This is a genomic window from Streptomyces sp. NBC_00122 (assembly GCF_045160845.1).
Classification (GTDB): Bacteria; Actinomycetota; Actinomycetes; order Streptomycetales; family Streptomycetaceae; genus Streptomyces.
Genome location: NZ_CP108191.1, coordinates 3,904,799 through 3,959,086 on the forward strand (window position 1 = coordinate 3,904,799; position 54,288 = coordinate 3,959,086).

Consider the following 54,288-nt stretch of genomic DNA (forward strand, 5'->3'; position numbering starts at 1 on the left):
CGGGCCCGCCGCCGAGCCGCTGCGCCGGCTCAGCGCCCGCCACGGCACGTACTTCGTGACCGGGAACCACGAGTACTTCTCGGGCGCCGCGCAGTGGGTGGACCACGTGCGTGAACTCGGCTTGATTCCGCTGGAGAACGCCCGCCGCCCGCTCCCGTACTTCGACCTCGCCGGTGTGAACGACATCGCGGGGGAGAGCGAGGGCCACGGCCCCGACTTCCGGGCGGCCCTCGGCGACCGCGACCGCAGCCGCAGCGCCGTGCTCCTCGCCCACCAGCCCGTCGTCATCCACGACGCGGTCCGGCACGGCGTCGACCTCCAGCTCTCCGGCCACACCCACGGCGGCCAGCTCTGGCCGGGCAACTACCTTGCCGAGCTGGCCAACCCGACCGTCGCCGGTCTGGAACGCTACGGCGACACCCAGCTCTACGTGTCCCGCGGAGCGGGCGCCTGGGGGCCTCCGGTCCGGGTGGGCGCGCCGTCCGACATCACCGTCGTGGAACTCGCCTCATATCAGGCCTGACCGCCCCGAACTCCCAATGAACCGCAAAGAATCAGCCTTCCGGAGGCTGAAATTCCGTGATGGGATGTCCGGTATCCGGACAGCATGTCGCTGTCATCGGTACAGGGGTGGGGTTCAGGGGCAATGCGGTCTGTCCGTTCGAAGATCATCGTGGCCGGGCTGGTTCTCGGCGTGGCCGGCGTGGGGACCTGGCAACTGCTGCCCGACTCCGGGGGCGGCGGCAAGTCCATCCGGGTCGGGACGAGCGACGTCGTCTCCGCCCTCGACCCCGCGGGGGCGTACGACGCGGGCTCCTGGGCCCTGTTTAGCAACGTCTACCAGTCGCTGCTGACCATCAAGTCCGGCTCGGACACCCCCGTGCCGGACGCCGCGTCCTCCTGCGGCTTCCTCGGCCAGAAGCTCACCACCTACCAGTGCGAGCTCCGCCCCGACGCGAAGTTCGCGGGCGGCCGCGCGATCACCGCCGAGGACGTCAAGCACTCCTTCGACCGCATCAAGGCCATCAACTCCGACCAGGGCCCGGCCCCCCTCTTCAACACCCTGGAGTCGGTCAAGGCGGAGGGCCGCACCGTCACCTTCAACCTCTCCGCCGGCGACGCCACCTTCCCCTTCAAGATCGCGACAGGTGCCGCCTCGATCGTCGACAAGGACAAGTACCCGGCGAAGGCGCTGCGCGAGGACGGCAAGGTCGACGGCTCCGGCCCGTACACGCTCGGCGCCTACAAGGCCGGTACGAGCATCGACCTGAAGCCCAACGCCTCGTACAAGGGCCAGGCCAAGCCCGCCCACGCGCCCGTCACCATCCGGTACTTCAAGGACTCCGCGGAGCTCAACAAGGCCTGGAACGACCGCCGGATCGACGTCGCCCACCGGGAGATGCCCCCGGCCGTGCTCGCCGGCCTCAACCCGGGCATGAAGGACACCCGCTACCAGGCCTCCGGCGGCAGCGAGATCCGCTCCATGGTCTTCAACGTGCGCCCCGGCTCCACCGCCGCCCCGCTCGCCGTCCGCCAGGCCGTGGCCGCCGTACTCGACCGCGCCAAGGTGGCGACCGAGATCTACTCGGGCACCGTCACCCCGCTGTACTCGCTGGTTCCGGCGGGCATCGCCGCCCACAGCACGCCGTTCTTCGACTCCTACCCGACGCCCAACGGCGCCGCGGCGAAGAAGCTGTTCAAGGACGCGGGGATCACCGCCCCCGTCTCCCTCACCGTCGGGGTCAACGCGCGCGGCGCGAACCTCGCGGAGGCCGACGAGATCAAGCGGCAGCTGGAGTCGACCGGCCTCTTCCAGCTGAAGATCAAGCCGGTGGAGGAGTGGACCGACTTCCAGAAGGGCTACGCGGCGGGCGAGTTCGACGCCTACACCATCGGCTGGATCGCCGACTTCCCGGACGCGGACAACTTCCTCGCCCCGCTCGTCGGCGCGGACTCGTCGATGAACAACGGCTTCTCCGACAAGACCGTCGACGGCCTGATCACCCGCACCCAGTCCCACTCGGACCGGGGTGAGGCGGCCGCCGACTTCCGCGAGCTCCAGAAGCTGGTCGCCCAGCAGGTCCCGATGGTGCCCATCTGGCAGAAGAAGGACTACGTGATGTCCCGCGAGGCCGTCACCGGCGCCCAGTACCTGTCCGATGGGACCGGCGTGTGGCGCCTGTGGGAGCTCAACTGGCTTTAGCCCCGGCCACGGCCTCGGATCCGGCTACGACTTCTTCGGGTCCGAGGCCTTCTTGCGGGCGCCCGCCGTGGCCGTCTGCGCCATGCCGGGCAGGAAGTCCGCGAACAGCTCGTGCACCTCGCGCACCAGCGGCCGCAGCACCTTGAACCGGGCCAGCACGATGCCCCGCGTCGTCAGCTGCGCGCCCCGCTCCGCGAGCCGCCGCGTCTTCTCGCTGTTCGGCGAACGGTCGAAGACCCAGTACAGGACCAGGCCCATCTGCGAGAGCCACATCAGCTCAGGCAGTACGTCGACCAGTTCGGCCGGCACCTTGGTCTTCGCCCCCGCCAGCACCTCGCGGTGGATGTCGATGGCCGCCTGCCGGGCGTCCTCCGACTCCGGCGAGAAGGGGCTGAGCGGACTTTCCGGGTCCGCCGCGTTCTTGAAGAACTGGGAGGCGAACTCGTGATACGGGGCCGCGATGTCCATCCAGCTCGTCAGCACGCCGGCGAGCCGCTTCTGCAGATCGGTCTCGCTGTCCAGGATGGGCCGGACCGCTGCCTGGTGAGCGGCGCCGATCCGGTCGTAGAACCCCTGGACCAGATGTTCCTTCGATTCGAAGTAGTAATAGGCGTTGCCGACCGAGACACCGGCCTCCTTCGCGATACCCCGCATCGTCGTCTTGTCGAAGCCGCGCTCCTGGAAGAGGCGGAGCGCGGTTTCGAGGATGAGCGTGCGGGTCTGCTCGCTCTTGGGAGCCTTCTGATCAGTCACGGTGCACGAGCCTATCGGGGGACGGAGCACTGGTCGTCACAGGCCGGTTCCTCCGGCCCCTGCGGGTGACCCTCGGTCCGTACCGCCTGCCGCCACGTGGAGGCCGTGTACATGGCGGCCCGGGCGAAGGGCCGTCCGGCGGGCGTGGAGAGCCAGTTGGCCTTCGGCCGGTGCTCGGCCAGCGCCCACAGGCACACGATGAAGGCGTCCGTCCCGGTCCACACCTGCCCGGAATCCCCGACGACGGTGATCTGCTTCAGCGTCGACGCGTGTTCGAGCTGAGGGAACCGCCGCCGCGCCTCGTACGACGCGGCGGGGACCAGGGCGATCCGGACCAGCCATCGCTGCGCGAGCAGCCAGTGCCGGATGTGTACGCAGAGCGGGCAGTTCGCGTCGTACAGGACGGTCAGGTGGCGGACTGCCCCCGAGCCCGAGGCGGCCATGGTTCAGACCCCTGCCGGAGCGGTCCACCCCTGCGGGGCGACGGGCGGGGTCTGCTGGCGCTCCATGATCCCCCGGCGGCGCATCTTGTTGAGGACCCAGACGTTGCCGAGGTGCATGACGCCGAGGACCAGCAGGACGACGCCGAGCTTGACCGAGAGCGCCTCGAAGAGGTCGCGGGCCTCGACTATGTCCTCCTTCGACCGCAGGTAGAGGGTCACGAAGCCGATGTTCACGAGGTAGAACCCGACCACGAGGAGCTGGTTGACGGCGTCGGCCAGCTTCTCGTTCCCCTGGAGGACGTCGCCGATGAAGACGCGGCCGTTGCGGCTGAGCGTACGGGCGACCCAGACGGTGAGCCCGATGCTGATGAGCAGGTAGATGACGTACGCGACCACGGTGAGGTCCATAGCCCTCAGCCCCCTTGAACGTGTTCAATACTGCTGACAGGGATGACTGTAGGGCCTTTTTTGAACAGGTTCAAGCGAATGCCTTCTCCAGCGTTCCCGGATCCACGAAGGGTGCCGTCCGCGTCGGCACCGACCGCCACGCGAGCGGCCAGGTGGTCCCGTGCAGCGCGGGTACGCCGACGTAGGCGGTGGCGTAGCGGGTGCGCGAGGTGTACCGCTGCGTGTGCGAGGGCCAGGTGTGCTCCCGCGCGGTGCCGGGCGGGAGCAGGAAGTACATCCAGCGGAAGCCGTTGAGCTCGTAGACGATCGGCCCGGCGTCGTGGTCGGTGAGCCGGCACAGCTCCTTGGCGGTCTCCTCGCCGAGCTGGCCCTGGATGCGCAGCGCGTCGAAGTGCACGCCCGCGAGGCGGAGCTGGAAACCGGCCTCGGGGACCCAGTCGGGGATTTCCTCGTTCATGGGGCACAGGGTGGTGGCTCGGCCCTAGCCTGGAACAGTAGTCGCGCCGTTACAGACGGCGATCTGTGAAGGGCTGTGACGCCGGTGTCCGAGGCCGTGAACCCCAGTGAACCCCTCCCGTCACCGCTGCGCCGCGGCCTGGGCGCGCAGATGCGGACGCTCCGCGAGAAGCGCGGGGTCTCGCGGCAGGAACTGGGCGGCCGGACGAACTTCTCGTCGTCGGCGATCGGGGCGTTCGAGCGGGGTGACCGGGCGATGGATCCGGGGATGGTCGAGCGGGTCGATGAGCTGCTCGCCGGTGACGGGCTGCTGAAGGCGGTGCTTCCGTACCTGGAGGAGGAGGGGCGGTACGCGCCGCAGTTCCGCGACTTCGCGCCGATCGAGAAGAAGGCGGTGAGCCTGTGGGTGTACTCGACGCACGTGCTGCACGGCCTGCTCCAGACGCCGACGTACGCCCGCAGGGTCTTCGAGGACCACTGGCCGCCGGTCGACCCCGCGGAGATCGAACGCCGCCTGGAGGATCGCATCGGCCGCCAGGCGTTGCTCCATCGCAATCCGCCCCCGGCGCTGTGTTTCCTGCTGGAGGAGACCTTCCTGCATCGCCGGATTGGCGGGGAGACTGCTTGGCGAGAGCAGCTCCAACACCTACTGGAATGCGGGCGTTTACCGCATGCACGTATCCAGCTGATCCCTGTGGAGTGTGAGGAGATTCTCGGTTCGGAGGGCCCGATGACGATCGCTGAGACGCCGGAGCGCCGCATGTTCGGCTACGTCGAAGGCCAGGGCCAGAGCTGGGTGATCTCGAACCGGGAAGTGGTCAGCGAGATGATCCAGCGCCATGCGAATATTCGAGGGGTGGCGCTGAGCCCGAAGGAGTCGGCGCGCCGGATCGAGCGGCTGCTAGGGGAGCGATGAGCATGGAACTGGCCTGGTTCAAGAGCAGTTACAGCGGTGGCTCCGGTGGCGAGTGCGTCGAAGTAGCCCTGGCCTGGAACAAGAGCAGCCACAGCGGCGGCGACGGCGGCGAGTGCGTCGAGGTAGCCACCTGCCCCTCCGCCGTCCACGTCCGGGACTCCAAGGACACCGCCCGCCCCGCCCTCACCGTCACCCCGGCGGCCTGGGCCGCCTTCACGGCGCAGGCGTCGGCCTAGGTTCCACCCACAGGGCCTCGGCGAAGGCGCAGAGGTCGCCCGTCGCCGTGGCCAGGGCCGTACCCGCCCGGTACTTGCGGCCCTCGGACCCGAGCATCCAGGAGTACGAGACCAGGCCCGAGCCGACCGGCACCGGACGCAGCAGCCGCGCGGACAGCGAGGCCGTGACGGCGCCGGCCGGGCGGCCGCCGAGCAGGCGTCCGGCCGCGTTCCCCGGGCAGTCCAGCGCGCCCCACACCAGCTCCGGCGGCAACAGGCCGTCCGGACCGCCGAGTCCGGCGGCCGGGGTCCAGGCGGTGGCTACCATCGCGCCGCCCGGTACCGGGCCGCAGTGCAGGCGCAGTCCGGTGGCCGGCGTGCGGTCCAGGCCGCAGCCGAAGCAGTCGGTCGATCCGTCCGGCGGGGCCGCCCGGTAGGCGTCGGCGGCCGCCGAGGCCAGCGCCCAGGAGGGCGCGTCCGGTACGTCCGTGTCCAGCTCGGCAGGTGTGGCGGCGGCCAGCAGCAGCTCACCGGAGGTCAGTTCGGCGCCCCCGCCGGCCGTCTCGGCGAGCCGTACCGGCTCGCCGGTCGGGACTGGCCGCCTGAAGTCCACCCGTACGCCCTTCGCCGTCGCCCGCCCGGCGAGCACGCCCGCGACGTAGCCGCCGAAAGCCACTCCCGGATAGCCGCACAGGTGGTCCGGAACCGTGATCGTCTCGAAGTCGTCGGTCATGGCCCCACTCCATCACAGACGCCCGCCGAATTCGGTGGACAGCGGCCGCGGGCCTCGCCGATAGTGCCGCCCATGGCCTCCCTCATACGACACATCACATTCGACTGCTCCGACGCCTACTCGCTGGGTCAGTTCTGGGCCGCCGCCCTGGACGGCTCGCTCGCCGACGACGACTTCCCGGGTGACCCCGAGGCGCTCGTCACGGCCCCCGGCATGGCCCTGCTGCTCGTCACCGTGCCCGACCCCAAGACCATCAAGAACCGCGTCCACATGGACCTGCAGCCGCAGGACCGGACGCGCGACGAGGAGGTGGAGCGCATCCTCGCCCTCGGTGCCACCGTCTTCGGCGATCACCGCAACGCCGACGGCACCGGCTGGGTGACCCTGGCGGACCCCGAGGGCAACGAGTTCTGCGTCGAGCGCAGCGCCGCCGAGCGGGCGAAGTGACCGCGAACTGAGCTGAACTGAACGGCGTCCGGAGCGGACTCAGCCGGCGATGGGGTACATCGACCCGCGCCGGCCCTCCGGCGACGTCAGCCACTCCAGCTTCTCCGCCGTCTCGGTGCCCGGCAGCGGGGTGTGGAGCACGATCGCCAGGTCGGGGCGGGCAGGCACGCGCAGCTGGGTCGACTCCACGTACAGCGTGCCGACGGCCGGATGCTCCAACTGCTTCTGCAGCTGGCCGCCCGGCTCGACGTCGCGGCGCTCCCACAGCACGGCGAACTCGGGGCTGAGCTCCCGCGCCTCCTCGACCACCGCCCGGAACCCCTCGTCGTTCGGACGCTCCGAGCAGGCCGCCCGGAACTGGGCCACCACATTGCAGGCGACCTCTTCCCAGTGCGGGGAGCGGGCTCGGTAGATGGGGTCGGTGAAGAAGGCGATCAGGCAGTTCTGCACGATCTCCGGGCGCATCCCGAGGACGAGCGCGGCCGCGTCGTTGTACATCACCGTGTTCCAGTACGCGTCCATGATGTGCGCGGGGAACGGCATCCAGGCGTCGATCAGCCGCTTCAGGCCCTGGCACATGCCCCGGTCGGCCGGGGCGACCTCCAGGGCGGGCGGATTGAGCCCGGCGAGGACGTACAGGTGCCGGCGTTCGGCGCTGCTGAGCTTCAGTACGCGGCCCACCGAGTCCAGGACCTGCGAGGACACCGTGATGTCGCGGCCCTGCTCCAGCCACTGGTACCAGGAGACCCCGACCCCGGCGAGCACGGCGACCTCCTCACGGCGCAGGCCCGGCGTACGGCGGCGGGCCCCGCCGTCCGGCAGGCCCGCCTCGGTCGGGGTGATCCGGGCCCGTCTGCTCATGAGGAACTCGCGCAGCTCGGTCCGCCGGTGTTCGTCGATCCGCGTCGCCACGAAGTCCCCCTGTCAGGCTGCCTGGTGGTACAGCCAACAGGATAAGTTCCCACTCTGCACCGGCATTCCCGGGCCGCGAGGGTAGTGGCCATGGCGATAGACACACAGACGACAACCACCGGGCCGCGCACGGCGGTCCCCGAGAACGACCGGCTCTCCGGCCGGGCCAAGCTGGTCCTCTTCGTGCTCTGCGCCGCCCAGTTCATGGTGGCGCTCGACTTCTCCGTACTGAACGTGGCCCTGCCGGTGCTCGGCAAGGACCTCGGGCTGAGCAGGTCCGCCCTCCAGTGGGCGGTCACCGCGTTCGCCCTGCCGTCCGGCGGCTTCCTGCTCCTCTTCGGCCGGATCGCCGACCTGTTCGGCCGCAAGAAGCTGTTCCTGACCGGCCTCGTGCTGTTCGGCGCGGCCTCGCTGCTCGCGACCCTCGCCTGGGACCCGGCGTCCTTCCTGGCCGGGCGCGCCCTGCAGGGCCTGGGCGCGGCGGTCATCGTGCCGACCGGCATGTCCCTGCTGACCACGACCTTCCCCGAGGGGCCGCTGCGCGACAAGGCGCTCGGCATCTCCGGCACCCTGCTGTCCCTCGGTTTCACCATCGGCATGGTGCTCGGCGGAGTCATGACCGACACCCTGGGCTGGCGCTCCACCATGGGCCTGCTCGCGGTCGCCGCGGTGGTCGTACTGGTCCTCGCCCCCGGGCTGCTGCCGGAGTCCCGTACCCCCGAGCGTCCGCGGCTGGACGTGCCCGGAGCCGTCACCGTGACCGGCGGTCTGCTCGCGCTGATCTACTCCCTGTCGACGGCGGCCCAGCGCGGCTTCGGCGACGTGGACGTCTGGGGCACGCTGGTCGTCGGGGTCGGGCTGCTCGCCGCGTTCGTGGTGGTGGAGTCGAAGGCCGCGGCGCCGCTGGTGTCGCTGCCGATGCTGAAGCGGCGTACGGTCGCGTGGGGCAACATCGCCGGGCTGGTGACGTTCTCGATGATGTCGACGGTCATCTTCGTCCTGACCCTCTACCTCCAGGAGACGCTGGAACTGTCGTCCTTCCGGACCGGTCTGGTGTTCGGCGTCCAGGGCGTCGCGTCCGTCCTCGCCGGCTCCTACGCCCCCAGGGCCATCGGCCGCTTCGGCGCGCGCCGCGTCCTGGTCGGATCGCTGCTCGGGCAGGGGGCGTTCGGCGCCGCGCTGCTGGCCGTGGGCACGGACTCGGGCGCACTGCTGGCGACCGTCGCGGTCTCGCTGGCCAGCATGTGCCACCTCGGCGCGATCATCTCGTACGGGCTGGTCGTGACGAGCGGCGTGCCCGACGAGGAGCAGGGCCTGGCGACCGGCCTGGTCACCACCACCCAGCAGGTCGGCATCACGATCGGCATCCCGCTGCTCGGCGTCGTGGCCACCACCCAGGCCTCGCTCTTCGACGGGGTCCGCACGGTCCTGGCGACCGACGCGGCGATCGTCCTCGCGGCGGCCCTCCTGGTGGCTGCCGGCCTGGGCCTGGGCCTCGGCCGCCGCAAGAAGGCCTGACGGCTTGCGGCGTGGAGGGCAGAGCCGTCCCTGCCGGACTCGTCTCAGGCCGACCGGCCTCGCCGGTACCGCAACCGCAACCCCGCAGCGAGGCCGGCTGCCGCCAGGGCGGCGGCTGCCCCGTACGCCCAGGGCGCCCACGGCCGTGCGCCGCCCGCCAGGGGCGGGGACGCCGCGTCGCGGCAGTCTGCCGCGGGGGGTGTCACCCGGTAGCGGGCCCACTCCTTGGCGGGCTTGCCCTTCTCGTTCCAGCGCACGACGTAGAGGCCGGGCTGGGCGTCGCACCGGATCCGGACCGTGGCGCTCACCAGCTTGGCGCCGCGCATGACCACCGGCCCCGTGAACCCGGGGGACGTCAGCTCGACCATGCCGTCGTGTCCCATCTCCAGACCGTCCGTGGCATGCAGCTCCCCACCAGCCGGTACGGAACGCACGTCCCAGGGCGATGACGGCCACTCCGAGCCCGCGGGGTACCGCTCCTCCATGGACTCGGGCGGCCGCGCGGCCACCTGCCGCGCGCACTCCGCCCGCTCCGCCGCATCGGCCGGGGCCACCTGGATCCTGCCCCACAGCCGGTCGATCTTGGAGGCGTTCTCGTCACCGAGGGGCGAGCCGAACCGCACCTCGTAGGAACCGGGCTCGGTGGTGCAGGAGACTGTCGCCACCGCCTTGAGGAGGAGGTCGTCCATCCGGAAGGTGCCGTCGGCGGCGAAGGCCGGTGAGGTCACCCGGACACCGCTGAACGCGTCCCCGGACCTCATGGCCTCGGTCGTCACGATGACCCGCTCCCCGGGACGGACGGACAGTTCCGCACCGCTGGGCACCGGCCGGGGGAGATCTTCAGCAGGCGCCGCTAACGCACCACTCGCCCCTCCCGCTCCCAGCAGCACCACCGCTCCGATGAGACCGAACCTCTTCGCGTTCATGCCCATGTGAAACCCTCCCCATCCCGTTGATGATCTTCAAGCCGCCCGACGAGGACGCCCTGGCCGGAAGGCGAAGACCTACGCGGCCGGAAGGCGCCCGCGTCACCGGATCGGGTGGAGGAACTCCAGGAGCAGCTCGGTGATCTCCGCGGGGCGCTCCAGCGAGGGCAGGTGGCCCGCCCAGGGGAGCTCCAGGTGGCGGGCGCCGGGGACGAGGGACGGGAGCTCGGCCGCGACGGCGCGGAAGTCGGGGAGGTCGTGGGCGCCGCCGACCGCGAGGACCGGGGCGGTGACGGCGGCGAAGTCGATGTCCGGCTCGGGGAGTTCGTGGTCCTCGGTGAGGTGCGCGGAGCCCTGGAAGTTCCGCAGCTGCATGGCTCGTACGAGGGCGTGCGCGGCCTCATCGGCGTCCGGGCCGAGCCAGGTGCGGGCGTTCAGCGCGGCCGCCCCCTCCAGGTCGCCGGCGGCCAGCAGCCCGTCCTCGGCGGCGCCGAACTCCCGCACCTGCGGCGAGCCGGGCCGGTGCCCCGGGCGGCCCGCGCAGAGCAGGGCCAGGCGGGTCACGCGCTCCGGGTGCAGGGCGGCGATCCGCAGGGCGACCCGGCCGCCGTAGGAGGAGCCGACGAGCGCGGCGCGCTCGATGCCGAGCCGGTCCAGCAGCGCGACGACGTCGCCGTCGTCGGTGTACGGGGTCTGCGCGGCGGGGGAGTCCCCGCAGGTCCGGAAGTCGGGCCGGACCACGCGGAACCCGGCGTCGGCCAGGGCCGCGTACGGGGTGTCCCACATGCGCCGGTCGCAGACGGAGGAGTGGAGCAGGACGACGGCGGGGGCGTCGACGGGCCCGGCCACGTCAAAGGAGATGATCACGCGCCGATCCTGGCGGGTGGGCGCGGGGCCCGCCACCGCGTTTTTCGCCCGCGGTGATTCGCCCCGGTGATTCGCCGGTGTTTCGCCCCGCCCGGACGCCCCCTCAGAGGCTCAGCGACCGCGCGAAGTTGAGCTGCGACATCACCCACGGGAAGGTGCTCTGGTCCTGGGCCGGGATCATCGTGGAGTGGTGGCGGCCGCCGCTGGTCACCGAGACCTGGATGTAGCCCGTGGTCTTCTTCTCCTTCATCAGGAGGAACAGCAGGCCCAGCAGGCAGAACAGGAAGAAGATGACGGCGAGGATGATCGCGTGGGTCGGGATCTTCTCCTCGGTGCGCGAGAAGTCCGTCGCGTTCCAGACCGCGCCCCGCAGCGGCATGTTGCCCGACGGCGTGATGATCTGGTCCCCCACGACCGTGATGTCGCCGAGGGACACGCCGGCGCCGTTCATCGGGGCGGGCGCGGGGACGGGGGCCGGGATGCCCGCGCCCATGGTCGGCTGGTAGGCCGGGGGCCCGGCCGCCGGGTAGGGCTGCGGGTAGCCGTAACTCGGCTCGCCGGGGCCCCACTTATAGTCACCCTGGCCGGGCATGCCGGGCTGCCCGCCCTGGCCGGGGTTGCCCGCGTACGGATTCGGCTGCTGCTCGCTCATGCCGCTGATCCTTCCACAGCGGCCCTCCGGGCTGTACCCGCCAGAGCGCCGCAGTGATGAGGCGGCCGAGGTGAACGCGCATCTGCGCACGGTCGTTGGGGGCGGGGACGAGCGAGTAGACGACGGTGCGGCCGCCCCGCTCGGTCGCGAACACCCCGCTGGTGGACGGGCCCATGGAGCCGGTCTTGCCCCAGACGACGGCGCCGTCGGCCTCGGCGCGCATCATGCCGCTCATGCTGTACCGGTCCACGTTGCCCTCCGAGAGCGCCGGCATGGTGAACAACTGCCGCTGCTGGGCGGACTTCAGCAGCCGGCCGCGCAGCAGCGCCGCCATGAACCGTTCCAGGTCGGGGGCGTTGGAGACCATGCCGCCCTTGGACCGGTGGCGACCAGGGTGGTCCAACGGGCCCTGCGGGTGGCGGAGTTCACGGAATTCGCGGAGTCCTTCATGGCCGTAAGCCTGCCGTGAGGAAGATCCACCGGCTATGGGGGACGGCCCCCACCCGACCCTGACGCGCCCCCGAGTACGCACAAGGCCCGCACCCCGAGGAGGGGTGCGGGCCTTGCCGCGTCAAGGAGGGGGAATCAGAAGCGACGCGTGATCAGCGCGCGCTTCACTTCCTGGATCGCCTTCGTGACCTCGATGCCACGCGGGCACGCGTCGGTGCAGTTGAAGGTCGTGCGGCAGCGCCACACGCCGTCCTTGTCGTTGAGGATCTCCAGCCGCTGCTCGCCGGCCTCGTCACGCGAGTCGAAGATGAAGCGGTGCGCGTTGACGATCGCCGCCGGGCCGAAGTACTGGCCGTCGTTCCAGAACACCGGGCACGAGGACGTGCACGCGGCGCACAGGATGCACTTGGTGGTGTCGTCGAAGCGCTCGCGGTCCTCGGCGGACTGCAGGCGCTCACGCGTCGGCTCGTTGCCCTTGGTGACCAGGAACGGCATGACGTCGCGGTACGCCTGGAAGAAGGGCTCCATGTCGACGACAAGGTCCTTCATCACGGTGAGGCCCTTGATGGCCTCGACCGTGATCGGCTTCTCCGGGTTGATGTCCTTGATCAGCGTCTTGCAGGCGAGCCTGTTCTTGCCGTTGATCCGCATCGCGTCGGAGCCGCAGATGCCGTGCGCGCACGAGCGGCGGAAGGTCAGCGTGCCGTCGAGGTCCCACTTGATCTTGTGGAGACCGTCGAGCACGCGCTCCTTCGGGTCGATCTCGATCTGGAAGTCCTGCCACTGCGCCTCGTCCGAGATCTCGGGGTTGTAGCGGCGGATCCGGAACGTGACCGTGATGAAGGGCGAAGCCGCGGCCGCGGCCTCCATCTGGTCCGTCTTGCTCAGGGTCGGGGTGCCCATCAGTACTTACGCTCCATCGGCTGGTAGCGGGTGACGACGACGGGCTTGTAGTCCAGCCGGACGGAGTCCTTGCCGTCGTCGCCGACCTCGCGGTACGCCATGGTGTGGCGCATGAAGTTGACGTCGTCGCGGTTCGGGTAGTCCTCGCGGTAGTGACCGCCGCGGGACTCCTTGCGCGCCAGCGCGGACACGGCCATGACCTCGGCCAGGTCGAGCAGGTTGCCCAGCTCGATGGCCTCCAGCAGGTCCGTGTTGAAGCGCTTGCCCTTGTCCTGGACGGACACGTTCTTGTAGCGCTCGCGCAGTTCCGCGATCTTCTCGACCGCGGTCTTGATGGTCTGCTCCGTACGGAACACCATCACGCACGCGTCCATCGTCTCCTGGAGCTCCAGGCGCAGGTCGGCGACCCGCTCCTTGCCCGTGGAGTCGCGCAGCTGCTCGACGAGGTCGACGACCTGCTGCGCCGGGTTCTCCGGCAGCTCGACGTAGTCGTTCTCGTGCGCGTACTTGGCCGCGGCGATGCCCGAGCGCTTGCCGAAGACGTTGATGTCCAGCAGCGAGTTGGTGCCCAGGCGGTTCGCGCCGTGCACCGACACGCACGCGACCTCGCCGGCCGCGTACAGGCCCGGGACGACGGTGGTGTTGTCCGAGAGGACCTCACCCTCGACGTTGGTCGGGATGCCGCCCATGGCGTAGTGCGCGGTGGGCTGGATCGGGATCGGGTCCGTGTACGGCTCGATGCCCAGGTACGTACGCGCGAACTCGGTGATGTCCGGGAGCTTCGCGTCGAGCTGCTCCGGCGGCAGGTGCGTCAGGTCCAGGTACACGTGGTCACCGGCCGGACCGCAGCCGCGGCCCTCACGGATCTCGGTGTAGATGGAGCGCGAGACGACGTCACGGGACGCGAGGTCCTTCATGACCGGCGCGTACTTCTCCATGAAGCGCTCGCCGTCCTTGTTGCGGAGGATGCCGCCCTCACCGCGGGCGCCCTCCGTCAGCAGGATGCCCATGCGCCAGATGCCCGTCGGGTGGAACTGGAAGAACTCCATGTCCTCCAGCGGCAGGCCGCGGCGGTAGCAGGCCGCCTGGCCGTCACCCGTGAGGGTGTGCGCGTTGGAGGTCACCTTGAAGAACTTGCCGGTGCCGCCGGAGGCGTAGATGACGGACTTGGCCTGGAACACGTGGATCTCGCCGGTGGCGAGCTCGTACGCGACCACACCGGCCGACTTCTTGACGCCGTCCTCCTCGACCAGGAGCTGGTCCAGGACGTAGAACTCGTTGAAGAACTCCACGCCCTCCTTGACGCAGTTCTGGTACAGCGTCTGGAGGATCATGTGGCCCGTGCGGTCCGCGGCGTAGCAGGACCGGCGGACCGGGGCCTCGCCGTGGTTGCGCGAGTGGCCGCCGAAGCGGCGCTGGTCGATGGTGCCGTCCGGCGTGCGGTTGAACGGCAGGCCCATCTTCTCCAGGTCGAGGACGGCGTCGATGGCCTCCTTCGCCAGGATCTCGGCGGCGTCCTGGTCGACCAGGTAGTCACCGCCCTTGACCGTGTCGAAGGTGTGCCACTCCCAGTTGTCGTCCTCCACGTTGGCCAGCGCGGCGGCCATGCCGCCCTGCGCGGCGCCCGTGTGGGAGCGGGTGGGGTAGAGCTTCGTCAGCACCGCGGTGCGGCTGCGCTTCGTCGACTCGATGGCGGCGCGCATGCCCGCGCCACCTGCGCCGACGATGACGGTGTCGTACTTGTGGATCTTCATTGGTTTCGCCTCAGCCCCGTTGCCTAGCGGATGTTCGGGTCGAAGGTGAAGATCACCAGCGTGCCCAGAAGGATGGTGAACACCGTGGCGGTGTAGAGCAGGCCCTTCAGCCACAGCCGCGTGTTGGCGCGCTCCGCGTAGTCGTTGATGACGGTACGCAGACCGTTGGCGCCGTGCAGCATGGCCAGCCACAGCATCAGCAGGTCCCAGACCTGCCAGAACGGGGACGCCCAGCGGCCGGCCACGAAGGCGAAGCCGATCTTGGACACGCCGCCGTCGAGCACCAGCTGGATCAGCAGGTGGCCGATGACGAGGACGACGAGAACGATGCCCGAGAGGCGCATGAAGAGCCACGCGACCATCTCGAAGTTCCCGCGGGTCGAGCGCGGGGTCTTGCCGGTCCGCTTGCGCGGGGCCTCGATGTAAGGCGCCGGGTTCTCGGCGTCGTAGAGGGATGCGCCCTCGACGTCGCCGATGGCCTTGGCGGAAGAAGTGTCAGAAGACATGCGTGTCACTTCCCGAACAGTTCAAGGTAGGCGTGGCCGAGTACGGGGTACAGAGCACCCGCCATCAGCACGACCCAGATGATCACGACCCACCAGAGCATCTTCTTCTGGTGGCGCGGGCCCTTGGACCAGAAGTCCACGGCGATGACACGGAGACCGTTGAGCGCGTGGAACAGGATTGCGGCGACGAGGCCGTACTCCAGCAGCGCGACGATCGGAGTCTTGTAGGTAGCCACCACATCGTCGTACGCCTCGGGGGAGACGCGGACGAGTGCGGTGTCGAGGACGTGTACGAACAGGAAGAAGAAGATGAGGACGCCGGTGACTCGATGAGCCACCCAGGACCACATTCCTTCCCGGCCGCGGTACAACGTTCCAGCCGGCACGGAAAACCCTCCGGAAGCGGGGCGGGGGCCAGCCGGCTTCTTTGTCGGTCGGGCCCGGCCGGGTACGGTCCACCGGCCCCGGACATCGTAGCGACGCTTTGTCGGTTCCTTCGCGCGGGGGCCATCGGTGTGATCAAACAGGCTCGGACGGGCTATCCCACAGGGGCGAATAGCCCCGTTTCCGCCCCGGACAGACCATCCGCCGACGTCAGCCAATGTGTCAGGTCGCACAATCGGGCCTGCGCGACACGGCGCAGCTCGTCGGCGGAGATCGAGCGTTCCTCGTCCTCCTCGTGACCCATCCGGCGGCGGATCGCGGCCAGCAGATGGGCCACCCGCTCCTCCGGCGGATGCCCGTCGAGACAGATCACGAAGGCGTGGCCGAACTTCCGTTCGTACTCGGCGTGCGCCGCGTCGAGGGCCAGCAGCGCCGCGTACGAGGCCCCGTGGCCCAGCTCCTCCGAGCACTCGGCGGCCAGTGCCTCCGTGAGGTCGGCCTGCGAGAGGTCGTACGAGGCTTCGTCCGCGGCGGCGATCAGCGTGCCGAGATCGGGGTAGGGGCGGTGCGTGGAGACCCGGTGCGCCCAGCGGCGGCTTCCGCAGCACTGCATCAGGGCCGCCTGGGCGGCCTCGGGGGACAGGGCGTTGAACCGGGCCAGCCCGCAGCCGTGGGAAGGACCGGGGCTTCCTCCGGACTTCTCTCCCGGACTCTGTCCGGAAAGGGCCCCCGGAGGGATGCCCCCATGGGACTGTGCCGGAAGGTGGCTGGACAGCGGGGGGCTCCTCGGGGCGTGGCGCGGGTGTACGGCCACGCTATAGACGCAGGGCAAGGCGTGTCGTACCCATTCGGGGATTTCACCCGGAAGTGAGCCGAAAGGATGACGTGGGTACCGTGGACCTCGACGGGGCAGCGCCCGGGATCGGGATAAGGAGGGCGGCCGAGGCCGCCACCCCCCACAGGAGAGGCCCCAGCCGCCATCCGTCACGGGCTCGTGCGACAAGCCCGTATCCCTGTCAGCGTCCTGAGTGCGTTTTGTGTCACACCTCGCTCCGCGCAGGATTGGTTGCTCGTTGTACAACTCGTGGACGAAGGTGCGGGAAAGCCGTAACGTGCTGATTTGCGCCAGACGTACAGGACAGTGAACGGGTTGGGGACTTTGCTGGGGGACGACGCGGAGCTGACCGCCGCGGTGCTCGCGGCACAGGACGGCGACGAGGACGCGTTCCGTGCTGTGTACCGTGCCGTGCACCCACGGCTGCTCGGATACGTACGCACGCTCGTCGGGGACGGCGACGCGGAAGACGTGACCTCCGAGGCCTGGCTGCAGATCGCCCGCGACCTCGACTCCTTCGCCGGCGACGCCGACCGCTTCCGGGGCTGGGCCGCCCGCATCGCCCGCAACCGGGCCCTCGACCACATCCGCATGCGCGGCCGTCGCCCCGCCATCGGCGGCGACGACACCGAGCTCACCGGCTGGGCCGCCGACAGCGACACCGCGGTCGCGGCGATGGAGTCCCTGTCCACCGGCACGACGATGGCGCTCATCGCGCAGCTCCCGCAGGACCAGGCCGAGGCCGTCGTCCTGCGGGTCGTGGTCGGCCTGGACGCGAAGAGCGCGGCCGAGACGCTCGGCAAGCGGCCCGGCGCCGTGCGCACCGCCGCTCACCGCGGCCTGAAGAAGCTCGCGGAGCTGCTCGGAGCGCAGGACGCGGAGGGCGACTTCGCGCCGGACTCGGTACCGGACTCGGACCGGGGGCCGCGCGTCGGCCATAATGCCGGTGGCCAGGCGCGGGGCGGCGGGGGCGGGAGGGATCTCGACGCCGTACCCGCACAGCGCGGCCACGGCGGGGGCCTCGTAGAAAAAACCGGTGTGACGCATTCACGTTGGCGGACGCAGAAGGACATGTGATGGCCGACGAGCGCGACAGGTGGCTGGACAGCGCCGCCGCGGACAAACTGCTGCGCGGTGAACCGGCGGAACCTGCGGGACCGGACGCCGACCCGCGGGACCGGCGCGAAGCCGCCCGGCTGCGCGCTGCCCTCGACGCCTTGGCCGGACCGCCGCCCGCGACCGGGGAACTGCCCGGCGAGGCCGCGGCGGTGGCCGCCTTCCTCGCGGCGCGCGGCGGCTCCGCGGCCACGCCCGCAAGCACCGAACGCTCCGAACGCCGCGAGTCCGCGGCGTTCTCCGGCGAACCCCTGGTCGACATCGGCCGCGCCTCCGCCGCCTTCCGCGTTCCCGCGCCCCGGCGCGCTCGGACGGTGCGGTTCGGTCTGGCGGCGGCCCTCGCGAGCGTCGCGGTCGGCGGACTGGCCGCCGCGGCGGGCGCCGGGCTGCTGGACCAGTCGCGGCACGACACCGCCGGGCCGGGCCCCGCGATGTCGGTGAGCGCCGACGGCGTGCCCACCCCGGGCGACGGCAGCGGGGCCTCGACGCTCAGCCCGCAGCTGCGCCCCACCCCGCTGCGGGACGGCGCGAGTCCGTCGGCCTCCACGGGCCCGACGCAGCAGCCGGGTACGTCCGCGAGCGGTACGGCGTCCGCCGGCGGATTCTCGTCCGGTACGCCCGCCACCGGTGGCACGGGCAAGGACGGCAAGGACGGCAAGTCCCGGACGGACGGAACCCCGGACTTCTTCGGCGGCGACAGCAAGGACCGCGACCAGGACCGGGAGAACATGCGCCGGGCCGTGGACCTCTGCAAGGACTACCGGTCCGGCCGGCTCAACGACGACCGGCGCGAGCGGCTCTCACACCTGGCCCGCGGCCTCGCTCGTATCCCGTCCTACTGCGGGGCGCTGCTGGACGGCGTCGTCGACGACGGCAAGCGCATGGACTCCCCGGGCATGTCCGTGGGCGGTACGGGTGCCGGGTCGGTCAAGGCCCCGACCGTGGCACCGCCGCTCCCGGGGGCCTCGGCGGCCCTGCCCGACCGGCTCTCACAACCCGCATCGAGCAGCCTGTAACACTTTTCGAATCGGCGGCGCAGTACATAACGAGCCGACTGGTCATCGGCTGCGCATGAGCCGGGGTTCCCCCCGTACCCCTGGGCTCTGCGCAAACGGCGCGGGCGGGGCACGTTCCCCCGGCCCTGCCCGCGCCACTAACTTCCGACCACCGGCCTGCGGCCGCCGCCCGGCTCACCAGTAGACGACGACCTTGTCGCCGACCTGCACCTGGTCGAAGAGGGCCGACAGCTTCTTCTTGTCCCGGACGTTCACGCAGCCGTGCGAGGCGCCGGCGTAGCCGCGGGCCGCGAAGTCGGCCGAGTAGTGCACCGCCTGGCCGCCGCTGAAGAACATCGCGTACGGCATCGGCGTGTGGTAGATCGTCGACGTCCAGTCCTTGGCCTTCCAGCCCACGTTGAACACGCCCTCGCGGGTCGGGGTGTTCTCCGAGCCGAAGCGCACGTCCATCGTGGAGACGACCTTGCCGTCGATCATCCAGGCGAGGGTGCGGCTCTCCTTGCTGATGCACATGACCCGGCCCTCCATGCAGCGCGGGTCGGGCGCGTCCGCCTCGTTCTCCGTCGGCGGGCGCAGCTCGTCGGCGGTGGGCTTCTTCGAGGAGCTCTGGATCTTGTTCCAGGTGGCCTCGTCGACCGAACCGGTCGCGTTCAGGGAGTGCTTCGACTGGAAGGACTTGACCGCCGCGGTGGTCTTCGTGCCGTAGAAGCCGGTCGGCGCGACCGACATGAACTTGAGCTGCTTCAGGCGTGCCTGGAGCTCGCGCACCTGCTCGGTGTCGTCTCCGTTGGCCATGATCTGCTTCACCGTCGGCGAAGGCGAGGCGGACGCCGACGGGGACGCGGACGCCGACGCGGACGGAGAGGCCGACGGCGACGCGTCGCCGGGCTTGCCGTCGGTGGTCGGAGAGGCTTCGGGGGTGGCGGCCGCCGTGGGCGAAGAGGGGGCCGAGGAAGCGGAGCCGGCCGACTCCGACTTCTGCGGCCCGCAGGCGGTCGCGGCGAGCGCGACGGCGGTTGCCACCCCGATCGTGCGGATTATCAATCTCTGGCGCTGCATTGCAGTCCCCCCGGTTTCTACGTCGTGTATGTAGGTGATGCCTCGCGTGCGTGGAGAGTTGCGCTCGGACCCGGGATGTTGCGCCATTGTGACCAGGGGCCGTCCGCAGCCTTACGCGATGGGGCGGGACGGTTGTACCAGTCCCGGGGCCGGTCGCTCTATGGAGGTTTACGTCACATGGCACGCACCGAGAGCGGCATCCCGATCGAACCCGTCTACGGCCCCGGCGACCTGACGGGGCGGGACCCGGAGACCGAATTGGGCGTTCCGGGTGATTTCCCCTACACCAGGGGGATTTATCCGACGATGTACACCGGCCGGCCGTGGACGATGCGGCAGTACGCCGGATTCGGCACGGCGGCCGAGTCCAACGCGCGCTACCGGCAGCTCATCGCGGGCGGCGGGACCGGCCTGTCCGTCGCCTTCGACCTGCCGACCCAGATGGGTCACGACTCCGACGCCCCTCTCGCGCACGGCGAGGTCGGCAAGGTCGGGGTCGCGATCGACTCGCTCGACGACATGCGGACCCTGTTCGACGGGATCCCCCTCGACCGGGTCTCCACCTCCATGACCATCAACGCGCCCGCCGCGCTGCTCCTGCTGCTCTACCAGCTGGTCGCCGAGGAGCAGGGGATCGAGGGCGCGCAGCTGACCGGGACGGTGCAGAACGACGTCCTGAAGGAGTACATCGCCCGCGGGACGTACATCTTCCCGCCCGAGCCCTCGCTCCGGCTCACGGCCGACACCTTCCGCTACTGCCGGGCCGAGATCCCGAAGTGGAACACCATCTCCATCTCCGGCTACCACATGGCCGAAGCGGGGGCCTCGCCCGCGCAGGAGGTGGCCTTCACCCTCGCCGACGGCATCGCGTACGTCCGTACGGCCCTGGCGGCCGGGATGGCGGTCGACGAGTTCGCGCCCAGGCTCTCCTTCTTCTTCGTCGCCCGCACCACCCTGCTGGAGGAGGTCGCGAAGTTCCGCGCCGCCCGGCGGATCTGGGCCCGCGTCATGCGCGAGGAGTTCGGGGCCCGGGACCCGAAGTCGCTGATGCTGCGTTTCCACACCCAGACGGCGGGGGTCCAGCTGACGGCACAGCAGCCCGAGCTGAACCTCGTACGGGTGGCCGTGCAGGCACTGGCGGCCGTACTGGGCGGCACGCAGTCGCTGCACACCAACTCCTTCGACGAGGCCATCGCGCTGCCCACGGAGAAGTCCGCCCGCCTCGCGCTGCGCACCCAGCAGGTCCTCGCGTACGAGACGGACGTGCCGCAGACGGCGGACCCCTTCGCCGGCTCGTACGCGGTGGAGCGGATGACGGACGACCTGGAAGCGGCCGCGCTCGACCTGATGCGGCGGGTCGAGGCGCAGGGCGGCGCGGTGGCCGCGATCGAGGCCGGCTTCCAGAAGGGCGAGATCGAGCGGAACGCCTACCGCATCGCGCAGGAGACCGAGAGCGGGGAGCGGGTGGTGGTCGGCGTGAACCGTTTCGCGCTGGAGCGGGAGGAGCCGTACGAGCCGCTGCGCGTGGACCCCGAGATCGAGGCGCGACAGTGCGCGGCGCTGGCCCGGCTGCGGGCGGAGCGGGACGGGGCGGCGGTGACGGCGGCGCTCGCGGCGGTTCGGGAGGCGGCCGGGGGGACGGAGAACGTGCTGTACCCGATGAAGGAGGCGCTGCGGGCCCGGGCCACGGTGGGGGAGGTGTGCGGGGCGCTGCGGGAGGTGTGGGGCGCGTACGAACCGGCGGATTCCAACTGGTGAAATCGATGACGCGACAGGTGTAACCCTATGGGACACTCCTGCCCATGCTGGGTGTGACAGATCTTCCGACTTATCTCGCCGGCCTGGTACTGATCATTCTGCTGCCGGGGCCGAACTCGCTCTACGTGCTGTCCGTCGCCGCTCGCCGCGGGGTGCGTACCGGGTACAAGGCCGCCGCGGGGGTGTTCACCGGCGACGCCGTGCTGATGCTGCTGACCGCCGTGGGCGCCGGGGCACTGCTCAAGGCGAGCCCGCTGGTCTTCACGGTGGTCAAGTTCCTCGGCGCCGGGTACCTGGCGTGGCTGGCCGTGGGCATGATGCGGGGCGCCTGGGCGCTGTGGCGCACGCGCCAGGCGCGGGCCGAGGAGGAGGCCGGCGCCCCCGCCGACCCGGGCGAGACCGAGCGGCCCTACCGGCGGGCGCTGCTGATCAGCCTCTTCAACCCGAAGGCCATCCTCTTCCTGATGTCCTTCTTCGTGCAGTTCGTGGATCCGTCCTACGCCCACCCGGCCCTGTCGTTCCTGGTCCTGGGCGGACTGCTGCAGACGGGCAGCTTCCTGTACCTGACGCTGCTGATATTCGGCGGCACCCGCCTCTCGGCGGCCTTCCGCCGCCGCAAGAGGCTGTCGGTCGGGGCCACCTCGGCCGCGGGCGTGCTCTTCCTGGGCTTCGCCGCCAAACTCGCCGTCAGCTGAGGCCGTCACCGCAGGCCCGTCACCGCAGGCCCGTCAGCCGAGGACGCGGCGCAGCCTCCGCGCCACCCGCCGCACCGCCCGGCTCCGCGGCAGGAACGACAGCTGGGCGGGGATGCCGCCCGGCAGGCCGAGCGCGGACAGCCGGCGGCGGGTGAAGTAGCGCCAGGTGCTGGTGGTCAGATGCCGGGCCAGGTAGGCCTCGGCCACCGGGCGGCGCGCCGCGAGGATCTGCGGCTGCATGGTGAACCCGACCGCGGTCAGCAGCCCGGCCGACTCCGCCCGGACCCGCTCGGGCGTCGGGGGAGTCCAGGAGCGCACCGCCTCCGCGTCCGCGAGGTCGGGGAGCAGCGCGTCCACCAGGACCAGCGGGACGCGGTTGCTGTTCGGGTACGGGGCCAGACGGGCCAGTACGGCCTCCGTACCCGTCCGCGCCACCGGCAGCCCGTACAGCGTGGCCGCGGTCAGCAGACCGGTGGAGAAGCAGCCGGCCACCAGCGCCGGGCGCAGCCGCTGGTAGAGGGCCTCGGCCAGGACCGGGGTGTCGATCACGGTGAGGCGGGCGCCGAGCCGCTCGGCCTCCGCCTCCGCGCGGCGCGAGTAGGCGGCCGGGGCGCTGGGGTGCGGCTTGAAGACCAGCTCGGTGTGGCCCAGGGCGTGCGCGCCGCGGACCATCGAGACGTGCAGCTCCTCCTCCTGGTCCGGGGTCATGAGGTCGAGCGCCGAGAGGTACTGGCCCAGCAGCAGCGCGGGGGACTCCCCGATCCCGTCCAGGTCCGCGTCGTGCGAGGGCAGTTCCGCCAGGACCTTCAGGAACGGCTCCGAGGGCACCAGCTCGACCCGTACCCCGAACTCCGTCAGCAGCAGCGGCTCCAGCCCCGGCACCAGGTCCAGGTGGAGTACGCGCCGCACCCGCATCCCGAGCTGCGGGTCGAGGCGGAAACGCGTGGGCCCGTAACTCATCAGGCCGTCCGCGTAGACGTCGACCGCCGCGCCCGGGAAGAGCCGGCACAGGGTCTGCGCGGGCGGTACCTGGAGGGACTCCACGATCAGCTCGACGCGGTCCTCGCCCAGACCCCACAGGGCGCGCAGCTGCCGCTCCCACAGCGGGACGTCCTCCGCGCGCGGGGCCCAGGTGCTCGGGTGCTGCGGCTCGATGACGCGGTTCCAGTCGAGCACCTCGTCGAAGCGGGTGCGCAGGGCGGCGAAACCCGGCATGTCCGCGATGCCGGGGCTGACCTCGGCGGTGACGGAGTGGTTGCTGGTGAGCAGGATGCGGCGGTCGGCGGACGGGAAGGAGCCCGCGTCGATGCCGGCCGCGAGGGTGGCGGCCCCGTAGAGGGTGGAGGCCAGGAAGATCTGTGTGGGCATCAGGCGGCCGCTCCCGACGTGCTGCGGCGGCGGCCGCGCACGCGGCGCAGCAGGGTGGAGCGTTCCGTGTCCATCGAGTCCAGGACGTGGTCGAGTACGTCCTGGGGCATGCGCCCGAGCGCCGCCGTGCTCATCGATCGGAGTTTTCTGGCCACGGCCGGTTCGTACCTCTCGACGGCACCGAAATGGTGCGCGATGATCGCGCAATATGTTCGGACGGCTTTCGGAAGAAGGAGATCGGATTCCCGGTCCGCAAGGACGTCCGAGATCACTTGATCGAATGCGCGGATGAAATCGAGCTGCCGTTCGTCACCGATTTGCGTCAACGAGGTGGCGACCCCGCGGCGGTAGAAGATTCCGGGCAGTCCGACCGCGGCGAAGGACCGGGCCTCCCGGTGCAGCCGCCAGATCCACGGCCGGTCCTCCGCCGTCCGCAGCCCGTCGGTGAAGTGCAGCACCCCGCGGTCCAGCAGCCGCCGGTGGTACATGCCGGCCCAGGCGTACGGGTAGTCCACCGAAGTGGCCCGGTCGGCCGGCAGGATCGCGGTGCGCGGATCGGCGACGACCGACTGCGGCCCGTACGGAACCCGCTGCACGCTGCGGGACCTGCCCGTGCACTTCACATGGTCGGTACGGACGAAATCGCAGTTCAGGGCCTCGATGGCGGCCAGGGTCCGGGCCAGGTGGCCGGGGGCCAGCCAGTCGTCCCCGTCCAGGAAGGCCACGTATTCGCCGCGGGCCGCGTCCAGGCCGGTGTTCCGGGCGGTGGCCAGGCCGCCGTTCTGCCCGTGTCTGAGGTGCACCGCCCCGGGCAGCTCGCGCGCGGCCCGCTCCAGCAGGCCGGGGGTCCCGTCCGTCGAGCAGTCGTCGACGAGCAGGAACTCGAAATCGTCCCGGGCATTGAGTTCGAGACTCTTCAGGGCATCCGGTGCATATGTCTGCACGTTGTAGAACGGCACGACAACAGAGAGCTTGGGCACCTGCGAGACATTAGGGCGCCGTTCGGCATTAACCATGGCCCGGATGCGGATTCCACATGAACGAAGCGGGGCGGACGCGTTAACCCGGGCTCTTTCGCATTCAGTCGACGCGTTGTTAACCCGCTGTTGTGCGTTCGTTGGGCCGATCACCGAAATTGCGGAATAGCTTCTGCCGCGTGCCAGAACGCAAACGCGTCGCCGTACTCGCCGATTCCGACACGCGATGGAAATGGGGCGCGCTCACCGCCCGCCGTCTCGTGCCCGACCACCAACTCGCCGGATACCTGCTGCGCGGCCGAGCCACACCCACCGCGCGCCAGCTCGGCGAAGTGGGGGTCCAGGGTGACCGGCCGGCCGAGGTGACCTGCGCCGAATTCCTCGCCGAGATCGGGCGGGAGCAGTACGACGTGGTCGTCCTCGCCCTCGTCGGCGGGGCCGTCCAGGCAGTCCTGCACGGGGCCCGCGCCCTGTGGCCCGAACCGGCGGCCCGCCCCGTCCTCGTCACCGGCTACGTCGGCGTCGTGTACGAGAAGCTCGCCGACGGGCTGCTGCTGCGGCACGGCGCCGACCTCGTCCTCGCCAACTCCCGGCACGACGCCGAGCGGTTCCGCGCCGTGTACGAAGGCGTCGGCGCGGACACCGGCGCCGTCACCGAGACCGCGCTGCCCTTCCTCGGCGGGGCCCCGTACGAGCCCGCCGGGAGCCGGACCCACACGGTGGTCTTCGCCGTCCAGCCCTCCGTACCCGAGAGCCGCGCCGACCGCGCGTACCTGCTGGAACGGGCCGCCGGGCACGCGCGGCTGCACCCGGAGCGCGAGGTGCTGATCAAACTGCGCAGCAGGCCGGGGGAGCACACCACGCACCTGGAGGAGCAGCCGTACCAGCGGCTCGCCGCCAAGCTCCCCGGCGGACTCCCGCCCAACTGCCGACTGGTGTACGGGAACATGGGCGAGGTCCTGGACGGTACCGACCTGCTCGTCACCGTCTCCTCCACCGCCGCCCTGGAGTCCCTGAACCGGTCCATCCCGACGGCCGTCCTCACCGACCTCGGCATCCGCGAATCCCTCGGCAACCACCACTTCCTGGGCTCCGGCTGCCTGGCCTCCTGGGACCAGCTCGACGCCGGTCTGCTGCCGCAAGGGGACCCCGAGTGGCTCGCGGCCCAGGGCGTCGCCGGAAGCGGGGACCCCTACGCCGCCGCCCGCGCGAAAGCCGACGGCCTGCTGGCCGAAGCCGAGCTCCCGCCCGTCGCCCCGTACTACACGCTCACCACCGCCCCCCGGTACCTGCCCGGGATCCTCGCGCGCCAGCACCTCGCGCCCGACGGCACCGCGCTGCCCGGCGCGGTGCGGCAGACGGCCGGGCAGTCCCGGCTGCGCCGCCGGCTCCGCGCCCACCTGCGCGAGGCCGCCCGCGGGGCCTACCGGCACGGCGTGCAGCGCGTGGCCCCCGTGATCCGCCGGATGGGAGAGCTGTGAGCCCCCGCGTCCTGGCCGTCATCCCCGCGCGCGGCGGCTCCAAGGGAGTGCCCGGCAAGAACCTCGCCGAGGTCGCCGGCATCCCGCTGGTCGCCCGCGCCGTCCAGGCCTGCCTCGCCGCGCCGACCGTCACCGACGTGGTGGTCTCCACCGACTCCACGCAGATCGCCGCCGTCGCCCGGGCCGCGGGCGCCGACGTGATCGCCCGCCCCACCGCGATCTCCGGCGACACCGCGAGCAGCGAGGCAGCCCTGCTGCACTCCCTCACCACCTTCGAGGAGCTGCACTCCCTCACCGTGGACGTGGTCCTCCTCGTCCAGTGCACCAGCCCCTTCCTGGCCGCCTCCGACGTCGAGTCCGTCGCCGCGGCCGTCGCCTCCGGCGCCGCCGACTCCGCCCTGACCGTGGCCCCCTTCCACGGCTTCCTCTGGCGGGAGGACCCCGACGGAGCCGGGACCGGCGTCAACCACGAGACGACGTACCGCCCCCGGCGCCAGGACCGCCCCCAGGACCTGCTGGAGACCGGCGCCGCCTACGCCATGGACGCCCCCGGCTTCCGTACCGCCCGCCACCGCTTCTTCGGGCGCATCCTGCCCGTCGCCACCGACCCCGCACGGGTCCTGGAGATCGACGACCCGCACGACCTGGAGCGCGCCCGCCTCCTCGCCCCACTGCTCGACGTACGACCCGACCCGCAGCCCACGCCCCGTGACCCGGAAACACCCCGTGACCCGGCAGCACCCCGCACTCCCGCACCCCCGCACCGAAGGACGTCACCTGCCATGACCGCCTCCCCCAACACCCGCCTGCGCACCTTCGGATCGCGCACCGCGGGCCCCGGCCGGCCCGTCTACGTGGTCGGCGAGATCGGCATCAACCACAACGGCGACCTCGGCAACGCCTTCGCCCTGATCGACGCCGCCGCCGAAGCCGGCTGCGACGCGGTCAAGTTCCAGAAGCGCACCCCGGAGATCTGCACCCCGCGCGACCAGTGGGACATCGAGCGCGACACCCCCTGGGGCCGGATGACCTACATCGACTACCGCCACAAGGTCGAGTTCGGCGAGAGCGAGTACCGCGCCATCGACGAGCACTGCGCCAAGCGCGGCATCGACTGGTTCGCCTCCCCGTGGGACACCGAGGCCGTCGCCTTCCTGGAGAAGTTCGACCTCCCCGCCCACAAGGTCGCCTCCGCCTCGCTCACCGACGACGAGCTGCTGCGTGCCCTGCGCACCACCGGCCGCACCGTCGTCCTGTCCACGGGCATGTCCACCCCGAAGCAGATCCGCCACGCGGTGGAGGTGCTCGGCAGCGACAACATCCTTCTCTGCCACGCCACTTCGACGTACCCGGCCAAGGCCGAGGAGCTCAACCTGCGGGTGATCAACACCCTCCAGGAGGAGTACCCCAACGTTCCGATCGGCTACTCCGGCCACGAGACGGGCCTGCAGACCACCCTCGCCGCCGTCGCCCTCGGCGCCGCCTTCGTCGAGCGCCACATCACCCTCGACCGCGCGATGTGGGGCTCCGACCAGGCCGCTTCCGTCGAGCCCGGCGGCCTCGCCCGCCTCGTCCGCGACATCCGCACCATCGAGACCGCCCTCGGCGACGGCGTCAAGCGCGTCTACGAGTCCGAGCTCGGCCCCATGAAGAAGCTCCGCCGCGTCCAGGGCGAGCTCGCCGCCGTCTGACCCGGCCCGCGGTCCGGCGCGTACGAGATCCCGTCCCCTGCCGAGGAGTACGTGATGCCCACTTCAGCCACCACCCTGGCTTTCGTCGAGAGCCCGGTCCAGCTCCTGAACGTGCTGGAGTGGGCGTACGCGCACGGCCGCGCACCCCGCGGCCCGCTGCTGGACGGGGTCCCGCGCCAGCCGGCCGGGGGCTCGGAGCGCCCGGCCGGGGCCGCCGCCGCACCCGCCCTGCGGATCGTCGTCCTGCCGCCCACCGACCCGATGTCCCGCGGCCAGCTGCGCCGGATGGCGGCGCTCGCCCGGGACGAAGGCCACGAGGTCCGCTGGCAGGAGGCCCGCGGGGGCCGGCTCGCACCCCTGAAGGCGCTCGCCGCGCTGTCCCGCGACGTACGCGCGGCGCGCACGGTCGTCGTCGGAGACCCCTTCTCCCGCTACGTGCAGCTGCTGCTGACCCTCGTGCGGGCCGAGGAGCTCGTCGTGGTCGACGACGGCACCGCCACCATGGAATTCATCGCCCAGACGGCCCGCGGCGAACGGCTCGTCCGCTGGCACCGGGTCGGCGGCGGAGGACTGCCCGGCCGGGTGCGCGAGCTCGCGTACGCGCCGGTCTCGGCGACCGCCCGGCGCCGCTTCAAACCGGGCAAGGCCACCGGCACGGGCGCAGCCCGGCGCGTCGAGGTGTTCAGCTCGATGCCCGTGACCGCCCACGGCGCGATGACGCTCCGGGTCAACGACTTCGCCTGGACCCGCGCCCGCTTCGGCCCGCCGCGCCTGACCAAGGGCACCGACCTGGTCGGCACCTCCCTCGTGGAGACCGGAGTGGTCGACCCGGCGTGCTACCTCGACGCCGTGCGCGCCCTGACCCGGGAGCACGGCGCCACCCGGTACTTCGCGCACCGCCGGGAGTCCCCGGAGAAGCTGCGCGCGCTGAGCGAGGCGACCGGGCTGGAGATCGTCCGCCCGGACCTGCCGCTGGAGCTGATCGCCCGGCGCGGCCCGGTCGGCCGGACGATCGTCAGCTTTCCGTCCACAGTCGTCCACACCCTGCCGTACGCACTGACCGGTACGGGCGTCACGGTCGCCGTATGCGATATCGACCCCGCCTGGCTGACCGGGTCCGCGTCGCCGCGCGCCCGCGGGTTCCTCGCCGGGGTCACCGACACCGCCCGTGATGTGCGCAGACTGCCCGCTCAGGCGGCTCCGGCGGCCGGGTGAGCGCGCGAGTTTACCCCCGGGCGCATCCGGTCATGCGTCCAGAGGCCGGGTTTCTTTCCCCTAACGGCATGAACTTTTCGTGATCCCCGGCCAGTTGACCCATGGGTGCGCCTACCCTTCAACAGGTGACCCAGTTGATGTCCCGCGAGTCCCAGACCGACCAGCCCTCCGTGTCCGAGCGGCCTGAGCTGCCAGGCAAGCTTCCGGACCACCTGCGTGCCGAACTGATCGCCTTCCGCCGGGACTTGCACATGCACCCGGAGCTCGGACACCAGGAATTCCGCACCACGGCGGCGATCAAGGCCCGGCTCGAAAAAGCCGGCCTCCGACCACGGGTGCTGGCGTGCGGCACGGGCCTGGTCTGTGACATCGGGACCTGGGACCGGGGGCGGCCGATGCTGGCCATGCGTGCGGACATCGACGCCCTGCCCATTCCGGATGCCAAGACCCACGTCTCGTACCGCTCGATCTACCCCGACCGCGCCCACGCCTGCGGCCACGACGTGCACACCACCGTCGTCCTCGGCGCCGGACTGGTGCTCGCCGAGCTCGACCGCCAGGGTCTGCTGCCCCGCCCCGTGCGGCTGCTCTTCCAGCCCGCCGAGGAAGTACTCCCGGGAGGCGCCACCGAGGCCATCGACGCGGGGGTCCTGGACGGCGTGGGCAAGATGATCGCCGTGCACTGCGATCCGCGGGTGGACGCCGGGCGGATCGGGCTGCGGCCCGGGCCCATCACCTCGGCCTGCGATCGGCTGGAGATCAGCCTCTCCGGCTCCGGCGGGCACACCGCGCGCCCGCACCTGACGACCGACCTGGTGACGGCCGCCGCCCGGGTGGCCGTGGACGTCCCGGCCCTGCTGACCCGCCGGATGGACGCCCGCTCGGGCATGTCGGTCACCTGGGGCCGGATCGAGGCCGGGCACGCCTGCAACGTCATCCCCATGCACGCCGAGCTGTCCGGAACCGTACGGTGCCTGGACCTGAACGCCTGGCACGTCGCCCCCGACATGATCCACGCGGCGATCGACGAGGTCGCGACCATGCACGGGGCCAAGTTCGAGATCAACCACGTCCGCGGGGTGCCGCCGGTGGTCAACGACCCGGTGGTCACCGAACTGCTCCGCGAGGCGATGTCGGTCCGGCGCGGCGCCGAGTCGGTCGAGGACACCGAGCAGAGCCTGGGCGGCGAGGACTTCTCCTGGTACCTGGAGCACGTCCCGGGCGCCATGGCCCGCCTCGGAGTGCGTACGCCCGGTGACACCGCGAAGCACGATCTGCACCGCGGCGACTTCGACGTGGACGAGTCCGCGATCGCCGTCGGCGTGGAGTTCTTCACGGCCGCCGTGCTGCTCGACGGGCGCCGGGCAAGGCCGATCGGCTGAAGATCGGTACAACATCCGCGTGTCGCCCGTCGGACGTGTCCAGCCCTTGGTACACAAGGGCTGGGTGCAGGACCAGTTACCGATCGGTCACTGTCCGGTTCGCGACGATCCGATAACGACTCATGAACGGGCCTTTAACTGACATCTACGCGCGTTACGATCGCCGCGAAACCAGCGCCGGTCGTGGCGCTTCGGTCAGGTTTTGAAGGAGCCTCCCCTTGCGCCGGATCACCAGGATCGCCACCGTGGGCATCGCGTCCGCGGCGCTGGCCCTCTCGGCCACCGCCTGTGGCGGAAAGAAGTCGTCGGACACCAGCTCTTCCCCGTCGGCGGGCGCTGCTGCTGCCAGTGCCGCCATCGCGTACGACATCGGTGGCCGCGGCGACCAGTCGTTCAACGACGCCGCCTTCGCGGGTCTCGAGAAGGCCAAGAACGACCTCAAGATCAAGACCGCCGAGGCGGAGCCGACCGATGGCGAGGGTGAGGCCGACAAGGTCCAGCGCCTCACCGAGCTTGCCCGCAAGGGCAACAACCCGGTCATCGGCGTCGGCTTCTCGTACGCCCCGGCCATAAAGAAGGTCGCGCCGAAGTTCCCGAAGACCACGTTCGGCATCATCGACGACACCTCGGTCACCGGCGAGAACATCGCCAACCTGGTCTTCAACGAGGAGCAGGGCTCCTACCTGGCCGGCGTCGCCGCCGCCAAGGCGTCCAAGACCGGCACGGTCGGCTTCATCGGCGGTGTCGAGGTTCCGCTGATCAAGAAGTTCGAGGCGGGCTTCACCCAGGGCGTCAAGGACACCAACCCGAACGCCAAGGTGCTCAGCCAGTACCTGACCCAGCCGCCGAACTTCGACGGCTTCTCCAAGCCCGACCTCGGCAAGGCCGCCGCTCAGGGCCAGCTCGACGCCGGCGCCGACGTGATCTACGCCGCCGCCGGTCTCGCCGGCTCGGGTGCCATCGAGGCCACCGCGGGCAAGGGCAAGTGGGCCATCGGCGTCGACTCCGACCAGTACAACCAGGCCGGCCTGGCGAAGTACAAGGAGCACATCCTGACCTCGGTCACCAAGGACGTGTCGGACTCGGTCTTCAACGTGATCAAGTCGGTCCAGGACGGCAAGCCGCAGACCGGTGAGATCCGTTACGGCCTCGACAAGGACGGCGTCGGCCTGGCCGACTCCAACCCCGAGTACAAGAAGATGGCTGACGTCACCGCCGCGGTGGAGAAGGCCAAGGCCGATATCATCGCCAAGAAGATCACCGTCAAGACCGCGCCGTAAGGCCGTTCCTGACATGTAGTCGTGGTCTCGGGGTCCGGGGAGCGGTGTTTGCCGCTCCCGGGCCCCGAGCTACGTTCTGCACAACAGAGTTCGTGTTGCTTGTGGCCAGTTGGTCTCAAGTTTTCACATCCGACAGTGCTACGCGCGTAGAAGCATCGTGGACGCGATACTTTCTCTCCCCGCCCTGTCCTCCTGCCTGCCTCCGCTCCTTCCGCGCCAAGGAGAGTGCGTCATCAACGCGTCCAGCCCGCCCCCCGCCGTAGAACTGCACGGCATCACCAAGCGCTTCCCCGGCGTCGTCGCCAACAAGGACATCGCGATCACCGTCCGCAAGGGCACGGTCCATGCCTTGATCGGCGAGAACGGCGCCGGCAAGTCGACCCTGATGAAGATCCTCTACGGCATGCAGAAGCCGGACGAGGGCACCATCGCCGTCGACGGGGAGCAGGTCTCCTTCCACAGCCCCGGCGACGCCATCGCCCGCGGTATCGGCATGGTGCACCAGCACTTCATGCTCGCCGACAACCTCACGGTCCTGGAGAACGTGGTTCTCGGCGGCGAGAAGCTGTACGGCATCGGTGCCAAGGCCCGCAGGAAGATCAAGGAGATCTCGGACGCGTACGGCCTCGGCGTACGTCCCGACGCCCTGGTCGAGGACCTCGGTGTCGCCGACCGGCAGCGCGTGGAGATCCTCAAGGTCCTCTACCGCGGTGCCAAGATCCTCATCCTCGACGAGCCGACCGCCGTGCTCGTGCCGCAGGAAGTGGACGCGCTCTTCGACAACCTGCGCGAGCTCAAGGCCGAAGGCCTGACCGTCATCTTCATCTCGCACAAGCTGGGCGAGGTGCTGAAGGTCGCCGACGACATCACCGTCATCCGCCGCGGCACCACGGTCGGCACCGCCGACCCGAAGACCGCCACCACCAAGCAGCTCGCCGAGCTGATGGTCGGCGCGGAGCTGCCCTCGCCGGAGACCCGCGAGTCGACGGTGACGGACGTCCCGATGCTGAAGGTGGCGGGCCTGACGCTCGCCGCGGGCGACGCCGTCGTCGCCGAGCCGGAGATCCTGGTGCGCCAGGAACCGGCGGACTCGGCCCTCTACGAGCACGTCGAGGCCGGCCGTCTCCTGCTGGACGACGTCAGCTTCACCATTCACAAGGGCGAGATCCTCGGCATCGCCGGTGTCGAGGGCAACGGCCAGACCGAGCTGATCGAAGCCCTCATGGGCATGAACTCCGCCGACACGGGCGTGATCACGCTGGACGGCCGGGACATCACCAAGGCCCCGGTGCGCGAGCGCCGCACGGGCGGCATCGGCTACATCCCCGAGGACCGCCACCGGCACGGCCTGCTGCTGGAGTCCCCGCTGTGGGAGAACCGCATCCTCGGCCACGTCACCGAGGCGCCCAACTCCAAGCGCGGCATCCTCGACCTGAAGGCGGCCCGCAAGGACACCGAGCGGATCGTGCGCGAGTACGACGTGCGCACCCCCGGCATTGAGGTCACCGCGGCCTCGCTCTCCGGCGGCAACCAGCAGAAGCTGATCGTCGGCCGCGAGATGAGCCACAACCCCAAGTTCCTCATCGCCGCCCACCCCACCCGTGGTGTGGACGTCGGTGCGCAGGCGCAGATCTGGGACGCGATCCGCGACGCCCGCCGTGAGGGCCTGGCCGTCCTCCTGATCTCCGCCGACCTCGACGAGCTCATCGGCCTGTCCGACACGCTGCGCGTCATGTACCGCGGCCGCCTGGTGGCGGACGCCGACCCGGCGACCATCACCCCGGAGGAGCTCGGCACCGCCATGACGGGCGCCGCTTCCGGGCACCTGGAAGCAACCGACAACCACTCCGCCGCCGGTACCGAGGCCGGTACCGATGCCCCGGAGGACGAGGCCCGATGAAGAAATTCGACAAGGACCGGCTGATCCTCGGCATCGCCGGGCCGGTGCTGGCGCTGGTCAGCGCCTTCCTGCTGACCATGATCGTGCTGGCCGCGACGGGCATCGACCCGATCGAGCCCCTGCGCCTGATGGTGGAGAACGCCGGCTACGAGGACGTCCAGGTCCTCATCGTGAACCAGGCCGGTACGTACTACCTGGCGGCCATGGCCGTGGCCATCGGCTTCCGGATGAATCTCTTCAACATCGGCGTCGACGGTCAGTACCGCCTCGCGGCGATGCTCTCCGCCGTGGTCGGCGCGGCCGTGACCCTGCCGGGCCCGCTGCACCTGCTGCTGATCGTCCTCGTGGCGATGCTCGTCGGTGCCTTCTGGTCGGGCATCGCCGGTGTCCTCAAGGCCAAGCGCGGCGTGAGCGAGGTCGTCTCCACGATCATGCTGAACGCCATCGCGACCAGCCTGATCGCCTGGCTGATGCTGACGAAGAACCTCGGTGTCCAGCTGGAGGGCTCCAACGACCTGACGACCGGCGACATCGCCGAGTCCGGCTGGTTCCCGGCCCTGACGATCGGTGACGGCCTGGAGATCTACGGCTTCACCTTCGTGGCCTTCGCCCTCGGCATCGTCTACTGGTTCGCGCTCAACCGGACCCGCTTCGGCTTCGACCTGCGCGCCACCGGCGCCAGCGAGACCGCCGCCCAGGCCTCCGGCGTGGACGCCAAGAAGATGATCATCACCGCGATGCTCATCTCCGGCGCGGTCGCCGGCCTGGCCGGCATGCCGCAGCTGCTGGGCGAGACGCACACCTACAACCTGGCCTTCCCGACCGGTGTCGGCTTCACCGGCATCACCATCGCGCTGCTCGGCCGCAACAACCCGGTCGGCATCTTCTTCGCCGCGTTCCTGATGGCCTTCATCGACAAGGCCTCCGCCTCGCTCGACCAGGCCGGGTACGCGAAGGAGATCGGCACGATCATGAAGGGCCTGATCGTGCTCGCGGTCGTGGTCTCGTACGAGCTCATCCGCCGTTACGGCATCCGCCGCCAGCAGCAGAAGGTCGGCGAGGAACTGGCCGCGGGCCACGCCATCAAGACCGATAAGGAGGTCGCGGCGTGAGCACCAGCACTGTCTCCGCGACGGCCGCCGCACCGAAGAAGTCGGGCGGCCGCAAGAAGCTCACCCTGCCCTGGATCATGCTGATCATCGCGGGCGGTCTCGCGCTGCTCTCGCTGGTCCGCGTGATCAGCGGGGCCAACGACCTGACCTCCGCGGGCCAGGTCTCCGGCGCCCTCTCCCTCGCGGTGCCGATCGGCCTCGCCGGCCTCGGCGGCCTGTGGGCCGAGCGCTCGGGCGTCGTCAACATCGGCCTCGAAGGCATGATGATCCTCGGCACCTGGTTCGGTGCCTGGGCCGGCTTCCAGTGGGGCCCGTGGACCGGTGTTCTCGCCGGTGTCATCGGCGGCGCCATCGGCGGCCTGCTCCACGCGATCATCACGGTCACCTTCAACGTCAACCACATCGTCTCCGGTGTGGCCATCAACATCCTGGCGCTGGGCTTCACCCAGTACCTGTCGAACTTCACCTTCGCCGACGCCCCGGGCGGCTCCTCCAAGCAGTCCCCGCAGGTCGAGCCGATCTACAAGATCACCGTGCCAGGGCTTTCGGACTGGATGGCCGATCTGCAGGGCAAGCACTGGTTCTTCATCTCGGACCTCGCCGGCGTCATCGGCGGCCTGGTCACCGAGCTGTCGCTGCTGACCGTCGTCGCGCTGCTGCTGATCCCCGGCACCTGGTGGGTGCTGTGGCGCACGACCTTCGGCCTGCGGCTGCGCTCCTGCGGTGAGAACCCGGTCGCCGCCGAGTCCCTCGGCGTCAACGTCTACAAGTACAAGTACATCGCGGTGATCGTCTCCGGCGGGCTCGCGGGCCTCGGCGGCGCGTTCCTGTCGATCGTCGCCAGCCCCATCTACCAGGAGGGCCAGACCGGCGGCCGCGGTTACATCGGTCTCGCCGCGATGATCTTCGGTAACTGGATGCCGGGCGGCATGGCGCTCGGTGCGGGCCTGTTCGGCTTCATCGACAGCCTCAAGCTGCGCGGTGGCGCCCAGAACGTCCACGCGATGCTGCTGCTGATCGCGATCCTGCTGCTGCTCGTCGGTGCCTGGCAGCTGTACAAGAAGAAGTACGTCCAGGCCGGTGTCTCGGCGGTCTTCGCCGCGCTGCTGTTCCTCTGGTACGCGACGACCGACTCGGTGCCGAGCCAGTTCGTGGACGCGGCCCCGTACCTGACGACGCTGCTCGTGCTCGCGCTCTCCGCGCAGCGCCTGCGCATGCCGAAGGCGGACGGCCTGCCGTACCGCAAGGGCCAGGGCAAGTGACGGCGGTGCACGCCGTCGACTGGGAAGCCCTGCGCCAGGCGGCCCGGGACGTGATGTCCCGGGCGTACGCCCCGTACTCGGGCTTCCCGGTCGGTGTCGCCGCGCTCGTCGACGACGGCCGCACGGTCGTCGGCTGCAACGTGGAGAACGCGAGCTACGGGCTCGGCCTGTGCGCCGAGTGCGGCCTGGTCTCCTCCCTGCAGGCCACGGGCGGAGGCCGGCTGACGCACTTCACCTGCGTCGACGGCCGGGGCGAGATCCTCGTCCCGTGCGGCCGCTGCCGCCAGCTACTGTTCGAATTCGGCGGACCGGAACTGCTGGTGGAGACCCCCAAGGGGATCCTCCCGCTGGCGGACATGCTGCCCCAGGCCTTCGGGCCGGACCACTTGAGATAGCCGTGTCGACGGCCCTTCGCCCCGCGGGGCGAAGGGCCGTCGTACTTCCCCGACCCCCTCTCTCTATGCGCGTAGAAGGAAGCACTTCATGGACGTCATCTCCGTCATCCGGACCAAGCGGGACCGCGGTGAGCTGAGCCCCGAGCAGATCGACTGGGTCATCGACGCGTACACGCGCGGTGTCGTCGCCGACGAGCAGATGTCGGCGCTGGCGATGGCCATCCTCCTGAACGGGATGAACCGGGCCGAGATCGCCCGCTGGACCGCCGCGATGATCGCGTCCGGTGAGCGCATGAACTTCGACTCCCTTTCCCGCCCGACCGCCGACAAGCACTCCACGGGTGGCGTCGGCGACAAGATCACGCTGCCGCTGGCCCCGCTCGTCGCCGCCTGCGGCGCGGCCGTTCCGCAGCTGTCGGGCCGCGGGCTCGGCCACACCGGCGGCACCCTCGACAAGCTGGAGTCCATCCCCGGCTGGCGCGCGCTGCTCTCCAACGAGGAGATGCTGCACGTCCTGGACACCACCGGAGCGGTCATCTGCGCGGCGGGCGACGGCCTGGCCCCGGCTGACAAGAAGCTCTACGCCCTGCGCGACGTGACGGGCACGGTCGAGGCCATCCCGCTGATCGCCTCCTCGATCATGTCGAAGAAGATCGCCGAGGGTACGGGCTCGCTCGTCCTGGACGTCAAGGTCGGCAGCGGCGCCTTCATGAAGAACATCGAGGACGCGCGCGAGCTGGCGCGGACCATGGTGGGCCTCGGCACCGACTCGGGCGTCAAGACCGTCGCCCTCCTGACGGACATGTCCACGCCGCTGGGCCTGACCGCCGGAAACGCGCTGGAGGTCCGCGAGTCGGTGGAGGTCCTCGCGGGCGGCGGCCCCGCCGACGTGGTCGAGCTGACCATCGCGCTGGCCAAGGAGATGCTGGACGCGGCGGGCATCAAGGACGCCGACCCGGCGAAGGCCTTGGCCGACGGTTCCGCGATGGACCACTGGCGCCGGATGATCGCGGCCCAGGGCGGCGACCCGGACGCGGCGCTGCCGGTCGCGCGCGAGCAGCACGTCGTTACCGCCCCCGAGTCGGGTGTGTTGACGCGCCTGGACGCGTACGGCGTGGGCGTGGGCGCCTGGCGCCTGGGTGCCGGCCGCGCCCGCAAGGAGGACCCGGTGCAGGCCGGCGCCGGCATCGAGCTGCACGCGAAGCCGGGTGACACGGTGACGGCGGGCCAGCCGCTGATGACCCTGCACACGGACACCCCGGAGAAGTTCGAGTACGCCCTGGCCTCGCTGGAGGGCACGTACGACATCGCCCCGGCGGGCACCTCGTTCTCCGCCACGCCGATCGTCTTGGACCGCATCGCCTGACCTGCGGCTTCTCCTTCGGATGAACGGGACCGGTAGACCCTTGCCGGTCCCGTTCGGCATGCTGGGATCGGTGACGAACCGATTGAGGAGCATTCCATGAGCGCACTCACCGTCCAGCATGAGCCACGCGGTGGCGACAGCTGGGACGCGCTTGTCCGTCTCTGGGAGGAGACGGACTGGCCGGAGGGCTGCAAGGTGGAGATCATCGAGGGGATCATCACCGTGGCGCCCACGCCTGCCAACCAACACAACCTCATCGCCGGAGAGGTGCAGCGCAAGCTCTACTCGGTCCTCCCCGACGATGGGGGCATCTACCAGACGCAGAGTGTGGCGGTCCCGTCCCGCAAAGGCATGTTCATCCCGGACCTTCTGGTGATGCCGACGGAGGTCCTCTCCGAGTCCGAGTCCGTGTACTACGTGCCCGCCGCCGCTGCGGAACTCGTTGTCGAGATCACATCCCCTTCGAATGCATCGCACGACCGCATCGCGAAGGTTGCCGGATACGCGCAGGCTGGTGTTCCGCTGTACCTCCTCATCGATGCGTTCGCCGGAGGCGGCCCGACGGTCACGCTGTACGGAGAGCCCAGTGACGCCGTCTACCGGGTGCTCCAGGCCGGCAAGTTCGGCGACACCTTCCGGCTGCCCGCGCCCTTCGGCGTCGACCTCGACACGTCCCTCTTCCCCACCCCCTGAGGCGATTCCCCTGCGCCGATGAGTTCCGGGCCACGGCGGAGTCATCCCCTCGTGGAGATCATGCGACTCGTGCTGCCCGGGCCGGCTCCGACCGCGCAGGAAACGGCCCGGCTGTGTGCCCGGCTCGCCCTGCTGTACGACAGCGGGGCGTCCGCCGTGGTGTGCGACGCGGCGGCCGTCACCGCGCCGGGCCTGGCCGCCGTGGAGGTCCTGGCCCGGCTGCGGCTGACCGCCGGGGCCCGGCCCTTCCGGATCACCGGGGCGCCGCCGGCCCTACGTGCCCTGCTGGACCTCGTAGGACTCGTCGAGCTGCTCGGGGAGGCCGAAGAGCGGGAACCACCGGGCGGTGTCCAGGAAGGCGTTGAGCCCGACGATCTTGCCGTCTGAGATCTCCAGCACCTGGAGCGCCCACGGGGTGTGGCCCCTCCCCGAGGCGGCCGGCCGGTACTGGCCGAAGGCCGGCATGCCGTTCGCCGTGGTCGGGATCAGGCGGGAGCCCTTGCAGCCGATGCCCTGGTTCAGGTGCCAGGCCGCGATGTCCGCGTGGCCCTGGAGCCACAGGTCGAACGGCGGCATCGACAGCACCGCGTCCTCGTGCAGGAGCGTGGTGAGCCGCGAGATGTCGTACGCCTCGAAGGCGGTCAGGTACTGCTCCAGCAGCTTCGCCTGGTCCGCGTCCAGCGGGTCGGCGGCCTCGCTCTCGCGGATCCGGCTGCCGGCCAGCGTGGCCCGGGCCCGCTGCAGGGCGCTGTTCACCGAGGCCACCGTGGTGTCCAGCAGCGTCGCGACCTCGTCCGCCTTCCAGGCCAGCACCTCACGAAGGATCAGCACCGCCCGCTGCTTGGCCGGCAGGTGCTGGAGGGCCGCGACGAACGCCAGCCGTACGGATTCCTTGGCGAGGGCCATCTCCGCAGGGTCGGCGGTCTGCGGCAGGACCCGCCCGTCCGGCACCGGCTCCAGCCAGGTCACCTCGGGCCGTTCGTTCAGCACGGCGGAGGCTTGGTGCTGCGGGGCTGACAGGTCCATCGGCCGGGCGCGCTTGTTCCCCGCGTTCAGCAGGTCCAGGCAGACGTTGGTGGCGATCCGGTACAGCCACGACCGCAGCGACGAGCGGCCCTCGAACTTCTCGAAGCTGCGCCAGGCACGGATGTACGTGTCCTGCACCGCGTCCTCGGCGTCGAAGGACGAGCCGAGCATCCGGTAGCAGTACCCCGTCAGCTCGACCCGGTAGCGGTCCAGCGCGGTGTCCAGGTCCGTGCTGGTGGCGAGGTCGCTCATGTCCGTTCATCCCCCTGGTAGTTCCCGGTACTTCGGAAACTACCGGAGGGGTCTGACAGTCGCAGCGGGACGGGATTGTCTATCGATATCAAGTATCTTGACGTCAAGATTGATGTGGGGCAGGCTTCCGCCATGTATCTCGATATCGAGATACATGGACTGCGGAGGGGGAGGCCCGGGATGCGGCGCGGCACGGAGACACGGAAGGCGCGGCGGGGGGAGCCCGGCCTGCTGGCGCAGCTGCGCCGACCGCCGGGAGGCCGCGACGCGCGGATCATGCTGCTCGCCCAGCTGCTGGACCGCGCCGGTACGGGCGTATGGGCCGCGTCCTCCATCCTGTACTTCACCTTAGTGGTCGGACTCGACGCCGGGCAGCTGGGCCTGCTGGTGGGCGCGGCAGGAGTGGCGGGCATCGCCGGATCACCTCTGGCGGGCCACCTCGCCGACCGCTTCCCGGTGCGCTCCCTGCTGATCGGCTGCCACCTGCTCCGGCTCGGGACCCTCTGCGCGCTGCTGCTGGTCACCCGCTTCGACGTGCTGCTGCTCGTGGTGGCCGTCACGTACCTGGGCGACCGGGCGGCCAAGACGCTGGAGATGCTCTTCGCCACCCGGGTCGCGGGCGAGCGGCGCTCCACCTACCAGGCGCTGTCGCGCAGTTCGGCCAACGCCGGGTACGCGCTCGGCGCGGGCCTCGCCGCGATCGGCCTCGCCGTCGGGACCCGGGGCGCCTACCAGGTGCTGATCCTGGCCAACGCGCTGTCGTTCCTCGTGGCCGCGGCCCTGGTGTGGCGCACCCGCGAGCCGCGCGGCCGCGGGCTCGTGGCGGCACGGCCCGGCGATGCCGCTCCGCAGGCGGCGGGCGGGGAGGCCGCAGGGCCCGGGCCGGCCGGGGCGGCCGGGCGCGGTCCCTGGCGGGACCGCGGCTACCTCCGGTTCGCCCTGCTGGACATCCCGATGAACCTGGACGACTCGATCCTCGGCGTCGGCCTGCCGCTGTGGCTGGTGCACCACACCACGGCGCCGCACGCCCTGGTCCCGGCGTTCCTGGTCATCAACACCGTGCTCGTCGTCGCCCTGCAGTTGCGCGTGTCGGCGAAGGTCCAGGGCCCCCGCCAGGCGGCGGCGGCCGTCGCCGCGTACGGGCTGACGACGCTCGCGTGCTGCGTCCTCCTGGCCACCGCCACCGGCGGCGGGATCTGGACCGCCTCGGCGGCCCTGCTCGCCGCGGCGGTCCTGGCCACGGCGGCAGAGCTGATGCGCTCGGTGAGCTCCTGGGAGCTGGCGGTCTCCCTCGCGCCCCGGGAGGCGCGCGCCTCGTACCTCGGCGTGGCCGGCATGGCCCAGTCCGTCCAGAAGTCCGCCGGCCCACTGCTGCTGACCGGCGCGGTGATGACGGCGGGCCCGGCGGGCTGGCTGGCCCTCGGGGCGGCGGTGGCGGGGCTGTCCCTCGTGCAACGCCGCGTCAGCCTGCGGCGGTTGGAGGCCCTGGCGGAGGCGGACAGGCCCTACGTGCCGGGCTTGCGGCCGTAGACGTAGACGTCCTCGCCGTTCCCCAGCAGGTTCCAGTACGCCTTGGCGTCGGCGGGCCGCATGTTCACGCAGCCGCCCGAACCCGGCGGGTTCCACATGCTCTTGGTGGTCGAGTGGAACGCGATGCCGCCGTCGAAGAACTGCGCGTACGGCATCGCCACGTCGTAGATCGTCGACCAGTGGTCGATGCTCCGGTAGTAGATCTTCTTCAGGCCGGTCCGGGTCTCCGTGCCGTCCTTGCCCGTGCGGACCGGGACGGGGCCGTACTTCAAGGCGGCGCCGTCCTGGATCCAGCTGAGCTGCCGCGTCAGGTCGACGCAGGCGATGCGCCCCCGGTCCACCGGGCAGGCGCCGGCCTTGTTGGGGGTGGTGCCGGCCGCCCGCTGCGCCAGCATGGTGCTCATCGTCTGCCAGGTCAGCGGCCCGGCGTAGCCCTGGGTCGGGGTGATCCCGTGGCTCGCCTGGAAGGCCCTGATGGCCGTGCAGTCGGCCGCCGACTGCCTGCCGTCCACCGGCCGCCCCAGGAACTGTTCCACCTGCCGCTGGTACGGCCCGGTGCCGAGGTTGCAGGAGGCGGCCCGCGCCGCTCCGCCGCCCGCGACCACCATCGGCAGCGCGAGCGCCACCGCCCCGCCGAACACCGCGGCAGCCCGTCGCCCCGCGCGCAGGTGCGTCGTCAGCGTCCCCATCCGGTCCTCCCCTTCGCGTGAACGTCTCCGTGTTGAATGCCCGGAAACCAGCGCGAGTTGCAGGAGAGGGGGACGTATTTCTCGCCTTTCCCGGCGAGTTCTTCAGCGCGCGGCCACAGCCGGACCCGGCATCCGCCGTTCCACGCGGGCCGCGTGGGACCCGTACAGCGTGATCGAGACGACGCCGAGGACGGCCAGCAGCGCGATGCCGACCGTGGCCGCCCAGCCGGCGGAGTGGTAGGCGAGCGCGCCCAGGGTGCCGCCCGCGCTGGAGCCCAGGTAGTACGCGGACTGGTAGAGCGCTGAGGCCTGCGCGCGGCCCGACTTCGCGGTCCGGCTCACCGCGGCGGAAGCCACCGCGTGCCCGGCGAAGAAGCCCGCCGTGATCAGGACCAGGCCGGTCAGGACCGCGGCCAGGGAGTCGGACAGCGACAGCAGCAGCCCCAGCGCCGTGGTGGTCACCGCCAGGTACAGCGCGCCCCGGCGGCCCGTGCGGGCCACGAGCTGCCCGGCGGCGGCCGAGGAGACCGTACCGACCAGGTAGATCAGGAAGATCGACCCGATCACGCCCTGCCCGAGCGAGAACGGCTCGTCCACCAGGCGGTAGCCGATGACGGTGTACACGGCGCCGAAGACGGTCATGAACAGCGCGCCGATCCCGTACAGCCGCAGCAGCAGCGGATCGCGCAGGTGACCGGCGACCGTACGGCCCACCGCGCGCGGGTTCAGCGACGCCGGACGGAAGAACCGCGCCCGGGGCAGCAGCACCAGGAACGCCGCCGCGCAGGCCAGCGCCATCAGCCCGACGGCCAGCAGACCGACCCGCCAGCCGCCCAGCTGCGCCGCCCAGCCGGTGACCATGCGACCGCTCATGCCGCCGATGGAATTGCCCGCGACGAACAGGCCGATCGCCCCGACCAGGGCCTTCGGCTTGACCTCCTCCGCCAGGTACGCCATCGCGGAGGCCGGGATCCCGGCGATCGCCGCGCCCTGGACGGCGCGCAGCGCCACCAGCCAGTCCAGGCTCGGCGCGAAGGGCACCAGCAGGCCGACGCCCACGGCCACCGCCATCGACCAGGTCATCATCCGGGTGCGCCCGAACCGCTCGGACAGCGCGCTGAGCGGCAGGACGAACAGCGCGAGCGCGCCGGTGGCCGCGGACACCGTCCAGCTGGCCTGACCCGCCGTCACCCCGAAGCCGTCGGAGAACGCGGGCAGCAGCGCCTGGGTGGAGTAGAGGAGGGCGAAGGTGGCGAGTCCGGCGGCGAAGAGCGCGAGGCTCATCCGGCGGTAGCCGGGACGGCCGGGCTCACGGCCCTCAGGGGTGGTGGTCTCGGAGGCCGGGAACGACGCGGTGGAGGCACCCGGGATGACGGGTGCCCCGGTATGAGCGGGAGACATGCCTCGAAGGTAGGCCCGTGTTTTTCATGCGTCCAATGCACAGAATCGCGATAATCGATCCACTCACGCATCAGTACAGCTCAGGGCGGCGCATGTCGATGAACCGTTACGAAGAAGACGTGTCGGTGACACGTTTGCTGGCCCCGCGCCTCGCGTACTTCGCGGCCGTCGCCCGGCACGAGCACGTCACCCGGGCCGCCCACGAACTGGGCGTCCCGCAGTCCACCCTGTCGCGGGCCATGGTCCGTCTCGAACAGGACCTGGGCGTCACGCTGTTCGCCCGCAAGGGCCGCACCGTCGCCCTCACCACGGCGGGCCGCACCTTCCTGGCCTCCACCGAGCAGGCCCTGGACGGGATCGCCCGAGCCGCCGAATCCGTCCAGCAGGACGCCGACCCGGCTTCCGGCAAGGTCGCCTTCGGCTTCCTGCACACCCTGGGCTCCGAGACCGTACCCGGCCTCATCCGCGCCTTCCGCGCCGACCACCCGCGCGTGCGCTTCTCCCTCGTCCAGAACTACGGCGAGGCCATGCTGGAGCGACTGCGCGCGGGCGAGCTCGACCTCTGCCTCACCTCACCCCTGCCCGACGCCCCCGACCTCGTCGCCCGCCGCCTCGACGAACAGCGCCTGCGCCTCGTCGTCCCCGACGACCACCGCCTCGCCGGCCGCAAGCGCATCCGCCTCGCCGAGGCCGCCGAGGAAACCTTCGTCACCCTGGAGCCCGGCTACGGTCTGCGCCGCATCACCGACGACCTGTGCGCGGAGGCCGGCTTCACCCCCCGCGTGGCCTTCGAGGGCGAGGAGGCCGAGACCCTGCGCGGCCTGGTCGCCGCAGGCCTCGGCGTCGCCCTCCTGCCGCCTCCGGCCGTGGCCCGTCCCGGCGTCGTCGAGCTGACGGTCACCGCCCCGCGCGCCGTCCGCGAGATCGGCCTCGCCTGGCTCGACGGCCACCCCGACACCCCTCCGGTGGCGGAGTTCAAACGCTTCCTGCTCTCCCGCCGCGGCCGCCTGATCCCCGAACTGGAGCCGCCCGTCTAGCCGGACACCTGGGGCGGCGGCTGGGCGGAGAGCAAGTAGCCCGCCTGGAAGCGGGACTTGGCGCCGACGGTCCGCATGATCCCGGCGATGTGCCGCTGGCAGGTCCGCTCCGGCATGCCGAGCCGCCGCGCGATCACCTTGTCCTCCAGCCCCTCCGACAGCAGCCGTACGATCGTCTGCCGCAGCTCGTCCGAGATCGACCGCGCCGCCTCCGGACTCACCGTCACCGGAAAGGGCTCCGCCCCCACCCAGGACCGCTCGAAGGCCGCCGTCATGAAGTGCACGACATTCGGTTCGCGCACCACCAGCGCCGCCCCGCTGCGGTCCGGTACCGCCATCAGGCCCGTGTGGTCGTCGAAGACCAGCATCCGCATCAGCCCGTCGCCCAGTGTCCGTACCTGCGCGCCCAGCGCCGTCACCCGCTCGACTCCCCCAGCTACCGCTGGGAGGTGCCCCCAGCCGCCGTCGGCCGCGAGTACCGCGCCGTGTGCTGGTAGATCGTGCGCATCCGGACCCCGCGAGCCAGCAGCGACTCGTCCCGCCCGATCGACTCCTCCAGCGTCTCCAGCGGCCGGCCCCCGCCCGGCTGCGAGGTCAGCAGCTCCCGCTCGCACGCCGCGGCCAGCTCCGCGATCAGTCCCCGTACCGTGCCGAGGTCGGTCACCAGCTCCAGGCGCCCCGAACCGCACAGGTCCCGGTGCGCGGTCCCCGCCTCGTACGCCGGCACCAGCGTTTCCAGCCGCCCCCGCAGCCGGTCCATCTCGTCGTGGGTCTCCCGCACGAGCAGGGCCAGCGGGGCCAGCGCCCGGGCCGCCGCGGCACGCGGCGCCACCGCGCTCCACCGGTCGGGCCCGCCGCCCGGCGCCCGCTGGAGCAGGTGCGCGGCGGCCAGCTCGGTGATCGCGACGGCCGCGCGCACGCCCAGGGCTTCGGTGGCCTCGGCCGCGTCGAAGGCGTTCCGTTCGACCGCGTACGCGTAGAGGCGTCGGGCCGCGGGGCTGAGATCGTCGGCTCGATCGGCTGACATACGCATATTCGTCCTGGTCTGCGGCTGTTCGTAAACCCCCTCGTGTTCCCGCAAGGCGGTAAGACGACGCCTGCCCGGCGGCGATCGGCATATGCCGAAGGGGCACAGTGGCAGCACGGCGTGAAGGGGGCCCGCCGTGTGGGTGCCCGCACCGTGGTGGTCGCGCCGGGATCCATCGGTGCCATCCGACCGTGAGGGGGCGGAGCTGCGGGCACGACCGGTGCGACCGCCGGCGGCTCGCCGGGGCCGTCGGCCGGAGCGGCGGACGCGTCAGCCGGAAGGCTTCGCGTAGTCGACGTATCCGGTCCAGTCCAGCGCGACACAAGGCTCGTCACCCAGGACCCAGGCGTCGTGTCCGGGTGCGATCCGGATGAAGTCGCCGGGGCCGATCTCGCCGCTCTCCCCGTCGTCCATGACGATCTTCATGCGCCCGCTCACCACGTACCCCGTGTGAGCGGACTGGCAGCTGTCCGTACCCGCCAGCGGCTTGATGTGCTCCGACCAGCGCCATCCCGGCTCGAAGACGGCGCGCCCGACGGCCCCGCCCTCGGTGTTGAACAGGTCCAGCCGGCCCTTGCCGTCCTCGAACGGACGCGTCTCGTCCGGCTTGTCGAAGTTCTTGCTCTGCAGTCCGGCCATGACTGATCGCCTCCGGAGGGGAACGCCCCGAGTCCACTCCTCACGTTACGCGCGGGAGCCGCTCCTCACCTGCGCAGCGACTGCCCGAACCCCGACGCCAGCGGCATCCGCAGGCCCAGCGGCGGGGGAGCGGCGAGCGCGTCCGTCACCGGCCGTGAGTACCGTCCCGAGAACACCGAGCCCAGTACGAAGTCCACGACCAGCGCGACGACTTCCGGCTGGTGCTCGCGCAGCCCGTGCCCGTCCGAGTGCACCTCGAAGCGGCAGGTCGACCGGTTGGCCTTCTTCGCCCGGGCGGCGAGCTGAAACGATGCCTCTGGGTCACTGCGCGCGTCGTTCGTGCCGTGCACGATCAGCACCCGCCGTCCCGACAGCTGTTTCACCGGTTCGGACGAGTCCGCCGCGGCCGCCGCATCCGCTAAGCAAGGAGCGAGCGACACCACGGAGTTGACGGCGTGGTGGCCCGCCGCCCGCAGCGCGGCGAGGCCGCCCGCGTCGTAGCCGGCCAGGCACACCGGCACGTCCCCGTACCGCCGCACCACCTCGTCCGCCGCCCACCCCGCCTGATCCTCGCGGGAGGACCCCCCGCCGTGGACGACGGCGTGCGCGACCAGCCCCTCCGCCACGCCCGCCCGGACCAGCGCCCGCCCGAGGGGACGCAGTGGACCGGGGGAGAATCTGGACGCTCCGGGAAGCAGGAGCACCACACCACTGACCGTCGAACCCGAGCCGTTCGCGCCGGCCGCCCGCCCCAGGCGGGCCCCGCGCGCCGGCGGCGCATGCTGTGCCATGACGGAACAGTCTCAGACGCCGAGGTGTACGCCATCCGTCCGCGCGGGCACTGTTACATATCTGCGGCCGTCGTCGGCGCGTCGCTCTACGCGCGTAGGAGCTAGAGTGCCCAGATGACGAGCGAGACCCCCAACCTGCCGACCCCGGATCAGATCCGCCGTTCCCCGAAGGTGCTCCTGCACGATCACCTCGACGGTGGACTGCGCCCCGGGACCATCATCGAGCTGGCCCGCGAGGTCGGCTACGAGAACCTCCCCGAGACCGACGCCGACAAGCTCGGCATCTGGTTCCGGGAAGCCGCCGACTCCGGTTCCCTTCCGCGCTACCTGGAGACCTTCGCCCACACCTGCGCGGTCATGCAGACGAAGGAGGCCCTCTTCCGGGTCGCCGCCGAGTGCGCCGAGGACCTGGCCGAGGACGGCGTCGTGTACGCCGAGATCCGCTACGCCCCCGAGCAGCACCTGGAAGCCGGCCTGACCCTCGAAGAGGTCGTCGAGGCCGTGAACGACGGCTTCCGCGAGGGCGAGCGCCGCGCCAAGGCGAGCGGCCACCGCATCCGCGTCGGCGCCCTGCTGACCGCGATGCGCCACGCCGCCCGCGCGCTGGAGATCGCGGAGCTGGCCAACCGCTACCGCGACAACGGCGTCGTCGGCTTCGACATCGCCGGCGCCGAGGCAGGGTTCCCTCCCACCCGCCACCTCGACGCCTTCGAATACCTCAAGCGCGAGAACAACCACTTCACGATCCACGCGGGCGAGGCCTTCGGCCTGCCGTCGATCTGGCAGGCCCTGCAGTGGTGCGGCGCCGACCGCCTCGGTCACGGCGTGAAGATCATCGACGACATCGAGGTCGCCGCCGACGGCTCCGTGAAGCTGGGCCGCCTCGCCTCGTACGTCCGGGACAAGCGCATCCCCCTGGAGATGTGCCCGACGTCGAACCTGCAGACGGCCGCGGCCGCCTCGTACGCCGAGCACCCGATCGGCCTGCTGCGGAAGCTGCACTTCAGGCTCACGGTGAACACCGACAACCGCCTGATGAGCGGCACCAGCATGAGCCGCGAGTTCGAGCACCTGGTCGACACCTTCGGCTACTCGCTCGACGACATGCAGTGGTTCACCGTCAATGCGATGAAGTCCGCGTTCATTCCTTTCGATGAACGACTGGCCATGATCAACGAGGTCATCAAGCCCGGTTATGCGGAACTGAAGTCGGAGTGGCTGTTCCAGCAGACCGCTTCCACCAGCGGTTCTGTCTCGGCGTAGGCCACGGCATGACGTACTGAAAGCGCCCGGGAGGAGCAATTCCCGGGCGCTTTCTCGTATTTACGGATGTTTGCGGGCGGGGGTTTCACGTGACTAGTTTGCGAAGCCGCTCAAATTCCCCGTCGCAAGGAATATTTTTCATGAAGCAGTCAGCTGCCAAGATCCTCGGTGCCGCCGCTCTCGGTGCCGCCTTCGCCGCCGTCGCCGCCGGTACCGCCTCCGCCGCCGCCCTCCCGGCCGTCGGTCTCACCGACGCGCTGGGCACTGCCACGGGTGCGCTCCAGGGGGTCACCAGCCAGCAGCAGGCGGGCACCCAGGGGGGCCAGCAGTCGAGCGACCCCACCTCCTCGGTCACCGGCCTGCTGAACCCGCTCACCGGCGCCCTCAACGGCGGCTGACGCTGTCCCGATGCGAACGCGCGCACGGCGGTCGCACGCCTCTTCGACGAGGTGTGTGTACCGCCGTGCCGTGTGCCACGATCACCACCAACTGCCCGCCGACCCCATCGGTATGAGGTTCTTGGTCATGCGCATGAAGGCACGAGCGACGATGGTCGCGCTGGTCCCCGCCCTGCTGCTCGCGGCGGTCGGCTGCGCCGGCACGGGCAGCCCCGCGAAGGGCAAGGACCCGGACCCCAAGGGTTCCGCAGGTCAGGCCTCGGGAGCGCCCGGCGGCCCGGCGGCGACCGCCCCCGGCGGCTCCGCCGCGCCCAAGGCCGGCAGCAGGCTGGAGCGGTCCGCGCTGGAACAGGGCGACCTGCCCGGCTACCAGATCTCCGCCCAGGGCAAGAATCCGAGCGCCCCGAACGGTCAGCCGCAGGCCGACAAGAAGGCCTGCCAGCCGCTGGCCGACATCATGGGCGACAAGCCGGACCCGGCCGCGCGCGAGACCGTCAACCGCGGCGTCGGCTCCCAGAAGCAGGTCGGACTCGCGGTCTCCGCGTCGGTCAGCTCCTACGCCGAGAGCGACGCCAAGACGCTCATCGCCCGCCTCAAGGCCGCCGTCGCGGCCTGCGGTACGGGTTTCTCCGCCACGGTCGAGAAGCAGACCGGCAGCTACCGCGAGGTGCGGGCCGCCGGATACCGCACGTCCGGCGACGAGAGCGTCAGCTGGACCACGACCGCGGCCGCCCAGGACGTCTCGGCACAGGTCCACATGGTCGTCGTACGCGAGGGAGAGACCATCGTGCGGCTGATGGCCCTCAACGTGGCGGCCGGCCAGCAGAAGACCCAGGTGCCGCAGGAGGTCGCCGACAAGCAGCTGGAGAAGGTCCAGCGGGCCGGCTGACGCGCCCCCGGTCCGGCGGAGGGCCTACCAGGCGGTGGAGGCGGACTTCTCGTTCGGCAGGAGCAGCCACAGCGCCAGGTAGATGAGGAACTGCGGGCCGGGCAGCAGGCACGAGACGACGAATATGACGCGCATCGTGTTCGCGGACATTCCGAAGCGGCGCGCCAGTCCGGCGCAGACTCCGCCGATCCACCGGCCGTCACGGGGGCGGGCAAGGGCGCTCATGGGGTTCTCCTTCATCGGGATCGCTTTTCTGCGATGCCTCAATACTCCCGGGGAACCGCCGACAGGACCTCGGTCCAGGGGCCGAGCCCGACCCTGGTAATTCTCGGGGTGGCCCCCTGATAAGCGGTGCGTGAGCGCCTCATCCGGGCGCGCAGCGCCGGTACGACGGCCGCGTGCGCGAGCAGCACCCCGACGGTGTTCAGCAGGACCGAGTCCACGTCGACCACCTGGCCCGGCACCGCGGTCTGGAGCATCTCGATGCACACCGAGACCAGCGCGCCCGCTGCCGCCGTCCGGGCGAGCGAGGACCACGCGGACAGCGCCGACGGCGCGAGCCGCCCGCTGACCAGCGGCAGCAGCACCCCGAGCGGGGCCAGCAGCGCCAGTCCCTCGCCGATCCGGTGAGCGGCCTCCAGCGGCCCGTAGGCGAGGTCCGCCCTGATCCCCGCCAGCGGGTTCAGATTGGCGGCCGCGGCCCAGGGCACGTCCAGCGGCCGAAGAGTCAGCCAGCCGACGACCAGGAGGTGGGCGACCAGCAGGACGGCTGCCAGGAGCCGGAACCGGAGATGAATGGCGGTGGCGGCGCTGCCGCCGGCCTCATTGCGCTGCACACCTGCGAGGACGCACCGTCCGGTGGCCCCGGTTCCGCCCGCGTGGGATGTGCTGGGGAGCACGTACGGGGACCGGTCAGCCCGTGGCGAGGAGCACGATCAGCACCAGCGCGCCGGCCACGACCGGCGCGATGATCTCGTACGACCACGTCACGCGCACGCTGCCCTGGGCGCCGGGCCGCGAGGCACCGCGCTCCGCCAGGTCCCGCAGCTCCTCCACGACCCGGTCGGCCTCGGCCCGGTGCGGCTCGGCCGGCTTCTGTGCGTCCGTGGAGGACGGGGCCACGCCGCCGCGGCGGCCGGGCTGCTGCTGGCGGGCCGCCTTCTTGCGGTCGCGCAGCGAGACGGGGACGGACCAGAGCTGATACTTCGAACCCTCCGCCAGCACCTCGGCCGAGTACCCGGCGCGCACCGAGTCCACGGCCGCCCACGGCAGCTCGATGACCCGGAAGGGGTTGCGTACGCGCAGCCGGTCGGCATTGGCGAAGACGGCCGGGCGGATGGTGAAGGCCACGACCAGCGGTACGGCGCAGAGCGCGACCGCGAGCGCGATCCACGGGGTGTTCCCGGAGCCCCGCACCACGGCGTCCCCGCAGAGCCATGCGATCAGGGCGAGCAGCAGCACGCCCGTGACCACGGCCATGGAGGAGCGGTAGACCCGGTCGTCGTACACCGGCTCGTCGGAGGGCTGCTGGCTGCTCATGCGGTCGATTCTGCCCCACGCGGTCTCAGCCCACGAGATCGGCGTACAAGATGATGTTGTCGGGCCGGTGGCCGTCGGTGATCGCGCCCCCGCAGGTGATGACGCGCAGCTCAGGCCGGGAGGTGTCCCCGTACACCTTGGTGGTGGGGAAGTGCTTCTTGTCGACCTGCTCCAGCTCGCGGACGCGGAAGACGGCGGTGCTGCCGTCCGCGCGGGAGACGGTGATCTCGTCACCGGTGCGGACGCGCGAGACGTCCTTGAGCACGGCCGGGCCGCGGGCGGTGTCGAAGTGGCCGATCAGCACGGCCGGGCCGGTCTCGCCGGGAGTGACGCCCTTGTCGTACCAGCCGATCTTGTCCCCGTCGGCCACGGAGGGCACCTCGACGGTGCCGTCGGCGGCCAGCCCCAGCTTCAGGAGCGGCGAGGCGTCGACCCCGGCCGAGGGGATCCGTACGCGTACGGGCGCGGAGGCGGGCAGCGGGGCGGCCGATGCCGGGGCCGCCGGGGCGGACGTGGGGGTGACGGCGGGCGGGGCGGAGGCCGCGGGCTGCGTGCCGGGCGGGGCGGCGGGCGTGGGAGCGGCGCCGCAGCCGGTCAGGGCGGTCGCGACGACGGCGGTGGCGAGCAGGAGGCGTACGCGGTGGGCCATGGGGTGCTCCGGGAACGGCCTCCGGCGGGCCGCCACGAGGGCGGCCCGCCGGAGGGGAGGTGTGGGCAGGTCGAGCGGGGTGTGTCAGCGCTGCGCGCGGCGGCGGAACAGGGTGAACGCGCCCAGCCCCGCGAGGATCGCGGCCAGCCCGGTGCCGGCCAGCACCGTGGTGGAGTCGTCGCTGTCGCCGGTGGTGATCTCGGCACCGGCGGCGACCCCGCCCTTGGGCACGACGGAGGTCTGACCGGCGGTCTGCGGCTTCGGGGCGGCCGGGGTGGAGCTCGGCGTCGCGGAGGGCTTGGGGTCGACCTGCGGCTTCTCGGTCGGCTTCTGGAACGTGTAGTTGAAGGTGCAGCCCTTGGGCAGCTTCGGGAAGGTCGCGTGGCCGTACGGCGTGCCGCCGCCCTGGGTCTTCCACTCGAAGACCGGCTCGGCGGAGCTCGCGTTCAGGATGCGGGCAATGATGCCGGCGCCGTCCGGCAGGGACGGGTTGGCGCGGGTCAGGGACGTGTGCCCGTCGGGACCTTCCTCCGCGAACTCCAGCTGGGCGACCGGCCCGTTCGGGGTCATCATCAGCTGGGCCAGTGCGCCTGCCCCGATGTTCTGTTCCACGGGCTTGGAGACGCACTCGGAGCCCTGCCCCTTCGGCAGCGGGTAGGAGGTGCTCTTGCCGTCCTTGGTCACCACGAGGGTCTGGACGTGGATCTCGCCGCCCTCGACGAGCTCCAGCTTCAGGCCGTTGACCGAGCCGGAGCGGTGCTCGTCGTTCAGCACGGTCAGGACCTTGCCCATGTAGTCGTCACCCGGCTTCCAGTCCGGGGAGACGGCGCGGATCCAGGCCTCGGGGCCCTCGGACTTGTTGCGCAGCACCGCGACCAGGCCCTGGCCGATGGCGTGGACCTCGCCCTCGTAGCGGCTGTCGTCCGAGGCCGCGGCTGCCTGCGGGGCCGCGGCCGGCGCGGCGAACGCGGCGCCGGCGGCCGGGAGGAGCATCGCGCCCGCGAGGGCGGCGGTGACGATCGAGGTGCGGAGGACGAGGGCGGTACGCATAACGACTCCTGAAGCGTGGGTGAGGAGAGTGGAGGAGAGCCGCATGCCGCGTTGTGTCTGTTCGGTCTGGTTCACCGGGTCAGGTGTGGCGGGCTGCTGAAGAGAAATCTATGGATCTTGTGCGGCCGGAGGATCCGGCTCCCGTCATGGCCGTGTAACGGCCGGAAGGGTGTCGGAGCGGAGGTGTCGATTCCATAGCGATCCTCCGGAATGGGATCCGGGGGGTGACAGGTCGCTACGCGCGTAGATATGCTCATCTGGTGACCATGCCCACCACCCTCACCGCATTCGCTGACGTGACGACGTCCGACAGTGCGCTGCGCCGCTTCCTGCACGGGCTGCCCGGCGTCGACGCTGTCGGTCTGGAGGCCCGCGCGGCCTCCCTCGGCACCCGTTCGATCAAGACGACGGCCAAGGCGTACGCCATCGACCTGGCCATCTCGATGATCGACCTGACGACGCTGGAAGGCGCGGACACCCCGGGCAAGGTCCGGGCGCTCTCCGCCAAGGCCGTCAACCCCGATCCGACCGACCGCAGCACCCCGATGACGGCCGCCGTCTGCGTGTACCCCGACATGGTGGCCACCGCGAAGGCGGCGCTGAACGGCGCCGACGTCAAGGTCGCCTCCGTCGCCACCGCGTTCCCGGCCGGCCGCGCGGCCCTGCCGGTCAAGCTCGCGGACACGGCCGACGCCGTGGCCGCCGGCGCCGACGAGATCGACATGGTCATCGACCGTGGCGCCTTCCTCGCCGGCCGCTACCTCGACACCTACGAGCTGATCAAGGCCGTCAAGGAGGCGTGCGTGCGCCCCGACGGCACCGCGGCCCGCCTCAAGGTCATCTTCGAGACCGGCGAGCTGTCCACGTACGACAACATCCGCCGGGCCTCCTGGATCGGCATGCTCGCGGGCGCCGACTTCATCAAGACGTCGACGGGCAAGGTGGGCGTCAACGCCACCCCGGCCAACACCCTGCTCATGCTCGAAGCCGTACGCGACTTCCGGGAGCAGACTGGAATCCAGATCGGCGTGAAGCCGGCCGGCGGCATCCGCACCACCAAGGACGCGATCAAGTTCCTGGTCCTGGTCAACGAGACCGCGGGCGAGGACTGGCTGAGCAACCACTGGTTCCGCTTCGGCGCCTCCAGCCTGCTCAACGACCTGTTGATGCAGCGCCAGAAGCTGAGCACCGGCCGTTACTCCGGTCCCGACTACGTGACGGTGGACTGATCACCATGGCATCCCTCTTCGAGTACGCACCGGCTCCCGAGTCCCGCTCGGTCGTCGACATCGCCCCCTCCTACGGCCTCTTCATCGACGGTGAGTTCACCGACGCCGCCGACGGCAAGGTCTTCAAGACCGTCTCGCCGTCGTCCGAGGAAGTCCTGGCCGAGGTCGCCCAGGCGGGCGCCGCCGACGTGGACCGCGCCGTCAAGGCCGCCCGCAAGGCCTTCGAGAAGTGGTCCGCGCTGCCCGGCTCCGAGCGCGCCAAGTACCTCTTCCGCATCGCCCGGATCATCCAGGAGCGCAGCCGCGAGCTGGCCGTCCTGGAGACCCTGGACAACGGAAAGCCGATCAAGGAGACCCGCGACGCGGACCTCCCGCTGGTCGCCGCGCACTTCTTCTACTACGCGGGCTGGGCCGACAAGCTCGACCACGCGGGCTACGGCCCGAACCCGCGCCCGCTGGGCGTGGCGGGCCAGGTCATCCCCTGGAACTTCCCCCTCCTCATGCTCGCGTGGAAGATCGCCCCGGCGCTCGCCACCGGCAACACGGTCGTCCTGAAGCCCGCCGAGACCACGCCCCTGTCGGCGCTGTTCTTCGCGGACATCTGCCGCCAGGCCGGCCTGCCCAAGGGCGTCGTCAACATCCTCACCGGGTACGGGGACGCGGGCGCGGCCCTCGTCGAGCACCCGGACGTCAACAAGGTCGCCTTCACCGGCTCGACCGCCGTGGGCAAGAAGATCGCCCGCCACGTCGCCGGGACCGACAAGAAGGTCACTCTGGAGCTGGGCGGCAAGGGCGCCAACATCGTCTTCGACGACGCGCCCATCGACCAGGC

At 71.0% G+C, this 54,288-nt stretch carries 60 protein-coding genes and 1 pseudogene (2 of these 61 only partly in view); 31 read left to right on the forward strand and 30 right to left on the reverse strand.

Going from position 1 to position 54,288, the window contains the following annotated elements:
• Together OG737_RS18605 and OG737_RS18610 are read left to right on the forward strand one after the other, a co-directional pair.
• Nucleotides 1-523 carry the end of a metallophosphoesterase gene (locus OG737_RS18605; protein WP_328927251.1) on the forward strand. 806 nt of this gene lie to the left of the window's left edge, so only the last 523 of its 1,329 coding nucleotides appear in the window; its start codon lies off the left edge, out of view; it ends in the stop codon at nt 521-523.
• A 123-nt stretch (nt 524-646) separates the two neighbouring features.
• Complete coding sequence (locus tag OG737_RS18610) at nt 647-2,203, forward strand: ABC transporter substrate-binding protein (RefSeq protein ID WP_405678901.1); 1,557 nt, start codon at nt 647-649, stop codon at nt 2,201-2,203.
• A gap of 24 nt (nt 2,204-2,227) precedes the next feature.
• Here OG737_RS18610 and OG737_RS18615 read toward each other — a convergent pair whose 3' ends face one another.
• The 4 genes from OG737_RS18615 to OG737_RS18630 form a co-directional block, all read right to left on the reverse strand.
• A complete protein-coding gene (locus OG737_RS18615; RefSeq protein WP_328927253.1) occupies nt 2,228-2,956 on the reverse strand; it encodes a TetR family transcriptional regulator in 729 nt (242 codons plus the stop codon).
• 11 nt (nt 2,957-2,967) lie between these two features.
• On the reverse strand, nt 2,968-3,399 hold the full coding sequence (locus tag OG737_RS18620) for a thiol-disulfide oxidoreductase DCC family protein (RefSeq protein WP_405678899.1): 432 nt from the start codon (nt 3,397-3,399) through the stop codon (nt 2,968-2,970).
• 3 nt (nt 3,400-3,402) lie between these two features.
• Complete coding sequence (locus OG737_RS18625) at nt 3,403-3,807, reverse strand: hypothetical protein (protein WP_405921768.1); 405 nt, start codon at nt 3,805-3,807, stop codon at nt 3,403-3,405.
• A 70-nt stretch (nt 3,808-3,877) separates the two neighbouring features.
• The gene (locus tag OG737_RS18630; RefSeq protein ID WP_405678895.1) at nt 3,878-4,264 is read right to left on the reverse strand and encodes a hypothetical protein; all 387 of its coding nucleotides are present in this window, start codon (nt 4,262-4,264) and stop codon (nt 3,878-3,880) included.
• A gap of 84 nt (nt 4,265-4,348) precedes the next feature.
• On the opposite strand from OG737_RS18630, the gene OG737_RS18635 reads away from it, so the two are divergent.
• The gene (locus OG737_RS18635) at nt 4,349-5,179 is read left to right on the forward strand and encodes a helix-turn-helix domain-containing protein (protein ID WP_405678893.1); all 831 of its coding nucleotides are present in this window, start codon (nt 4,349-4,351) and stop codon (nt 5,177-5,179) included.
• On the forward strand, nt 5,176-5,415 hold the full coding sequence (locus OG737_RS18640) for a DUF397 domain-containing protein (RefSeq protein ID WP_405678891.1): 240 nt from the start codon (nt 5,176-5,178) through the stop codon (nt 5,413-5,415). The genes OG737_RS18635 and OG737_RS18640 overlap by 4 nt, the downstream gene beginning before the upstream one ends.
• Here OG737_RS18640 and OG737_RS18645 read toward each other — a convergent pair.
• Nucleotides 5,393-6,127, reverse strand: coding sequence for a hotdog fold domain-containing protein (locus OG737_RS18645; RefSeq protein ID WP_328927259.1), 735 nt, complete (start codon nt 6,125-6,127; stop codon nt 5,393-5,395). The two genes, OG737_RS18640 and OG737_RS18645, sit on opposite strands and share 23 nt — an antisense overlap.
• Nucleotides 6,128-6,199: 72 nt before the next feature.
• On the opposite strand from OG737_RS18645, the gene OG737_RS18650 reads away from it, so the two are divergent.
• Nucleotides 6,200-6,574, forward strand: a complete 375-nt coding sequence (locus OG737_RS18650; protein ID WP_405678889.1) for a VOC family protein — start codon at nt 6,200-6,202, stop codon at nt 6,572-6,574.
• A gap of 39 nt (nt 6,575-6,613) precedes the next feature.
• On the opposite strand, the gene OG737_RS18655 is transcribed toward OG737_RS18650, so the two are convergent.
• Nucleotides 6,614-7,435, reverse strand: coding sequence for a helix-turn-helix transcriptional regulator (locus OG737_RS18655; protein ID WP_405681376.1), 822 nt, complete (start codon nt 7,433-7,435; stop codon nt 6,614-6,616).
• Between the two features lie 141 nt (nt 7,436-7,576).
• On the opposite strand from OG737_RS18655, the gene OG737_RS18660 reads away from it, so the two are divergent.
• On the forward strand, nt 7,577-9,004 hold the full coding sequence (locus OG737_RS18660) for an MFS transporter (RefSeq protein WP_405678887.1): 1,428 nt from the start codon (nt 7,577-7,579) through the stop codon (nt 9,002-9,004).
• A gap of 44 nt (nt 9,005-9,048) precedes the next feature.
• Here the strand turns inward: OG737_RS18660 and OG737_RS18665 are convergent, their stop codons facing one another.
• The 9 genes from OG737_RS18665 to OG737_RS18705 form a co-directional block, all read right to left on the reverse strand.
• Nucleotides 9,049-9,780: a hypothetical protein gene (locus OG737_RS18665; protein WP_405678885.1), complete on the reverse strand. Its 732-nt coding sequence runs from the start codon at nt 9,778-9,780 to the stop codon at nt 9,049-9,051.
• A 252-nt stretch (nt 9,781-10,032) separates the two neighbouring features.
• A complete protein-coding gene (locus OG737_RS18670; protein ID WP_405678883.1) occupies nt 10,033-10,797 on the reverse strand; it encodes an alpha/beta fold hydrolase in 765 nt (254 codons plus the stop codon).
• A gap of 103 nt (nt 10,798-10,900) precedes the next feature.
• On the reverse strand, nt 10,901-11,449 hold the full coding sequence (locus tag OG737_RS18675; protein WP_328927264.1) for a hypothetical protein: 549 nt from the start codon (nt 11,447-11,449) through the stop codon (nt 10,901-10,903).
• Entirely contained in the window at nt 11,373-11,981 is a 609-nt protein-coding gene (locus OG737_RS18680) for a serine hydrolase (protein ID WP_405921769.1), read from the reverse strand. The genes OG737_RS18675 and OG737_RS18680 overlap by 77 nt, the downstream gene beginning before the upstream one ends.
• A 53-nt stretch (nt 11,982-12,034) precedes the next feature.
• Complete coding sequence (locus OG737_RS18685; RefSeq protein ID WP_328927266.1) at nt 12,035-12,802, reverse strand: succinate dehydrogenase iron-sulfur subunit; 768 nt, start codon at nt 12,800-12,802, stop codon at nt 12,035-12,037.
• Nucleotides 12,802-14,556, reverse strand: a complete 1,755-nt coding sequence (sdhA, locus tag OG737_RS18690) for a succinate dehydrogenase flavoprotein subunit (RefSeq protein WP_328927267.1) — start codon at nt 14,554-14,556, stop codon at nt 12,802-12,804. The genes OG737_RS18685 and sdhA overlap by 1 nt, the downstream gene beginning before the upstream one ends.
• 23 nt (nt 14,557-14,579) lie before the next feature.
• Nucleotides 14,580-15,062, reverse strand: a complete 483-nt coding sequence (locus OG737_RS18695; protein WP_328927268.1) for a succinate dehydrogenase hydrophobic membrane anchor subunit — start codon at nt 15,060-15,062, stop codon at nt 14,580-14,582.
• Nucleotides 15,063-15,067: 5 nt separating this feature from the next.
• Nucleotides 15,068-15,448, reverse strand: coding sequence for a succinate dehydrogenase, cytochrome b556 subunit (sdhC, locus tag OG737_RS18700; protein WP_328927269.1), 381 nt, complete (start codon nt 15,446-15,448; stop codon nt 15,068-15,070).
• A gap of 152 nt (nt 15,449-15,600) precedes the next feature.
• On the reverse strand, nt 15,601-16,260 hold the full coding sequence (locus OG737_RS18705; RefSeq protein ID WP_405678877.1) for a 2-oxo-4-hydroxy-4-carboxy-5-ureidoimidazoline decarboxylase: 660 nt from the start codon (nt 16,258-16,260) through the stop codon (nt 15,601-15,603).
• Between the two features lie 345 nt (nt 16,261-16,605).
• Between OG737_RS18705 and OG737_RS18710 the strand changes: the two genes are divergently transcribed.
• A complete protein-coding gene (locus OG737_RS18710; RefSeq protein WP_328930386.1) occupies nt 16,606-17,358 on the forward strand; it encodes an RNA polymerase sigma factor in 753 nt (250 codons plus the stop codon).
• The gene (locus tag OG737_RS18715) at nt 17,358-18,413 is read left to right on the forward strand and encodes a hypothetical protein (RefSeq protein WP_405921770.1); all 1,056 of its coding nucleotides are present in this window, start codon (nt 17,358-17,360) and stop codon (nt 18,411-18,413) included. The genes OG737_RS18710 and OG737_RS18715 overlap by 1 nt, the downstream gene beginning before the upstream one ends.
• Nucleotides 18,414-18,587: 174 nt before the next feature.
• Here the strand turns inward: OG737_RS18715 and OG737_RS18720 are convergent, their stop codons facing one another.
• Complete coding sequence (locus tag OG737_RS18720) at nt 18,588-19,208, reverse strand: peptidoglycan-binding protein (RefSeq protein WP_405678874.1); 621 nt, start codon at nt 19,206-19,208, stop codon at nt 18,588-18,590.
• Here OG737_RS18720 and OG737_RS18725 point away from each other — a divergent pair.
• The 3 genes from OG737_RS18725 to leuE all read left to right on the forward strand — a co-directional run bounded on the left by OG737_RS18725 (nt 19,207) and on the right by leuE (nt 21,925).
• Nucleotides 19,207-19,506: a hypothetical protein gene (locus OG737_RS18725; RefSeq protein WP_405921771.1), complete on the forward strand. Its 300-nt coding sequence runs from the start codon at nt 19,207-19,209 to the stop codon at nt 19,504-19,506. The two genes, OG737_RS18720 and OG737_RS18725, sit on opposite strands and share 2 nt — an antisense overlap.
• Before the next feature lie 143 nt (nt 19,507-19,649).
• Complete coding sequence (locus OG737_RS18730) at nt 19,650-21,230, forward strand: methylmalonyl-CoA mutase (protein ID WP_405678870.1); 1,581 nt, start codon at nt 19,650-19,652, stop codon at nt 21,228-21,230.
• Nucleotides 21,231-21,274: 44 nt separating this feature from the next.
• A complete protein-coding gene (gene leuE, locus OG737_RS18735; protein ID WP_328927273.1) occupies nt 21,275-21,925 on the forward strand; it encodes a leucine efflux protein LeuE in 651 nt (216 codons plus the stop codon).
• Nucleotides 21,926-21,958: 33 nt separating this feature from the next.
• On the opposite strand, the gene OG737_RS18740 is transcribed toward leuE, so the two are convergent.
• Nucleotides 21,959-23,293 carry a polysialyltransferase family glycosyltransferase gene (locus OG737_RS18740; RefSeq protein ID WP_328927274.1) on the reverse strand — a complete coding sequence of 445 codons (1,335 nt, stop codon included), beginning with the start codon at nt 23,291-23,293 and terminating at the stop codon, nt 21,959-21,961.
• Nucleotides 23,293-24,273 carry a glycosyltransferase family 2 protein gene (locus OG737_RS18745; RefSeq protein WP_328927275.1) on the reverse strand — a complete coding sequence of 327 codons (981 nt, stop codon included), beginning with the start codon at nt 24,271-24,273 and terminating at the stop codon, nt 23,293-23,295. Before OG737_RS18745 ends, OG737_RS18740 begins: the two co-directional genes overlap by 1 nt.
• Before the next feature lie 176 nt (nt 24,274-24,449).
• Between OG737_RS18745 and OG737_RS18750 the strand changes: the two genes are divergently transcribed.
• The 13 genes and pseudogenes from OG737_RS18750 to OG737_RS18810 all read left to right on the forward strand — a co-directional run bounded on the left by OG737_RS18750 (nt 24,450) and on the right by OG737_RS18810 (nt 38,434).
• Nucleotides 24,450-25,751, forward strand: a complete 1,302-nt coding sequence (locus OG737_RS18750) for a DUF6716 putative glycosyltransferase (RefSeq protein WP_328927276.1) — start codon at nt 24,450-24,452, stop codon at nt 25,749-25,751.
• Nucleotides 25,748-26,125, forward strand: a pseudogene (locus OG737_RS18755) (cytidylyltransferase domain-containing protein); the annotation flags it as partial. The gene OG737_RS18750 and the pseudogene OG737_RS18755, both read left to right, overlap by 4 nt.
• Before the next feature lie 408 nt (nt 26,126-26,533).
• Nucleotides 26,534-27,442, forward strand: coding sequence for an N-acetylneuraminate synthase family protein (locus OG737_RS18760; protein WP_328930387.1), 909 nt, complete (start codon nt 26,534-26,536; stop codon nt 27,440-27,442).
• A gap of 54 nt (nt 27,443-27,496) precedes the next feature.
• Nucleotides 27,497-28,657, forward strand: a complete 1,161-nt coding sequence (locus OG737_RS18765) for a hypothetical protein (protein WP_328927277.1) — start codon at nt 27,497-27,499, stop codon at nt 28,655-28,657.
• Nucleotides 28,658-28,794: 137 nt separating this feature from the next.
• Nucleotides 28,795-30,039: an amidohydrolase gene (locus OG737_RS18770; protein WP_328930388.1), complete on the forward strand. Its 1,245-nt coding sequence runs from the start codon at nt 28,795-28,797 to the stop codon at nt 30,037-30,039.
• A 218-nt stretch (nt 30,040-30,257) separates the two neighbouring features.
• The gene (locus OG737_RS18775) at nt 30,258-31,319 is read left to right on the forward strand and encodes a BMP family ABC transporter substrate-binding protein (protein ID WP_328927278.1); all 1,062 of its coding nucleotides are present in this window, start codon (nt 30,258-30,260) and stop codon (nt 31,317-31,319) included.
• Nucleotides 31,320-31,551: 232 nt separating this feature from the next.
• The gene (locus OG737_RS18780) at nt 31,552-33,219 is read left to right on the forward strand and encodes an ABC transporter ATP-binding protein (RefSeq protein WP_328930389.1); all 1,668 of its coding nucleotides are present in this window, start codon (nt 31,552-31,554) and stop codon (nt 33,217-33,219) included.
• On the forward strand, nt 33,216-34,331 hold the full coding sequence (locus tag OG737_RS18785; protein ID WP_328927279.1) for an ABC transporter permease: 1,116 nt from the start codon (nt 33,216-33,218) through the stop codon (nt 34,329-34,331). Before OG737_RS18780 ends, OG737_RS18785 begins: the two co-directional genes overlap by 4 nt.
• On the forward strand, nt 34,328-35,593 hold the full coding sequence (locus tag OG737_RS18790; protein ID WP_328927280.1) for an ABC transporter permease: 1,266 nt from the start codon (nt 34,328-34,330) through the stop codon (nt 35,591-35,593). Before OG737_RS18785 ends, OG737_RS18790 begins: the two co-directional genes overlap by 4 nt.
• Nucleotides 35,590-35,988 carry a cytidine deaminase gene (locus tag OG737_RS18795; RefSeq protein WP_328927281.1) on the forward strand — a complete coding sequence of 133 codons (399 nt, stop codon included), beginning with the start codon at nt 35,590-35,592 and terminating at the stop codon, nt 35,986-35,988. The genes OG737_RS18790 and OG737_RS18795 overlap by 4 nt, the downstream gene beginning before the upstream one ends.
• A gap of 88 nt (nt 35,989-36,076) precedes the next feature.
• The gene (locus OG737_RS18800; protein ID WP_328927282.1) at nt 36,077-37,354 is read left to right on the forward strand and encodes a thymidine phosphorylase; all 1,278 of its coding nucleotides are present in this window, start codon (nt 36,077-36,079) and stop codon (nt 37,352-37,354) included.
• Between the two features lie 96 nt (nt 37,355-37,450).
• A complete protein-coding gene (locus OG737_RS18805; protein ID WP_405678862.1) occupies nt 37,451-38,047 on the forward strand; it encodes a Uma2 family endonuclease in 597 nt (198 codons plus the stop codon).
• A gap of 60 nt (nt 38,048-38,107) precedes the next feature.
• On the forward strand, nt 38,108-38,434 hold the full coding sequence (locus OG737_RS18810; protein WP_405681373.1) for an STAS domain-containing protein: 327 nt from the start codon (nt 38,108-38,110) through the stop codon (nt 38,432-38,434).
• Here OG737_RS18810 and OG737_RS18815 read toward each other — a convergent pair.
• Nucleotides 38,321-39,325 carry a sigma-70 family RNA polymerase sigma factor gene (locus tag OG737_RS18815; RefSeq protein WP_405678860.1) on the reverse strand — a complete coding sequence of 335 codons (1,005 nt, stop codon included), beginning with the start codon at nt 39,323-39,325 and terminating at the stop codon, nt 38,321-38,323. The genes OG737_RS18810 and OG737_RS18815 overlap by 114 nt on opposite strands.
• Nucleotides 39,326-39,505: 180 nt before the next feature.
• On the opposite strand from OG737_RS18815, the gene OG737_RS18820 reads away from it, so the two are divergent.
• Nucleotides 39,506-40,855: an MFS transporter gene (locus OG737_RS18820; protein WP_405921772.1), complete on the forward strand. Its 1,350-nt coding sequence runs from the start codon at nt 39,506-39,508 to the stop codon at nt 40,853-40,855.
• Here OG737_RS18820 and OG737_RS18825 read toward each other — a convergent pair.
• Complete coding sequence (locus OG737_RS18825) at nt 40,831-41,544, reverse strand: L,D-transpeptidase family protein (RefSeq protein ID WP_405678856.1); 714 nt, start codon at nt 41,542-41,544, stop codon at nt 40,831-40,833. The genes OG737_RS18820 and OG737_RS18825 overlap by 25 nt on opposite strands.
• Nucleotides 41,545-41,646: 102 nt before the next feature.
• Nucleotides 41,647-42,945 (reverse strand): MFS transporter, encoded by a 1,299-nt coding sequence (locus OG737_RS18830; RefSeq protein ID WP_405921773.1) that lies wholly within the window; start codon nt 42,943-42,945, stop codon nt 41,647-41,649.
• Nucleotides 42,946-43,043: 98 nt separating this feature from the next.
• Between OG737_RS18830 and OG737_RS18835 the strand changes: the two genes are divergently transcribed.
• Nucleotides 43,044-43,982, forward strand: coding sequence for a LysR family transcriptional regulator (locus OG737_RS18835; RefSeq protein ID WP_328930391.1), 939 nt, complete (start codon nt 43,044-43,046; stop codon nt 43,980-43,982).
• Here the strand turns inward: OG737_RS18835 and OG737_RS18840 are convergent.
• The 4 genes from OG737_RS18840 to OG737_RS18855 all read right to left on the reverse strand — a co-directional run bounded on the left by OG737_RS18840 (nt 43,979) and on the right by OG737_RS18855 (nt 46,439).
• The gene (locus OG737_RS18840) at nt 43,979-44,401 is read right to left on the reverse strand and encodes a helix-turn-helix domain-containing protein (RefSeq protein WP_328927288.1); all 423 of its coding nucleotides are present in this window, start codon (nt 44,399-44,401) and stop codon (nt 43,979-43,981) included. The two genes, OG737_RS18835 and OG737_RS18840, sit on opposite strands and share 4 nt — an antisense overlap.
• Nucleotides 44,402-44,418: 17 nt before the next feature.
• Nucleotides 44,419-45,009: a hypothetical protein gene (locus tag OG737_RS18845; protein ID WP_328927289.1), complete on the reverse strand. Its 591-nt coding sequence runs from the start codon at nt 45,007-45,009 to the stop codon at nt 44,419-44,421.
• A gap of 270 nt (nt 45,010-45,279) precedes the next feature.
• A complete protein-coding gene (locus OG737_RS18850) occupies nt 45,280-45,648 on the reverse strand; it encodes a cupin domain-containing protein (RefSeq protein WP_328927290.1) in 369 nt (122 codons plus the stop codon).
• 65 nt (nt 45,649-45,713) lie between these two features.
• Entirely contained in the window at nt 45,714-46,439 is a 726-nt protein-coding gene (locus OG737_RS18855; RefSeq protein ID WP_405921774.1) for an alpha/beta hydrolase family protein, read from the reverse strand.
• A 114-nt stretch (nt 46,440-46,553) separates the two neighbouring features.
• On the opposite strand from OG737_RS18855, the gene OG737_RS18860 reads away from it, so the two are divergent.
• The 3 genes from OG737_RS18860 to OG737_RS18870 all read left to right on the forward strand — a co-directional run bounded on the left by OG737_RS18860 (nt 46,554) and on the right by OG737_RS18870 (nt 48,989).
• Nucleotides 46,554-47,702 carry an adenosine deaminase gene (locus tag OG737_RS18860; RefSeq protein WP_328927292.1) on the forward strand — a complete coding sequence of 383 codons (1,149 nt, stop codon included), beginning with the start codon at nt 46,554-46,556 and terminating at the stop codon, nt 47,700-47,702.
• A gap of 140 nt (nt 47,703-47,842) precedes the next feature.
• The gene (locus tag OG737_RS18865; RefSeq protein WP_328927293.1) at nt 47,843-48,100 is read left to right on the forward strand and encodes a hypothetical protein; all 258 of its coding nucleotides are present in this window, start codon (nt 47,843-47,845) and stop codon (nt 48,098-48,100) included.
• Between the two features lie 127 nt (nt 48,101-48,227).
• Nucleotides 48,228-48,989, forward strand: coding sequence for a hypothetical protein (locus OG737_RS18870; protein WP_328927294.1), 762 nt, complete (start codon nt 48,228-48,230; stop codon nt 48,987-48,989).
• Between the two features lie 24 nt (nt 48,990-49,013).
• Here OG737_RS18870 and OG737_RS18875 read toward each other — a convergent pair whose 3' ends face one another.
• The 5 genes from OG737_RS18875 to OG737_RS18895 form a co-directional block, all read right to left on the reverse strand.
• The gene (locus tag OG737_RS18875) at nt 49,014-49,214 is read right to left on the reverse strand and encodes a PspC domain-containing protein (protein ID WP_266934634.1); all 201 of its coding nucleotides are present in this window, start codon (nt 49,212-49,214) and stop codon (nt 49,014-49,016) included.
• Nucleotides 49,215-49,252: 38 nt separating this feature from the next.
• On the reverse strand, nt 49,253-49,825 hold the full coding sequence (locus OG737_RS18880) for a VanZ family protein (protein WP_328927295.1): 573 nt from the start codon (nt 49,823-49,825) through the stop codon (nt 49,253-49,255).
• 76 nt (nt 49,826-49,901) lie between these two features.
• On the reverse strand, nt 49,902-50,528 hold the full coding sequence (locus OG737_RS18885) for a PH domain-containing protein (RefSeq protein ID WP_405921775.1): 627 nt from the start codon (nt 50,526-50,528) through the stop codon (nt 49,902-49,904).
• Between the two features lie 25 nt (nt 50,529-50,553).
• A complete protein-coding gene (locus OG737_RS18890; protein ID WP_405921776.1) occupies nt 50,554-51,177 on the reverse strand; it encodes a class F sortase in 624 nt (207 codons plus the stop codon).
• An 84-nt stretch (nt 51,178-51,261) separates the two neighbouring features.
• Complete coding sequence (locus tag OG737_RS18895) at nt 51,262-52,227, reverse strand: LPXTG cell wall anchor domain-containing protein (protein ID WP_405921777.1); 966 nt, start codon at nt 52,225-52,227, stop codon at nt 51,262-51,264.
• A gap of 266 nt (nt 52,228-52,493) precedes the next feature.
• On the opposite strand from OG737_RS18895, the gene deoC reads away from it, so the two are divergent.
• Both deoC and OG737_RS18905 read left to right on the forward strand, forming a co-directional pair.
• Nucleotides 52,494-53,456, forward strand: coding sequence for a deoxyribose-phosphate aldolase (deoC, locus tag OG737_RS18900; RefSeq protein ID WP_328930392.1), 963 nt, complete (start codon nt 52,494-52,496; stop codon nt 53,454-53,456).
• A 5-nt stretch (nt 53,457-53,461) separates the two neighbouring features.
• Nucleotides 53,462-54,288 carry the 5' portion of an aldehyde dehydrogenase family protein gene (locus tag OG737_RS18905; RefSeq protein WP_328927299.1) on the forward strand. It continues 610 nt past the right edge of the window, so 827 of the gene's 1,437 nt are visible here — the first part of the coding sequence; it begins with the start codon at nt 53,462-53,464; its stop codon lies off the right edge, out of view.

What these genes read in the sequence shown, in the direction of transcription:
- OG737_RS18610 (WP_405678901.1), top strand. Translation starts at nt 647, where the DNA reads ATGCGGTCTGTCCGTTCGAAGATCATCGTGGCCGGGCTGGTTCTCGGC.
- OG737_RS18620 (WP_405678899.1), bottom strand. Translation starts at nt 3,399, where the DNA reads ATGGCCGCCTCGGGCTCGGGGGCAGTCCGCCACCTGACCGTCCTGTAC.
- OG737_RS18625 (WP_405921768.1), bottom strand. Translation starts at nt 3,807, where the DNA reads ATGGACCTCACCGTGGTCGCGTACGTCATCTACCTGCTCATCAGCATC.
- OG737_RS18630 (WP_405678895.1), bottom strand. Translation starts at nt 4,264, where the DNA reads ATGAACGAGGAAATCCCCGACTGGGTCCCCGAGGCCGGTTTCCAGCTC.
- OG737_RS18640 (WP_405678891.1), top strand. Translation starts at nt 5,176, where the DNA reads ATGAGCATGGAACTGGCCTGGTTCAAGAGCAGTTACAGCGGTGGCTCC.
- OG737_RS18645 (WP_328927259.1), bottom strand. Translation starts at nt 6,127, where the DNA reads ATGACCGACGACTTCGAGACGATCACGGTTCCGGACCACCTGTGCGGC.
- OG737_RS18650 (WP_405678889.1), top strand. Translation starts at nt 6,200, where the DNA reads ATGGCCTCCCTCATACGACACATCACATTCGACTGCTCCGACGCCTAC.
- OG737_RS18655 (WP_405681376.1), bottom strand. Translation starts at nt 7,435, where the DNA reads ATGAGCAGACGGGCCCGGATCACCCCGACCGAGGCGGGCCTGCCGGAC.
- OG737_RS18660 (WP_405678887.1), top strand. Translation starts at nt 7,577, where the DNA reads ATGGCGATAGACACACAGACGACAACCACCGGGCCGCGCACGGCGGTC.
- OG737_RS18675 (WP_328927264.1), bottom strand. Translation starts at nt 11,449, where the DNA reads ATGAGCGAGCAGCAGCCGAATCCGTACGCGGGCAACCCCGGCCAGGGC.
- OG737_RS18685 (WP_328927266.1), bottom strand. Translation starts at nt 12,802, where the DNA reads ATGGGCACCCCGACCCTGAGCAAGACGGACCAGATGGAGGCCGCGGCC.
- sdhA (WP_328927267.1), bottom strand. Translation starts at nt 14,556, where the DNA reads ATGAAGATCCACAAGTACGACACCGTCATCGTCGGCGCAGGTGGCGCG.
- OG737_RS18695 (WP_328927268.1), bottom strand. Translation starts at nt 15,062, where the DNA reads ATGTCTTCTGACACTTCTTCCGCCAAGGCCATCGGCGACGTCGAGGGC.
- OG737_RS18715 (WP_405921770.1), top strand. Translation starts at nt 17,358, where the DNA reads ATGGCCGACGAGCGCGACAGGTGGCTGGACAGCGCCGCCGCGGACAAA.
- OG737_RS18725 (WP_405921771.1), top strand. Translation starts at nt 19,207, where the DNA reads ATGATCTGCTTCACCGTCGGCGAAGGCGAGGCGGACGCCGACGGGGAC.
- OG737_RS18720 (WP_405678874.1), bottom strand. Translation starts at nt 19,208, where the DNA reads ATGGCCAACGGAGACGACACCGAGCAGGTGCGCGAGCTCCAGGCACGC.
- OG737_RS18730 (WP_405678870.1), top strand. Translation starts at nt 19,650, where the DNA reads ATGGCACGCACCGAGAGCGGCATCCCGATCGAACCCGTCTACGGCCCC.
- leuE (WP_328927273.1), top strand. Translation starts at nt 21,275, where the DNA reads ATGCTGGGTGTGACAGATCTTCCGACTTATCTCGCCGGCCTGGTACTG.
- OG737_RS18740 (WP_328927274.1), bottom strand. Translation starts at nt 23,293, where the DNA reads ATGCCCACACAGATCTTCCTGGCCTCCACCCTCTACGGGGCCGCCACC.
- OG737_RS18760 (WP_328930387.1), top strand. Translation starts at nt 26,534, where the DNA reads ATGACCGCCTCCCCCAACACCCGCCTGCGCACCTTCGGATCGCGCACC.
- OG737_RS18765 (WP_328927277.1), top strand. Translation starts at nt 27,497, where the DNA reads ATGCCCACTTCAGCCACCACCCTGGCTTTCGTCGAGAGCCCGGTCCAG.
- OG737_RS18770 (WP_328930388.1), top strand. Translation starts at nt 28,795, where the DNA reads ATGTCCCGCGAGTCCCAGACCGACCAGCCCTCCGTGTCCGAGCGGCCT.
- OG737_RS18785 (WP_328927279.1), top strand. Translation starts at nt 33,216, where the DNA reads ATGAAGAAATTCGACAAGGACCGGCTGATCCTCGGCATCGCCGGGCCG.
- OG737_RS18800 (WP_328927282.1), top strand. Translation starts at nt 36,077, where the DNA reads ATGGACGTCATCTCCGTCATCCGGACCAAGCGGGACCGCGGTGAGCTG.
- OG737_RS18805 (WP_405678862.1), top strand. Translation starts at nt 37,451, where the DNA reads ATGAGCGCACTCACCGTCCAGCATGAGCCACGCGGTGGCGACAGCTGG.
- OG737_RS18810 (WP_405681373.1), top strand. Translation starts at nt 38,108, where the DNA reads ATGCGACTCGTGCTGCCCGGGCCGGCTCCGACCGCGCAGGAAACGGCC.
- OG737_RS18815 (WP_405678860.1), bottom strand. Translation starts at nt 39,325, where the DNA reads ATGAGCGACCTCGCCACCAGCACGGACCTGGACACCGCGCTGGACCGC.
- OG737_RS18820 (WP_405921772.1), top strand. Translation starts at nt 39,506, where the DNA reads ATGCGGCGCGGCACGGAGACACGGAAGGCGCGGCGGGGGGAGCCCGGC.
- OG737_RS18825 (WP_405678856.1), bottom strand. Translation starts at nt 41,544, where the DNA reads ATGGGGACGCTGACGACGCACCTGCGCGCGGGGCGACGGGCTGCCGCG.
- OG737_RS18830 (WP_405921773.1), bottom strand. Translation starts at nt 42,945, where the DNA reads ATGTCTCCCGCTCATACCGGGGCACCCGTCATCCCGGGTGCCTCCACC.
- OG737_RS18835 (WP_328930391.1), top strand. Translation starts at nt 43,044, where the DNA reads ATGAACCGTTACGAAGAAGACGTGTCGGTGACACGTTTGCTGGCCCCG.
- OG737_RS18845 (WP_328927289.1), bottom strand. Translation starts at nt 45,009, where the DNA reads ATGTCAGCCGATCGAGCCGACGATCTCAGCCCCGCGGCCCGACGCCTC.
- OG737_RS18850 (WP_328927290.1), bottom strand. Translation starts at nt 45,648, where the DNA reads ATGGCCGGACTGCAGAGCAAGAACTTCGACAAGCCGGACGAGACGCGT.
- OG737_RS18855 (WP_405921774.1), bottom strand. Translation starts at nt 46,439, where the DNA reads ATGGCACAGCATGCGCCGCCGGCGCGCGGGGCCCGCCTGGGGCGGGCG.
- OG737_RS18860 (WP_328927292.1), top strand. Translation starts at nt 46,554, where the DNA reads ATGACGAGCGAGACCCCCAACCTGCCGACCCCGGATCAGATCCGCCGT.
- OG737_RS18865 (WP_328927293.1), top strand. Translation starts at nt 47,843, where the DNA reads ATGAAGCAGTCAGCTGCCAAGATCCTCGGTGCCGCCGCTCTCGGTGCC.
- OG737_RS18870 (WP_328927294.1), top strand. Translation starts at nt 48,228, where the DNA reads ATGCGCATGAAGGCACGAGCGACGATGGTCGCGCTGGTCCCCGCCCTG.
- OG737_RS18875 (WP_266934634.1), bottom strand. Translation starts at nt 49,214, where the DNA reads ATGAGCGCCCTTGCCCGCCCCCGTGACGGCCGGTGGATCGGCGGAGTC.
- OG737_RS18885 (WP_405921775.1), bottom strand. Translation starts at nt 50,528, where the DNA reads ATGAGCAGCCAGCAGCCCTCCGACGAGCCGGTGTACGACGACCGGGTC.
- OG737_RS18890 (WP_405921776.1), bottom strand. Translation starts at nt 51,177, where the DNA reads ATGGCCCACCGCGTACGCCTCCTGCTCGCCACCGCCGTCGTCGCGACC.
- OG737_RS18895 (WP_405921777.1), bottom strand. Translation starts at nt 52,227, where the DNA reads ATGCGTACCGCCCTCGTCCTCCGCACCTCGATCGTCACCGCCGCCCTC.
- deoC (WP_328930392.1), top strand. Translation starts at nt 52,494, where the DNA reads ATGCCCACCACCCTCACCGCATTCGCTGACGTGACGACGTCCGACAGT.